At 70.0% G+C, this 55,669-nt stretch carries 52 protein-coding genes (1 of these 52 cut by a window edge); 13 read left to right on the forward strand and 39 right to left on the reverse strand.

All coding sequences use genetic code 11. The annotated features are described in order from the left end of the window. Positions 1-343: 343 nt before the first annotated feature. The 15 genes from Q0Q47_RS20395 to Q0Q47_RS20465 form a co-directional block, all read right to left on the reverse strand. Positions 344-1,798, reverse strand: coding sequence for a sulfatase-like hydrolase/transferase (locus Q0Q47_RS20395; RefSeq protein WP_293863884.1), 1,455 nt, complete (start codon positions 1,796-1,798; stop codon positions 344-346). Between the two features lie 151 nt (positions 1,799-1,949). Continuing rightward, complete coding sequence (locus Q0Q47_RS20400) at positions 1,950-3,134, reverse strand: amino acid aminotransferase (protein ID WP_293863887.1); 1,185 nt, start codon at positions 3,132-3,134, stop codon at positions 1,950-1,952. Positions 3,135-3,175: 41 nt separating this feature from the next. Beyond that, the gene (gene hutH, locus Q0Q47_RS20405) at positions 3,176-4,789 is read right to left on the reverse strand and encodes a histidine ammonia-lyase (protein WP_293863891.1); all 1,614 of its coding nucleotides are present in this window, start codon (positions 4,787-4,789) and stop codon (positions 3,176-3,178) included. A gap of 59 nt (positions 4,790-4,848) precedes the next feature. Then, on the reverse strand, positions 4,849-6,117 hold the full coding sequence (locus Q0Q47_RS20410) for a Zn-dependent hydrolase (protein ID WP_293863894.1): 1,269 nt from the start codon (positions 6,115-6,117) through the stop codon (positions 4,849-4,851). Beyond that, entirely contained in the window at positions 6,114-7,502 is a 1,389-nt protein-coding gene (locus Q0Q47_RS20415; protein ID WP_293863897.1) for an amidohydrolase family protein, read from the reverse strand. The genes Q0Q47_RS20410 and Q0Q47_RS20415 overlap by 4 nt, the downstream gene beginning before the upstream one ends. A gap of 7 nt (positions 7,503-7,509) precedes the next feature. Beyond that, a complete protein-coding gene (locus tag Q0Q47_RS20420; protein ID WP_293863900.1) occupies positions 7,510-8,007 on the reverse strand; it encodes a TIGR02444 family protein in 498 nt (165 codons plus the stop codon). Next, positions 8,004-9,035: an ABC transporter ATP-binding protein gene (locus Q0Q47_RS20425; protein WP_293863903.1), complete on the reverse strand. Its 1,032-nt coding sequence runs from the start codon at positions 9,033-9,035 to the stop codon at positions 8,004-8,006. The genes Q0Q47_RS20420 and Q0Q47_RS20425 overlap by 4 nt, the downstream gene beginning before the upstream one ends. Further along, the gene (locus Q0Q47_RS20430; protein ID WP_293863906.1) at positions 9,032-10,060 is read right to left on the reverse strand and encodes an ABC transporter ATP-binding protein; all 1,029 of its coding nucleotides are present in this window, start codon (positions 10,058-10,060) and stop codon (positions 9,032-9,034) included. The genes Q0Q47_RS20425 and Q0Q47_RS20430 overlap by 4 nt, the downstream gene beginning before the upstream one ends. A gap of 1 nt (position 10,061) precedes the next feature. Then, the gene (locus tag Q0Q47_RS20435) at positions 10,062-10,967 is read right to left on the reverse strand and encodes an ABC transporter permease (RefSeq protein WP_293863908.1); all 906 of its coding nucleotides are present in this window, start codon (positions 10,965-10,967) and stop codon (positions 10,062-10,064) included. After that, the gene (locus tag Q0Q47_RS20440; RefSeq protein ID WP_293863910.1) at positions 10,964-11,926 is read right to left on the reverse strand and encodes an ABC transporter permease; all 963 of its coding nucleotides are present in this window, start codon (positions 11,924-11,926) and stop codon (positions 10,964-10,966) included. The genes Q0Q47_RS20435 and Q0Q47_RS20440 overlap by 4 nt, the downstream gene beginning before the upstream one ends. Positions 11,927-11,969: 43 nt before the next feature. Continuing rightward, entirely contained in the window at positions 11,970-12,902 is a 933-nt protein-coding gene (locus Q0Q47_RS20445; RefSeq protein ID WP_293863912.1) for an isocitrate lyase/PEP mutase family protein, read from the reverse strand. A 93-nt stretch (positions 12,903-12,995) separates the two neighbouring features. Beyond that, complete coding sequence (locus tag Q0Q47_RS20450) at positions 12,996-14,594, reverse strand: ABC transporter substrate-binding protein (RefSeq protein WP_293863914.1); 1,599 nt, start codon at positions 14,592-14,594, stop codon at positions 12,996-12,998. Positions 14,595-14,669: 75 nt separating this feature from the next. Then, the gene (locus tag Q0Q47_RS20455; protein WP_293863917.1) at positions 14,670-15,245 is read right to left on the reverse strand and encodes a UbiX family flavin prenyltransferase; all 576 of its coding nucleotides are present in this window, start codon (positions 15,243-15,245) and stop codon (positions 14,670-14,672) included. Then, positions 15,242-16,624: a UbiD family decarboxylase gene (locus tag Q0Q47_RS20460; RefSeq protein ID WP_293863920.1), complete on the reverse strand. Its 1,383-nt coding sequence runs from the start codon at positions 16,622-16,624 to the stop codon at positions 15,242-15,244. Before Q0Q47_RS20460 ends, Q0Q47_RS20455 begins: the two co-directional genes overlap by 4 nt. Before the next feature lie 106 nt (positions 16,625-16,730). After that, positions 16,731-18,575 carry a LysR family transcriptional regulator gene (locus Q0Q47_RS20465; protein ID WP_293863923.1) on the reverse strand — a complete coding sequence of 615 codons (1,845 nt, stop codon included), beginning with the start codon at positions 18,573-18,575 and terminating at the stop codon, positions 16,731-16,733. 132 nt (positions 18,576-18,707) lie between these two features. On the opposite strand from Q0Q47_RS20465, the gene Q0Q47_RS20470 reads away from it, so the two are divergent. Beyond that, a complete protein-coding gene (locus Q0Q47_RS20470) occupies positions 18,708-18,962 on the forward strand; it encodes a BrnA antitoxin family protein (RefSeq protein WP_293863926.1) in 255 nt (84 codons plus the stop codon). 16 nt (positions 18,963-18,978) lie between these two features. On the opposite strand, the gene Q0Q47_RS20475 is transcribed toward Q0Q47_RS20470, so the two are convergent. Beyond that, on the reverse strand, positions 18,979-19,593 hold the full coding sequence (locus Q0Q47_RS20475) for a heme-binding protein (protein WP_293863929.1): 615 nt from the start codon (positions 19,591-19,593) through the stop codon (positions 18,979-18,981). A 93-nt stretch (positions 19,594-19,686) separates the two neighbouring features. Further along, positions 19,687-20,238, reverse strand: a complete 552-nt coding sequence (locus Q0Q47_RS20480) for a dihydrofolate reductase family protein (RefSeq protein WP_293863932.1) — start codon at positions 20,236-20,238, stop codon at positions 19,687-19,689. 107 nt (positions 20,239-20,345) lie between these two features. On the opposite strand from Q0Q47_RS20480, the gene Q0Q47_RS20485 reads away from it, so the two are divergent. Continuing rightward, positions 20,346-21,143, forward strand: coding sequence for a YdcF family protein (locus tag Q0Q47_RS20485; protein ID WP_293863935.1), 798 nt, complete (start codon positions 20,346-20,348; stop codon positions 21,141-21,143). Between the two features lie 117 nt (positions 21,144-21,260). Continuing rightward, the gene (locus Q0Q47_RS20490) at positions 21,261-21,923 is read left to right on the forward strand and encodes a hypothetical protein (RefSeq protein WP_293863938.1); all 663 of its coding nucleotides are present in this window, start codon (positions 21,261-21,263) and stop codon (positions 21,921-21,923) included. Positions 21,924-21,969: 46 nt separating this feature from the next. On the opposite strand, the gene Q0Q47_RS20495 is transcribed toward Q0Q47_RS20490, so the two are convergent. Both Q0Q47_RS20495 and motA read right to left on the reverse strand, forming a co-directional pair. Continuing rightward, entirely contained in the window at positions 21,970-22,809 is an 840-nt protein-coding gene (locus Q0Q47_RS20495) for a flagellar motor protein MotB (protein WP_293863941.1), read from the reverse strand. A gap of 22 nt (positions 22,810-22,831) precedes the next feature. Further along, positions 22,832-23,695, reverse strand: coding sequence for a flagellar motor stator protein MotA (gene motA / locus Q0Q47_RS20500; protein ID WP_293863944.1), 864 nt, complete (start codon positions 23,693-23,695; stop codon positions 22,832-22,834). Between the two features lie 611 nt (positions 23,696-24,306). Here motA and Q0Q47_RS20505 point away from each other — a divergent pair. From Q0Q47_RS20505 to Q0Q47_RS20535, 7 genes are all read left to right on the forward strand, one after another. After that, positions 24,307-25,188 carry a transporter substrate-binding domain-containing protein gene (locus Q0Q47_RS20505; protein ID WP_293863947.1) on the forward strand — a complete coding sequence of 294 codons (882 nt, stop codon included), beginning with the start codon at positions 24,307-24,309 and terminating at the stop codon, positions 25,186-25,188. Between the two features lie 17 nt (positions 25,189-25,205). Further along, entirely contained in the window at positions 25,206-25,973 is a 768-nt protein-coding gene (locus Q0Q47_RS20510; protein WP_293863950.1) for an amino acid ABC transporter ATP-binding protein, read from the forward strand. A 10-nt stretch (positions 25,974-25,983) separates the two neighbouring features. Next, positions 25,984-26,655 (forward strand): amino acid ABC transporter permease, encoded by a 672-nt coding sequence (locus Q0Q47_RS20515; RefSeq protein WP_293863953.1) that lies wholly within the window; start codon positions 25,984-25,986, stop codon positions 26,653-26,655. A 3-nt stretch (positions 26,656-26,658) separates the two neighbouring features. Further along, a complete protein-coding gene (locus Q0Q47_RS20520) occupies positions 26,659-27,330 on the forward strand; it encodes an amino acid ABC transporter permease (RefSeq protein ID WP_293863956.1) in 672 nt (223 codons plus the stop codon). Between the two features lie 137 nt (positions 27,331-27,467). Next, on the forward strand, positions 27,468-28,487 hold the full coding sequence (locus tag Q0Q47_RS20525) for a glutamate cyclase domain-containing protein (RefSeq protein WP_293863959.1): 1,020 nt from the start codon (positions 27,468-27,470) through the stop codon (positions 28,485-28,487). Positions 28,488-28,510: 23 nt separating this feature from the next. Beyond that, positions 28,511-29,647: a Xaa-Pro peptidase family protein gene (locus tag Q0Q47_RS20530; protein WP_293863962.1), complete on the forward strand. Its 1,137-nt coding sequence runs from the start codon at positions 28,511-28,513 to the stop codon at positions 29,645-29,647. A 323-nt stretch (positions 29,648-29,970) separates the two neighbouring features. Continuing rightward, the gene (locus tag Q0Q47_RS20535) at positions 29,971-30,348 is read left to right on the forward strand and encodes a hypothetical protein (RefSeq protein WP_293863965.1); all 378 of its coding nucleotides are present in this window, start codon (positions 29,971-29,973) and stop codon (positions 30,346-30,348) included. Between the two features lie 31 nt (positions 30,349-30,379). Here the strand turns inward: Q0Q47_RS20535 and Q0Q47_RS20540 are convergent, their stop codons facing one another. Continuing rightward, positions 30,380-31,423, reverse strand: a complete 1,044-nt coding sequence (locus tag Q0Q47_RS20540) for a glycosyltransferase (RefSeq protein WP_293864104.1) — start codon at positions 31,421-31,423, stop codon at positions 30,380-30,382. Positions 31,424-31,591: 168 nt separating this feature from the next. Between Q0Q47_RS20540 and Q0Q47_RS20545 the strand changes: the two genes are divergently transcribed. Beyond that, positions 31,592-32,368, forward strand: coding sequence for a polysaccharide deacetylase family protein (locus Q0Q47_RS20545; RefSeq protein ID WP_293863968.1), 777 nt, complete (start codon positions 31,592-31,594; stop codon positions 32,366-32,368). On the opposite strand, the gene Q0Q47_RS20550 is transcribed toward Q0Q47_RS20545, so the two are convergent. The 3 genes from Q0Q47_RS20550 to Q0Q47_RS20560 form a co-directional block, all read right to left on the reverse strand. Then, the gene (locus Q0Q47_RS20550; protein WP_293863971.1) at positions 32,365-33,291 is read right to left on the reverse strand and encodes a metallophosphoesterase; all 927 of its coding nucleotides are present in this window, start codon (positions 33,289-33,291) and stop codon (positions 32,365-32,367) included. The two genes, Q0Q47_RS20545 and Q0Q47_RS20550, sit on opposite strands and share 4 nt — an antisense overlap. 118 nt (positions 33,292-33,409) lie before the next feature. Then, complete coding sequence (locus Q0Q47_RS20555; RefSeq protein WP_293863974.1) at positions 33,410-34,702, reverse strand: hypothetical protein; 1,293 nt, start codon at positions 34,700-34,702, stop codon at positions 33,410-33,412. Beyond that, entirely contained in the window at positions 34,699-35,862 is a 1,164-nt protein-coding gene (locus tag Q0Q47_RS20560) for a hypothetical protein (protein WP_293863977.1), read from the reverse strand. The genes Q0Q47_RS20555 and Q0Q47_RS20560 overlap by 4 nt, the downstream gene beginning before the upstream one ends. 75 nt (positions 35,863-35,937) lie before the next feature. Between Q0Q47_RS20560 and Q0Q47_RS20565 the strand changes: the two genes are divergently transcribed. Then, positions 35,938-37,104: a glycosyltransferase gene (locus Q0Q47_RS20565; RefSeq protein WP_293863980.1), complete on the forward strand. Its 1,167-nt coding sequence runs from the start codon at positions 35,938-35,940 to the stop codon at positions 37,102-37,104. On the opposite strand, the gene Q0Q47_RS20570 is transcribed toward Q0Q47_RS20565, so the two are convergent. From Q0Q47_RS20570 to Q0Q47_RS20595, 6 genes are all read right to left on the reverse strand, one after another. Further along, complete coding sequence (locus Q0Q47_RS20570) at positions 37,035-37,793, reverse strand: hypothetical protein (protein ID WP_293863983.1); 759 nt, start codon at positions 37,791-37,793, stop codon at positions 37,035-37,037. The genes Q0Q47_RS20565 and Q0Q47_RS20570 overlap by 70 nt on opposite strands. Beyond that, positions 37,790-39,730, reverse strand: a complete 1,941-nt coding sequence (locus tag Q0Q47_RS20575) for a hypothetical protein (RefSeq protein WP_293863987.1) — start codon at positions 39,728-39,730, stop codon at positions 37,790-37,792. The genes Q0Q47_RS20570 and Q0Q47_RS20575 overlap by 4 nt, the downstream gene beginning before the upstream one ends. A gap of 31 nt (positions 39,731-39,761) precedes the next feature. Then, on the reverse strand, positions 39,762-40,490 hold the full coding sequence (locus Q0Q47_RS20580; RefSeq protein ID WP_293863990.1) for a glycosyltransferase family 2 protein: 729 nt from the start codon (positions 40,488-40,490) through the stop codon (positions 39,762-39,764). Between the two features lie 39 nt (positions 40,491-40,529). Next, positions 40,530-41,924 carry a polysaccharide biosynthesis/export family protein gene (locus Q0Q47_RS20585; protein WP_293863993.1) on the reverse strand — a complete coding sequence of 465 codons (1,395 nt, stop codon included), beginning with the start codon at positions 41,922-41,924 and terminating at the stop codon, positions 40,530-40,532. Beyond that, a complete protein-coding gene (locus tag Q0Q47_RS20590) occupies positions 41,921-43,105 on the reverse strand; it encodes a glycosyltransferase family 4 protein (RefSeq protein WP_367278279.1) in 1,185 nt (394 codons plus the stop codon). Before Q0Q47_RS20590 ends, Q0Q47_RS20585 begins: the two co-directional genes overlap by 4 nt. 525 nt (positions 43,106-43,630) lie before the next feature. Beyond that, a complete protein-coding gene (locus tag Q0Q47_RS20595; protein ID WP_293863999.1) occupies positions 43,631-45,634 on the reverse strand; it encodes a methyl-accepting chemotaxis protein in 2,004 nt (667 codons plus the stop codon). Between the two features lie 493 nt (positions 45,635-46,127). Here Q0Q47_RS20595 and Q0Q47_RS20600 point away from each other — a divergent pair, with 493 nt between their 5' ends. Continuing rightward, positions 46,128-46,640 (forward strand): GAF domain-containing protein, encoded by a 513-nt coding sequence (locus Q0Q47_RS20600; protein WP_293864002.1) that lies wholly within the window; start codon positions 46,128-46,130, stop codon positions 46,638-46,640. 18 nt (positions 46,641-46,658) lie between these two features. Here Q0Q47_RS20600 and Q0Q47_RS20605 read toward each other — a convergent pair whose 3' ends face one another. The 10 genes from Q0Q47_RS20605 to Q0Q47_RS20650 all read right to left on the reverse strand — a co-directional run. Next, positions 46,659-47,603 carry an N-acetylglucosamine kinase gene (locus Q0Q47_RS20605; RefSeq protein ID WP_293864005.1) on the reverse strand — a complete coding sequence of 315 codons (945 nt, stop codon included), beginning with the start codon at positions 47,601-47,603 and terminating at the stop codon, positions 46,659-46,661. Further along, entirely contained in the window at positions 47,597-48,277 is a 681-nt protein-coding gene (locus Q0Q47_RS20610) for an N-acetylmannosamine-6-phosphate 2-epimerase (RefSeq protein ID WP_293864008.1), read from the reverse strand. The genes Q0Q47_RS20605 and Q0Q47_RS20610 overlap by 7 nt, the downstream gene beginning before the upstream one ends. Further along, positions 48,274-49,134 carry a carbohydrate ABC transporter permease gene (locus tag Q0Q47_RS20615; RefSeq protein ID WP_293864011.1) on the reverse strand — a complete coding sequence of 287 codons (861 nt, stop codon included), beginning with the start codon at positions 49,132-49,134 and terminating at the stop codon, positions 48,274-48,276. Before Q0Q47_RS20615 ends, Q0Q47_RS20610 begins: the two co-directional genes overlap by 4 nt. Next, a complete protein-coding gene (locus Q0Q47_RS20620) occupies positions 49,131-50,057 on the reverse strand; it encodes a carbohydrate ABC transporter permease (RefSeq protein ID WP_293864014.1) in 927 nt (308 codons plus the stop codon). The genes Q0Q47_RS20615 and Q0Q47_RS20620 overlap by 4 nt, the downstream gene beginning before the upstream one ends. Before the next feature lie 177 nt (positions 50,058-50,234). Further along, positions 50,235-51,485: an extracellular solute-binding protein gene (locus Q0Q47_RS20625; RefSeq protein ID WP_293864017.1), complete on the reverse strand. Its 1,251-nt coding sequence runs from the start codon at positions 51,483-51,485 to the stop codon at positions 50,235-50,237. Positions 51,486-51,557: 72 nt separating this feature from the next. Beyond that, on the reverse strand, positions 51,558-52,430 hold the full coding sequence (locus Q0Q47_RS20630) for a protein phosphatase 2C domain-containing protein (RefSeq protein WP_293864020.1): 873 nt from the start codon (positions 52,428-52,430) through the stop codon (positions 51,558-51,560). Positions 52,431-52,538: 108 nt separating this feature from the next. Then, positions 52,539-53,549 (reverse strand): serine hydrolase, encoded by a 1,011-nt coding sequence (locus tag Q0Q47_RS20635; protein ID WP_293864023.1) that lies wholly within the window; start codon positions 53,547-53,549, stop codon positions 52,539-52,541. Next, positions 53,546-54,508: an ABC transporter ATP-binding protein gene (locus Q0Q47_RS20640; RefSeq protein WP_293864026.1), complete on the reverse strand. Its 963-nt coding sequence runs from the start codon at positions 54,506-54,508 to the stop codon at positions 53,546-53,548. Before Q0Q47_RS20640 ends, Q0Q47_RS20635 begins: the two co-directional genes overlap by 4 nt. Beyond that, positions 54,505-55,455, reverse strand: coding sequence for an ABC transporter ATP-binding protein (locus Q0Q47_RS20645; RefSeq protein ID WP_293864029.1), 951 nt, complete (start codon positions 55,453-55,455; stop codon positions 54,505-54,507). Before Q0Q47_RS20645 ends, Q0Q47_RS20640 begins: the two co-directional genes overlap by 4 nt. Continuing rightward, positions 55,452-55,669, reverse strand: partial view of an anhydro-N-acetylmuramic acid kinase gene (locus tag Q0Q47_RS20650; RefSeq protein ID WP_293864032.1) — the 3' end only. It continues 880 nt past the right edge of the window; the window shows 218 of its 1,098 coding nt (coding positions 881-1,098); its start codon lies beyond the right edge, outside the window; it ends in the stop codon at positions 55,452-55,454. Before Q0Q47_RS20650 ends, Q0Q47_RS20645 begins: the two co-directional genes overlap by 4 nt.

The raw sequence follows: 55,669 nt of genomic DNA on the forward strand, positions 1-55,669 counted from the left end.
CCCCTGCGGGGGAGGGGGGAGCGCGCGCGGCGCGGGAGGGGGGGGGACGGTGCAGCAGGATTTGGCTCGACGACAGGGCCGGCCCCGGCGCATCCGCCTGGTTCTTCGCCGCGGTCCCCACCCGTCAGCCGCTTTGCGGCTCCCACCCTCCCCTGCAGGGGAGGGAAGGCGCCCTTCCTTCGAGCTCGAGTCAGATGCGTGAATCTAGAAGGGCTTCGGCCCGGGCATCCACGACTTCGGGGCGGCCCCGGCAAAGTCGTGGATCCTCGGGCCAAGCCCGAGGATGACGGCGCAGGGGTGGATGTGCAGCGGACCGAAGCCCGCCCTGCACCAACGGAGTCGTTCACGCGCTCTCGGGATGACGGGATTGGGGTCGGCTTCCGGAGTAGCGGGCCGCGTCCATGATGGCGCTCCACGGGTCGCCGTTCTCGTGCTGCCAGCGCGAGAGGCGGGCGGCGAGGTCCGCGACGACCGGCGCGAGGTCGTCGCGCCAGACGAGATTGACGCGTTCGTCCGGGTCGTTGTCCAGGTCGAAGAGCTGGTCGACGGCCGACCCCATGGTGGGGATCGGATGGCCGGGCGTCGTCGGCATCTCGAACAGGCTGCGCGGGTAGTAGCGGATCAGCTTCCAGCGGTCTGTCCTGATCATCCGCTGGCTGGTGCGGTAGGCGGCGCACAGGTGGTCGCGCTGCGCGGGCGCGTCGCCGGCGAGATGGCGGGCCAGCGAGACGCCGCGGCTGTCGCCTTCGACGGGCAGGCCGGCGAGATCCAGGATCGTGGCGCGCGTGTCGGCGTGCCAGACGAGGTGGGGGACGGTCGCGCCGGCGCGGACCCCTGGTCCGGCGACGATCAGCGGCACGTGGACGCTGTGCTCGTAGAGGTTCTGCTTGCCCATGAGGCCGTGCTGGCCCACCGCGAGGCCGTGGTCGGCGGTGTAGATGACGACGGTGTCGTCGAGGAGGCCGCGGCTCTCGGCCGCCTGCAGGATCGCGCCGATGCCCTCGTCCAGGTGCTGGATCATGCCGTAGTAGTCGGCGACCTGCTGCCGGATGTCCTCGGGCGGGCGCGGGATGGGCGCCAGCACCTCGTCGCGGACCAGCGCATCGCCCGTGTCGAAGGGATGGATCGGCATGAAGTTGCGCGGCAGGTTCACGGCCTCGGGCCGGACCTCGTGCCGGGGCGGCGGGGTCCGCGGATCGTGCGGCGCCGTGAACGCGACGTAGAGGCAGAACGGCTCGTCCCTGCGGGCCTGCGACAGGAACCGCACGGCGCTGTCGGCGAAGAGGTCGGTCGACAGGCCTTCCTCGAACCGCTTCGCCGCCGGCGGATAGGCACCGGTCGGATCGAAGTCGTGCAGCGGGACGCGGTCGTGATCGCTCATGCCGCCGAAGAAGATCCGGTCGGCGGAGCTGAACGAGCGCGCGAAGGCGGCGCGGTCGTTGTGCCACTTGCCGATGGCGTGCGTCGCGTAGCCGGCCTGCCGCAGCCGCTCGGGAAAGGTCTGCATGCCGGGCGGAAGGGTGAAGGAGGGCACCTCGCCCTGGCCGTCCGTGTAGTCGAAGGCCGTGGGGTCGAGCGTCGCCTCGTAGATGCTGCGCCCGGTCATCAGCGTGGCGCGGCTCGGGACGCACACGGCCGGATGCGTCGATCCCTGGCAGTAGGCGCGGGTGAAGTTCGTTCCGCGGCGGGCGAGCGCGTCGAGATGGGGCGTGGCGACCTCGCGGCAGCCGTTCGCGCCGATCGATTCCTGGCGGTGATCGTCGGCAATGATCACGATGAAGTTCGGACGGCGCGACATGGACGGCATCTCCCTCGGGCATCAGGCTTTTGCCGCCAGCATCCGAAGTGTGCGCCGTGGCCGCAATCCTTTTTCCGCGCCTGTCCCCCGCGCTACGCTCCCATGGAGCAAGGCGGGGGAGACGGTGGGACCGCCATCGGGCGTGCGTCGGTCACGCGGTGGTGGCGAGGACGGCCCTGGCGAAGCGCTCCACCTGGTCGTGGCGCAGCCCGGCGACGTTGATGCGGCTGTCCTCCACCATGTAGATCGCGTGCTCCTCGCGCAGGCGCCGGACCTGCTCCGGCGTGATGCCGACCATCGAGAACATGCCCTTGTCGGTGGCCAGGAAGCCGTGGTCGTCGCGGTTCGTGAGCCGCGCGAAGGCGGCGGCCAGCGCGTCGCGCAGGGACTGGACGCCGGTGCGCATGGCGTCGAGCTCGGCCCGCCACTGCGCCGCCAGCGCGGCATCCGACAGGACGGTGCGCACGATGGCCGAGCCGTGGTCCGGGGGCATGGAGTAGAGGATACGGTTGCGCACGGTCATGTGCTCGCGCGCGACCGCCGCCTCGTCCGCCGTGCGCGCCAGCGCGAACGCGGCGCCGGTGCGTTCGCGGTAGATGCCGAAGTTCTTGGAGCAGGACACCGCGACGACCATCTCCGGCACGATGGCCGCGAGCAGGCGGACGGCGAAGGCATCCTCCTCCAGTCCGTCGCCGAAGCCCAGGTAGGCGAGGTCGACGAACGGCATCAGCCCCCGTTCGGCCAGCAGCGCGGCGAGGCGCTGCCACTGGTCCCGCGTGAGGTCCGTGCCCGAGGGGTTGTGGCAGCAGCCATGGACCAGCACGACGTCGCCGGCCGGAACGGCGCCGAGATGGCCGATCAGGCCGTCGAAGTCGATGCCCCGATGGCCGCGGGCGAGGTAGGGGTAGGCCGAGATCGAGAGCCCGTTGTCCCGCAGGATGCTGCCGTGGTTCACCCAGGTGGGGTCCGGCACGTGCACGGTGGCGCCCGGTCGCGCGGCTGCCACGAGCCCCGCCAGCACCGACAGCGCGCCGCCGCCGCCGGTGGTCTGGACGCCGCGCAGCCGGTCCTTCGGGCGGCCGGCCCCGAACACGAGATCCGCCACGAGGTCGCAGAACACCGGGTCGCCGGCCGGTCCGAGATAGGTCTTGGTGGTCTCGGCCGCCAGCACCCGCCGTTCGGCTTCCTTCACGGCGGCGAGGATCGGCGTCGTCCCGCTGGCGTCGCGGTAGACGCCGACGCCGAGATCCATCTTCTCCGGGCGGGGGTCCTCGCGGAACATCGCCATGAGCGAGAGGATCTTGTCGGGCGGCGGCATCTGCAGGTGGTCGAGCATGGCGGTTCCCATTGCGCGCTGGAGTCGGTCGCCGACCGTCGTCAGGCGAGGGCGCCGACGCTGGCCTCGACCGCGTCGAGGAGGGCGCCCGAGCTTATCATGGCCAGCGCCGGCTTGATCTGCAGTTGCATGTAGTCGTCCGCCTGCTGGAACGGCAGCGCCGCCCGCAGCGCGTCATAGACGGCCTGGCTCCCGGCGCCGAGACGGAACTCGCCCAGCACGGGTTCTGTCAGGTAGATGGCGCGCGCCGCCATGAGCGCCTCGACGCCGAGGATCTTGGGCATGTTGTCGATGACCTGCCGGGCCTTGCGGCACGACCATGGGGCCATCGACACGTGGTCCTCCTGGCTGCTCTTGGTGGGGATCGTGTCGGCCACCGACGGAAAGGCCAGCGTCTTGTTCTCGGAGGCGACCGCGGCGGCCGAGGTCGCGATGATGCCGTAGCCGTAGTTGAGGCCGATCGGCTTGCCGGCGAGGTTCGGCGGCAGGCCATAGTTCAGCGTGGTGTCGTTGAGCGCGAAGAGGCGACGCTCCGAGATGTTGCCGATCTCGATCAGCGCGATCGCGAGGATGTCCATGGCGAAGGCCAGCGCCTCGCAGTGGAAGTTTCCGCCCGACAGGAATTCGAGCGCGCCGAGCTCGTTCCAGAACACCAGCGGGTTGTCGGTGGCCGCGTTCAGCTCGCGCGTCACCAGCGCCTTCACGTGGTCGAGCTGGTCGCGGCAGGTGCCGTGCACCTGCGGCATGCAGCGGAACGAGTACTGGTCCTGGACGCGGGCCGTGTGCGTGGGGTGGAGGATGTCGTCCTCCAGGTGCACGGCCCGCGCCGCTTCCGTCGTCCGGCGGCTGCCGGCGATGATCCTGCGCACGTTCGCGGCCGCCTGGATCTGGCCCGGCTGCTTGCGCACGGCGTGGATCCGCGGATCGTAGGCCGCCTGCTCGCCGCGGATCGCCTCGAGGCTCAGCGCGCAGGTGGTGTCGGCCATCTTCATCAGCCGCTCGGCATCGTGGCAGTTCAGCACGGCCATCGCCGCGCACAGGCTGTTGCCGTTGATGAGCGCCAGGCAGTCCTTGGCCTTGAGGTCGAAACGCACCGGCGAGATCCCGGCCCGGGACAGCGCCTCCGGCGCGCTCATCGTCTCGCCCTTGTAGACGGCCTGGGCGCCCTCGTAGCCGATCATCACCGACACCATGTGGGCGAGCGGGGCGAGGTCGCCGGACGCACCGACCGACCCCTGGATCGGGACGACGGGATGGACGCCGCGGTTGAGCATCTCGACCAGCCTGTCGACGACCTCCATGCGCAGGCCGGACACGCCGAGGCAGAAGGCGTTGATGCGCACCGCCATCATCGCCCGCACGATCTCCTCGGATGCCGGCTCGCCGAAGCCCGAGCAGTGCGACAGCACGATGTTGCGCTGGAACTGCTCGTTGTCGGCCTGGTCGATGGCGTAGCCCTTGAGCTTGCCGACGCCGGTGTTGAAGCCGTAGGTCGGCGGCGCGTTCTCCGTCAGCCAGTTCTCCTCGATGTAGGTCCGCACCTTCACGATCTCGGCGCGGGATGCGGGAGCGATGGCGACCGTGGCGCCGTCACGCGCGATGCGCACCACGTCGTCGATGGTGAGGGTTGCGCCGTCCAGGATGATGGGCTGCATGGGAGGTTCCTCCGGTCTGTCCGGGCCGCGGCCACGCCGCCGACCCGCGGGGTTCGGGCCTAGGCGTTGAAGGGGGGCGCGCTATCGCGCAGCACGAGGGCGCCGAGCAGCGCGTCGGCGGCGTCGGCGAGCGCGTCCGGATCGGTCCACTCGTCGGGGCAGTGGCTCTTGCCCTCGCGGGAGGGCGCAAACAGCATGGCGGACGGGGCGAACCGCGCCACGAAGGCGGCGTCGTGCCCGGCCCCCGAGGCCAAGGGGCGCGTGGCATGGCCGAGCCGTCCGGCGGCGGCGCGAATGATGGCCTGCAGGCCCTCGTCGCAGGGAACGGCCGTCGTCAGGCTGAGGGTCTCGATGCGCTCGACCGTGCAGCCCTCGGCCGCCGCGGCCGCGGCGGCGACGTCGTGCAGCGTGTCGACATAGCGTGCCATCGCCTCGTCGCGCTCCGCCCGGATGTCGACGATGGCCTCGGCCGCCCCGGGCACCACGTTGGCGCCGCCGGGCTCGACCCGCGTGACGCCGATGGTGGCCGTGAAATGGCCGTTGCCGCCGGCCCGGCGCGCCTCGTCGCGCACGGCGAGGGCGAACCGGGCGAGAGCCAGTCCGGCATCGCGGCGACCCGCCATCGGGACCGTTCCGGCATGGCCTGCGAGCCCGGCGAAGCGGACCCGGACCCGCCCGATCCCGACGATGGCCGACACGACGCCGACCGGAATGCCCTCGGTTTCGAGGACGGGGCCCTGCTCGATGTGCAATTCCAGGAACCCGGCGACGTCGGTCCGCCGGGCGGCGGAGAGCTCGGCCACCGATCCACCGACCCTGTCGATGGCGCTGGCCAGCGTCTCCCCGCCGGGACCGGTCAGGGCGAGTTCGCGCGGGCCGAGATCCCCGGCCATGCCGCGACTGCCGATGCAGGACAGGCCCCAGTCGCTGGGCTCCTCCGCCAGGAAATCGACCACCTCGATCGTGTGGCGCGGCACATGGCCGGCCGCGCGCATGGCCCGGACCGCGGCGAGGCTCGCCGCCACCCCGGCGATGCCGTCGAAGCGTCCTCCGCCGGGCACGGTGTCGCTATGCGATCCCGTCATCAGCACCGGCGTGGCCGCCTCCGCGGCCGGCCAGCGGCCGATCAGGTTGCCGGCCGGATCGATCCGGACGTCCAGCCCGGCCTGCGCGAAACGCTCAGTGAGCCAGGCGCGGCCCTCGAGGAACAGCGGCGTGAACGATCGGCGCGTCCAGGGCTGCGCCGGGTCGGTCAGGCGGGACAACGCCTCGATGTCGGCGTGGAACGCCGCCCGGTCGATGCGCAGCAGGGGCACCGTCTCGCTCACGCGGGCTGCCCCGACGCGGCGAGTTCGAGCGGGCGGGCGGCCTTCACGAAGCGGCCGTCGCCGGGCTCGGCCAGCACCTGCGTGCCGTCGAAGATGAGCCGTCCACGCTGGAAGGTCGCCACCGGGCGGTGGCGGATCAGCCGGCCCTCGTAGGGGCTCCAGTGCACGAAGTTGTGGCCGCTGGCCGCCGGGTCGTAGTGGTGCGGCCGTTCCGCGAGCACGGTGATGTCGGCATCGAGCCCCACCGCGAGAGCGCCCTTGCGGTCGGAGATGCGGAACAGCCGGGCCGGGTTGCCCGCGAGCAGGCGGGCGGCATGGGTGAGGGGCAGTCCGCGCTCGACGAGTCCATCGACGAGCAGGCTGGTCAGGACCTCCAGGCTCGGCATGCCGGAGGCGTTCTCCAGCATCACCGGCGAGGACTTGCGCGACAGGCTCCACGAGACGTGGTCCGTCGACACGATCGTCACGTTGCCGGCGGCGAGGTGCTCCCAGATCGCCTCGCGCTCCGCCCGGCTGCGGATCGGCGGGTTGCACTTGGCACGGCCCAGCATGCGCGAGACGTCGTCCTCCTCGCTGCACACCAGGTAGTGGATGCAGGCCTCGATGGTCGCCTCGACGCCCTGGTCCCGATAGGACTCGGCGAGCTCGTAGCCGCGTCCGACGGAGCAATGGACGATGTGCGAGCGGCATCCGGTGCCCGCGCCGATCTCGTAGACCTCGGCGATGGCCAGCGTCTCGGCGATCGCCGGGCGCGAGGCGCTGTGGGCCCGCCAGTCGGTCACTCCGCTCTCGGCCACCGCCCTGGACCAGGCCCGCACGCACTCGTCGTTCTCGTTGTGCACGCCCGCGACCAAGCCCGTCGCGGCCACGGCCGCGAAGGCCTCCACCAGCAGGGGCGTTGCGATCCGCGGGAAGCGGTCGGGATGGGTCTCGAAGGTCGAGAACTTGAAGCCGATCGCGCCCGCCTCCGCCATGGCCGGGATGTGGGTCACGCCGTCGGACGGACGGATGGTGCCGTAGAGCGCGAAGTCGACGCGGGCCTGCGCGGCCGCGCTTTCCGCCTTTTCGGTCAGGAGCTCGCCGGTGCAGATCAGGTTGCCGTCGTCATAGGGCATGTCGACGATCGTGGTGACGCCTCCGGCGGCAGCGGCCCGGGTGGACCAGATGAAATCCTCCTGGCCGGCCTGCGACCGGGAGTGGACCTGGCCGTCGATCGTGCCGGGCAGGACGTAGGCCTTGCCGAAGTCGAGCCGCTCCCGGGCCCCGGGCGCCGCGCCGCTGCCCACGGCCGCGATCTTGTCGCCGGCGATGGCGACGTAGCCGTTCTCGGTGACGCCCTCCTCGGTGACGACGGTTCCAGTGATGACGGTGTCGAAATCGGCCATGGTGTCCTCACGAGGCTCTGGAGGGGCGGGTCACGGACTGGGCGGCGTCACGCAGGGCCGCGAGGGCCCGGGCGGTCTCGTCGGGCGGCACCCCGAGGCGCGCCAGATAGGCGGGGGCGAGGCCGGGCGGTCCCGACAGCGGCTCGAACGTCTCGGCGAGCCGGGCCACCTCGAGCCGCTCGGCCTCGAGCTCGGACGCCTTGATGGCGGCGCGGAAGGTCTGCAGCTCCGGGGTCACGGCCCTGTCCTTCAGGTCCACCCTGATCCGCCGCAGCGGGACGACGGCCAGGGCGCGCCACTCGGCCGCCGCCGCCGTCAGCCGGTCGAAGTCGGCAGGTTCCAGGCCTTCCCCGGCCGCATCCGCGAGCGCGAAGAACAACAGAACCGGCACGTCCGCCTCGAACGCCTCCTGCAGGGCGAGACACAGCGGGCCGATGCCGGGCACGCCGTACAGCGCGACCATCCGGGACCAGGCCTGCCGGCAGAACGCGGATCTCGCGCTCATGACGCTCGCCTCGCGGATCCGGCGACAGCGGGAGCCGGTTCGTCGTGCGGAACGTGGCAGGCGGCGGACTGGCCTGACGGCATGGCCACGAGGCTCGGCTCGACCTCGGCGCAGAGCGCCATGGCCCGCGGGCAGCGGGTGCGGAACCGGCAGCCGGATGGCGGCGCCAGGCGCGACGGCATCTCGCCCGCGGGGCGGGCCGCCGGGGCGGAGCGCCACGCGGGGTCGGGAACCGGCACCGCCTCCAGCAGCATCCGCGTGTAGGGATGGGCAGGACGCCGGTAGATGGCATCGCCCGGCCCGATCTCGACGATGCGGCCCATGTAGAGCACGGCCACCCGGTCGCTGATGTTCCGCACGACGGCCAGGTCGTGGGAGATGAAGATCAGCGCCAGCCGACGGCTCTCGCGGATGTCCTGCAGCAGGTTGATGATGTGCGCCTGGACCGACACGTCGAGCGAGGCGACGGGCTCGTCGCACACGATCAGCCGGGGGCCGACGGCCAGCGCCCGGGCAATCGCGATGCGCTGGCACTGACCGCCGGAGAACTGGTGCGGCCGACGGCCCGCGACGCTCGCCAGGCTGAACCCGACGTCGCCCAGCGCCGCCTCGACCAGGCGCATCCGTTCGGCCCGCGGCACGCCCCGGATCTCGAGCCCTTCGCCGACGATGTCCTGCATCTCGCGGCGCGGGTTGAAGGAGGAGACCGGGTCCTGGAAGATCATCTGCAGCTCGGCGCGAGCCCGGCGCATGTCGCTGGCCGGCAGCGCCAGGATGTCGCGCCCCGCGTAGACGATCGAGCCCGTGACCTCGGTGTCGCCCTTCGGCAAAAGGCGCAGCAGGGCCCGGCCGATCGTGGTCTTGCCGCTGCCGGATTCGCCCACGAGCCCCAGCGTCTCGCCAGGCGCGACGTCGAGCGAGACGTCCTCGACGGCGTTGAACGCCCGTCCGCCCCGCCGGAAGGTCACCGTGAGGCGCTCGACGGAGAGCAGGGGGAAGGCCGCCGGCTTGGCCGCGGGAGCGCTCATGACGTGGCCTCCGCGCGGGCCGCGGTGGCGCCGGGCCCGGGAGCGGGCACGGGCACGAAACAGGCGAAGCCGTGCCGGCCGTCGGCGTCCAGCGTCATGCCGGGCATCTCTTGACGGCAGCGCTCCTCGGCAGCCGGGCAACGGGCCGCGAAGGGGCATCCCGCAGGCCTGTCCTGCGGATCCGGCGGCCGGCCCGGGATGGTGCGCAGGCGCGTGTGCGCCGGTTCGTCCATGCGCGGGACCGCCGACAGAAGCGCCTCGGTGTAGCGGTGGCGGGGGGCGGCGAAGACGCGCTCGGTCGGGCCGTATTCGACGACCCGGCCGCCATAGAGCACGAGCAGTTCGTCGGTTCGCGACGCCACGACGGCGAGGTTGTGCGTGACCAGGATCATCGACATGCGGCGCTGGCCCTGCAGGGCCTGCAGCAGGTCGAGGATGTCCTTCTGCACCGTCACGTCGAGGGCGGTCGTCGCCTCGTCGGCGATGAGGAGCTCCGGCTCGCAGGCCAGCGCGGTGGCGATCATGATGCGCTGCTTCATGCCTCCGGAGAACCGGTGCGGATACTCCGCGTAGCACTCCTGCGGGTCCGGAATGCCGACCTGCGACAGCAGCGCGATGGCCCTGGCGCGCGCCTCCGCCTTGCCGAGCCGCAGGTGCAGCCGGCTGGCCTCGTCGATCTGCCGTCCCACCCGCACGAACGGGTTGAGCGAGGTCATCGGGTTCTGGAAGACCATGCCGACCTTGCGGCCGAGCAGGGCGCGCTTGCGCGCCTCGGGCATGGCGACCATGTCCTCGCCATCGAGTCCGATCCGGCCCGCGACCGTGATGTCGGACGGCGTCAGGCCCATGATGCCCTTGATGAGCATCGACTTGCCGGCCCCGGACTCCCCGACGATGCCCAGCGCGGTGCGCCGCCCGAGCCGGAAGGTGACGTCCTTCAGGAGCGCCAGCGGGCCGCGCGACGTGGCGAGCGTGCACGACACGGCCTCGCAGTCCAGAAGGATGTCCTGGTCGCCGCCCGTCACGTCACAGGTTCCTGTTCCGGTCGTTGAGCCGGCGGGCGAGGCTGTCGCCGATGGTGTTCAGCGAATAGACCGTCAGCACGATCGCCAGGATCGGGCCCACCACGAGGAGCGGGAACCGGCTGAGCAGGTCCGTCGAGCTCGCGATCATGCCGCCCCAGCTGGGGGCAGGCGGCGGAATGCCGTAGCCCAGGAAGCTCAGCGATCCTTCGGTGATGATGAGACCGGCGACCAGCGGCGGCACGATGGCCGTCAGCGCGGGCACGAGGTTGGGCAGGATCTCCCGGGCGAGAATCCTGGCGTCGCTCGCGCCCATGGCGCGGGCGGCGAGCACGTAGTCGCGGTCGTTCTGCGCGATGACGCCGCCCTTGGCGATGCGGGCGTAGACGCCGATGTCGAGGATGCCCAGCGCCAGCATCATCGTCAGCACGGAGTTCCCCACGACCGCGATGAGCGCCAGGATGACGAGGATCGGCGGCAGCGAGGCCATGGTGTTGGCGTAGAGGTCGACCGCGCGCTCCACCGGCCCGCGATAGAACCCGGCCAGCATTCCGGCCGTCATGCCGATGGCGAGCGCGATGGCCGTGGCGACGGCCACGATGCCCAGCGTGGTGCGCGCCCCATGCAACACGCGCGACAGGATGCTGCGGCCCAGCGGGTCCGTCCCGAGCAGGCCGTTGAGCGACCATTCGGGCGGCTGGGAGAAGTCGCCATAGGGGAAGTTCGGCCGGGCGAGCCCCGGGATGACATCGACCAGCACCGCCGCGGCGATCAACAGGGCGACGAACCCGAACGCGAACCACTCGAAGCCCTTGAGCCGCGGCCAGCGCAGCCTCGCGGTGGCGGGCGCGGGCAGGGCGCTCGCGGCCTCCAAGTCCTGAGCCTTGATGTCCTGAGAGCGGGCCGTCATGCGACCTCCACCCGCGGGTCGATGAGCGCGTAGCCGAGGTCGACCAGCATGAACACCACGACGAAGATGACGACGGTGAGCGACAGGATGGCCTGCATCACCGGAAAATCGTGGCTGTTCACCGCGCTCAGCACGGTCCAGCCGATGCCGGGCACGGCGAAGTAGCTCTCGACGATGAAGGAGCCGCCCAGCAGGTAGGTCATGGAGAGCCCCATGACCGTCAGCACCTGGGGCATGGCCGCGCGGAAGGCATGGCGCAGCATGATGGTGTGCGTCGGCAGGCCCTTGGCCCGGGCGACCAGGACGTAGTCCTCCTGGAGCACGGAGACGAACTCCGCGCGCGACACGCGGTAGAACGACGCCGCCTGGTGGACGCTGAGGCACAGCACGGGCAGGGCCGCGCTCTTCAGGTTGCCCAGCGGGTCTTCGGCGAAGCGCACCCAGCCCGTCGCGGGCAGCCAGCGCAGCACGATGGCGAAGAGGAACCCCAGCACCACCACCGTCACGAAGGTCGGGATCGAGAGCATCACCGAGGTGACGGCGAGCAGGGCCTTGTCGATGGCGCCGCCCGGCCGGCTGGCCGTGACCATCGCCAGCGGCACGCCGACGAGGAGCGAAAGCCCCATCGCCAGGAAGGCGATCTCGAAGGTGACGGCGGCGCGGTCGAACAGCAGCCCCGCGACGGGCTGCTGGCTGTAGAGCGTCAGCCCCAGGTCGCCGCGGACGAGCTTGCCCAGCCACAGAAGGTAGCGCTCGATCACCGGCAGGTTGTAGCCGTACTGCGCGTTGAGGCTCGCGATCTGCTCGGGCGTCGCGTTCTCGCCCAGGATTAGCTGGGCGGCGGAGCCGGGCGCCAGGCTCGAGAGCGCGGTCGCGGCGAAGGTGACGACCAGGAACACGGGAACGCCGGCCGCCAGCCGGCGGGCGGCTGCCTTCAGGTAGGGATGGTCGCTGGCCATCGGCGTCCGGCTCTCCTGCGCGTCTGCGGAAGCGGCCCCGTCGTCAGAGCTTCTTCCACTCCTCCTCGGCGTCGAGCCAGCCGCGGTCGCGCTCCAGCGCGGCCTTCTGCTCCGCCTTGGTCATCCCGCCCATGGTGTGCTCGTCGGCATAGCGCGTGCTGCGGTCGGCGAAGACCCGCTTGCCGTAGTCCATCATGCCGTACATCGAGCCCTTCTCGAGATAGTGCATGGTGACGAGGTTGAAGCCGAGGGCCGCGATGTCGTCGAGTTCGACGAACGGCACGCCGTTCACCGTCGCCACGTCGCCGAACATCTTCCAGCCGGGCAGAGCCGCGGCCACCTTCTTGCACTCGTCGAGGGTGCGCAGCGCATGGACGTAGGTCATCTCGCAGCCGAGTTCGGCGGCCTTGACGCAGCGCTCGATGGCATCGTCGAGGCCCTTCTCGAGCTTGGATTCCGTGCGGGCGATGACCACGCAATCGGTCCCGGCGCAGGCGTCGAGCGCGGCCTTGAGCTTGGCCAGCCAGAGCTCCTGGGAAATGACCTCGTGCGGCACGTTGCCGTCGACCTTGCCCTCGAGCGTGGCCTTCTCCATCGCCCTGCCGAAGCGCGCGAAGCCGCGCTCGTTGGGCGTGTCCTCGAGCAGGATGGCGGCGGCCCCGGCCTTGGCCAGGCGGCGACAGGTCCTGTAGGCCTGCACCACGTCGCCGAAGCAGTCGTCGGCGTCGATGATCAGCGGCAGCGGCGAATAGTCGGAGATCCGGTCGGTGGCCCAGACCAGCTCCTCCTGGTTGTGCAGGCCGAGATCGGGGACGCCCGACATGCTGAAGCCGAGCGACGCGCCGCTGAGCAGGATGGCCTTGAAGCCGGCCATCTCGGCCGCCTTGGCGGAGTAGCAGTCCCACACGCAGGGCGTGAAGACCTGTCCCTGGGCCATGACCTCACGGAAGGTCGTCTTCGGCTGTCGGTCGAACATGGAATCCTCGTTCCGGGCGTCAGGCCGCGGCCGGCGCCCCGCTGGCGGGCAGAAGGGCCGCCCCGGCACGGTGCGCCGGGGCGGGATGATCGGTCACTTCACGCAGACGTCGGGGCAGACGAACAGGAACTGCTTCTGCAGGATGCCGCCGTTGGAGGGCACCACGCCGCCGGTGTTGTTGCGCACCAGCAGGAAGCGGGTCTCCTCGCCGAAGATGTAGAAGGGGTACTCGGTCGCCACGAGCTTCTGGACCTTGGCGTAGGCCGCCTTGATCCCGGCGGGGTCGACCGTCGAGTTGGCCTCCGCCAGGGCGGCGTCCATGGCGTCGCTCTTGTACTGCCCCCAGTTGAACGAGCCCTTGGAGCTCATCAGGTTGGAGATGACAGGCTCGGCGCCGTTCGACACGACCACGCCGCCCTCGAAGCAGACGTCGAAGTCGAGCTGCGTCTTGCACCGTGTCGGATGGTTGGCCTGCTCGACCTCGACCAGGGTCGCCTTGACGTTGTCGTAGGCGCTGAGGACCTGCTGGACATAGGCGCCCAGGCGCTTCAGGTCGGAGTTCGTGTAGGTCACGACCTTGATGTCGAAGGGCTTGCCGTCGGCCTTGAGGGCGTTGAACAGCTCCTGCGCCTTCTTCGGATCGGCCGCGGGCAACGCGTAGGCCGGGTCGAACCAGGGCGAGGCCTCGCCGAAGAAGCTCTTCGGGGGCTTGTAGCCGCCGGTCTGGGTCAGCGCCTGCATCAGGCGGGCCCGGTCGATGGCGAGATAGAAGGCCTCGCGGGCGCGCACGTCGGTGAAGGGTCCCTTCACCTGGTTGAAATAGGCGCGGTAGATGCCGCGCATCGGCACTTTCACCGTGCCGACGCCGGGCGCGGTCGCGTTGTTGCCGAACTGGAACATGTAGCCCGCCATCATCGTGGCGCCGCCCTGGACGACGGTGGCGATGCGGCTGTTGGTCTCCGGGATGACGGCGAACTTCAGCGTCTCCAGATAAGGCCTGGGCTGGTCCCAGTATTTTGGGTTGCGGGTCAGCGTCATGCCGACCCCCTGGTTCCAGGTCTGCAGCACGAAGGCGCCGGCGCCGACGGGCTTGATGTCCGTCTTCTTCTCGGCGGCCTTCAGGGCGGCCGGCGAGGCGATGAACGGCGCCAGTTCGGCGACCTGCGCGGCGAAGTTGGCGTTGGCGGTCGGCAGCTTGACCGTGAGGGTCAGGGGATCGACGACGCTGATGCCCTTGTTCCAGGACGACACCCAGCCCTGCGTCGGGGCGAGCGTCGCGGGGTCGGCCGCGCGGTCCCAGTTGAACTTCACCGCGTCCGCGTCATAGGCGCTGCCGTCGGAGAAGGTCACGCCCTTGCGCAGCTTCAGCGTCCAGTTGACGGCATCCGTGCTGGTGAGGCTCTCGGCCATGCCGCCGGTCACCTTGCCCTCGGTGTCGATGTACACGAGGAAGCCGTAGACGCTGTCGAGCACGTCCATCGGGCCGCCGGGGAAGGTGCCGCTCGTCACCGCCGGATCCCAGCTCGTGATGTCCGAGCCGTTGATGATCGTCATCGTGCCGCCGCTGACGGGCGCCGGTGTCTGCGCTCCGGCCCGCGTCGCGAGCCCCGGCGCGGCGGCCAGCGCCAGCAGCAGCGATCCGCCGAGGACGGCGAGGCGCGAGCGGCGTGAGGTCTTCATGCGGTACATCATCGAACCGGATCTCCTTCAATGCGCCATTCGCGGCCGTTGCGGGTTCATCGGTGCGGGCGACTGACCCGCGCCGGGTCAGTCTCGTGGGTCTTCCGTCCAGCGACGCACCGCGTGGTGGCGGATGCCGAACTGGTCGAGGGCCCGGCCCACCGTCTGGTCGACAATGTCCTGGATGGTGCGGGGCTTCGTGTAGAAGGACGGCACCGGCGGCATGATCACGGCCCCCGAGCGCGTCGCACGCTCCATCAGGTCGATGTGGCCGGCATGCAGCGGCGTCTCGCGCACCATCAGCACCAGCTTGCGCCGTTCCTTGAGGCAGACGTCCGCCGCGCGCACGATGAGGTCGTCGGCAAAGCAGTTGGCGATCCCGCTGAGCGTTTTGATCGAGCACGGCGCCACCAGCATCCCCTCGCACAGGAAGGAGCCCGAGGCGATCGAGGCGCCGATGTCGCCATGGCTGTGCACCCGGTGAGCCAGCGCGCGGATCTCGTCGCCGTTGCGGCCGACGTCCTCCTCGAGCGCCGTGCGCACGGCCGCCGGCGACATGACCAGATGGGTCTCGACGTCGTCGATGTCGCGCAGCATCTCGAGGGCGCGGATGCCGTAGACGACGCCCGAAGCTCCGGTGATGCCGACGATGAGCCGCCTCACGGCAGAAGCTCCGGGCGGAGACGGCCGATGAGCTCGCGCATGCGCCCGTAGGAGCCCGGAGGGGGCAGGGCGCGGTCGAAGCCTTCCTTGCGGTCGCCCGCGCGGCAGGTGGCGTCGTATCCGACCTTTGCGATCGTGCCGCCGGCTTCCTGCGGTTCGGAGCGGTCGGCCGGCATCTGGTCGACGATCAGGATGTCGCGGTCGGCGCGCATCCGCGCCATCTTCGCCCATGCCACCGCCTCGGGATCCCAGGGGTCGATGTCGGTGTCGACGACGGTCACGTTCTTGACGATGCTGACCGCGCCCCAGCAGATCGCCATCGCGCGCCGCGCCTGTCCGGGGCGGGGCGCCGCGATCTGCACGACCACGTCCGTCCGTCCGGACCCGGCCATGGTCACGGCGACCTCGCCGACGTTGAGGATGGAGCGGCCGATGGCGGCGCGCAGACCGGCGGCGATCGGCACTGCGCCGAGCAGCAGGTGTTCGGCGTGATAGCCCGGCTCGATGACCTGCAGCATGGCATCGCGCCGTGACGTCATGCACTGGAAGCTGGCGCGCACGCCCGAGCCGTAGTCCTCGTACATGCCGTGGTATTCCGAGACGAGACCTTCGACGATGGGCTCGTTCCCGTGGATCAGGCCTTCCAGCACGATCTCCGCGTCGGCGGGGACGCACAGGTCGAGCGTCCTGCACCGGGTGAGCCGAACCGGCGCGCCCAGCAGGGCACCGGCGCAGTGCATTTCGTCATCGCCCAGGCCGAGATAGAGGCACGCCGCCAGCTGGATCGCCGGGTGGGCGCCGAGCACGACGGCGAAGGGGAAGGGCTGCCCTTTCTCGGCGGCCCGGCGCGACAGGATCCCGAGGTGGTGGTTCGGCGCGATGCCGATCATCACCTCGTTGGGGCCGAGCACCTTCATCCGGGCGTAGGACGCGTTGCCCCGGCCCGTCTCCGGGTCCTTCGCCACGATCAGGCCCGCGGTGATGTAGGGCCCGGTTTCCTTGTCGAAGAAGGTCGGGACCGGCAGGGTGGTCAGGATGTCGTGGCGACGCTCCACCTCCTGCACCGGCGCGGCGTCCACCATGACCGGCGCGACGGGGTTGGCGATGGCGTCGAGAAGGCGGCTCTGGATCCGGTCCTTCGGGACGCCCAGGGCCTCGGCGATCCGCTCGCGGCTCGAGAGCAGCCCGCCGAACGCCGGCATGGCGTAGCCCTTGATCCTGTTGAACCGGACCGCGGCCGCGGCGTCCACGAGCGACAGCGCGGCGGAGAGATCGTGGACCGGATCGACCTCGTCGTCGATGACCAGCAGTTCGCCCCGGCGGTCGAAGTCGGCGAGCATCGTACGGCAGGACTGGTCTTCGCGGCCTGCCTTCGACATCGCGGTCCCCTTCGCCCGGCCTCATGGCCACCCGGGAACTATCCGTCGGCCGTCGGTGGACCGGAAATAGGAAGTGGACAAACGCGGGATAGGAAAAATCGAATGGTCAAGCCGCAGGCTTGCCGAAGGCGGCGACCAGCGCCGTGACGATTGCGCGCTCCGCGGCCGAGAGGCTGCGCTCGGCCGAGAAGATCACGGAGAGCTTGCCCGTGACGACGTCTTCCGCGATGGCGGTGGCGGTCAGCCGGCCGTCGCCCACGTCCTGCTGGACGGAGGAGACCGGGAGCACGGTGCAGATCGGCGCCCGCCGCACCATGGCGATGGCGAGCGGCAGGGAGCCGACCTCCATGACCGGGGCGACCGGCAGGCGCCTGGAGCGGGCCGCCTCCAGGAAGAGCTGGTGGATGCTGAGTTCGCGCGGACCCAGCACCAACGGCAGCGCGCAGACCTCCGCCAGCGTGATCTCCGGCCGTTCGGCCAGGCCCAGCGCCGGGTTGGCGATGAGGCTCAGGCGCTCGCTGCGCCCCAGCGCGATGCGGGCCAGCGGCGGCCGCGGAGCTCCCACCACGGCCAGGTTCAACTGCCCGGCCCTGACGCTCTCGTGCAGGGCCGCGTTGCTGGCCTCCACGACATGCAGCCGCCACTCGGGGTGGGCCAGGCGCACCTGCGTGAGGGCCTCGGCGATCCTGGCCGTCATCGCGCTGTCGTGCCCGGAACTCGGCAGCGTCCCGAGCGACACCGTCGCCTGCGTGTGGGCGGCGATGTCGCGGGCACTGCGGACGATGGCGTCGAGGCGGTCTTCCAGCAGCACCGTCAGCGGCAGGATCCGCCGGCCCGCGGCGGTGGCCTTGGCCCCGTCGCGGCGGCGGTCGAACAGCGTCCGCCCCAGCGCCGTTTCCATCTTCATGATCTGGGAGGACATGGATGGCTGCGTGACGCGGGCATGCCGGGCTGCCGACGACACCCCGCCCGAACGCTGGATCAGGTTGAAATAGTGGATCTGCCGCGCCGTGAGGCGAGGTACGAAGACCGCGTTGGCCTGTTCGCGCCGCAGCGCCTCGCCCAACAGGTCCAGGAACCGCCCGGCCACGGCTGCGTCCGGGCCGCGGACGCGGGCGACGATCCTGCTGGCGAGGGGGGGATCGAGCAGGGCCTGGTGCAGCCGCACCACGCCGAGCCGATCGGCGACCATGCTGCCGGGCAGCAGGAAGCGGGCGTGGGGCGCCTGCGCGACGAGATCGGCGAGGTCGGCGGGATGCCCATCCTGACGCCGCAGGGTTCCGGCGAAGCCGTGGGTCGCGGCGTGATCCAGGATCGTGTCGATCAGGGTCGTTCGCAGGTCCAGGACCACGAGGGCCCGCGACGGATCGGACGCGTCCCGGTCCGCGGCGCCGACCGAGACCCACAAGTCGTCGAGCAGGGTCCAGCCATCCGGGCCCGAGGCATCCGCCGGACTGTCCGCCACGCCGCCATAGCCGATGTCGATCACCGTGTCCGCGTCGCGGGGGTCGTCGGCCGGATCGCCCCCCGGGCCGTCCATCCGGTCGAGGAAGACCGGCCTGAACTCGGCGAAGGGGTCTTCCCGGGCCATCGCGGCCAAGGCGCCATGGAGCGCGCGCGTGATCCGTCCCAAGGTGAAGCTGAGGTCGAGGCGCACGAGGATGGGACGTCGCTCGCCCGGATCCAGGTCCGTGGCGCCGGCCAACTTCGCTTCCGCCTGGAGCACCTCCATGGCGCGGTGAAAGAGCCAGAACCCCGCGGGCAGCGGGGCCAGGTGGCCGCCCTTGCGCGCGAACAGGCTGAGCTGCAGCTCCGATTCCAGCGCCCGCAGGCCCGTGCTGAGGGCCGACGGCGTCACGTCCAGCGCGCGCGCCGTCTCGGAGATCGTCGGGTTCTGGCAGGCGGCAACGAATTGCGCGAGTTGCCGGAGCTCGATGCGATGCGCGACCATGGCTTCTGGCTAGCACATTCGACGCCTGGCGGCACCGCTGTAGCCGGGTGGGCCGGTCCGATGCCCGATCCGCAGCGTTCTCAGGGGTGCGGGGAGGCTGTATCGAGGATGCCAACCGCGGGAGAGATTCGCATGGCCAACCCACCCATCCGCCGCCGTCCCACCGATGCCCGGTCGGTTGCCGAAGCCGTGTTCAAGCCGGTCGCGCCCAAGGGGCCGGAACCCGCGCAGGCTCCGGCCAGGAGCGCCATCCCCGTCGCAAAGGAGCAGGTGACGATCAAGCTCGACGGCGACGTGCTGGCCCACTTCCAGGAGGACGGGCCCGGCTGGCAGGAGCGCATCAACGCTGCGCTGCGCCAGCATATGGCGCGCTCTTCGGGAGAGTGAGCGCCGGGCCGGCCCGTCAGCGCACCGGAACGAGCACCTCGTTGCGGCGCAGGAACGGCAGTGTCCAGGGCGGGTCGTAATAGGCGAAGACCGCCGGGCCCGTCGGCGTGAGCTTGCGCTTGGCGATCCAGTCGTCGAGCTGCCGTTCCTGGTCGGCCAGGGACGTGTCGGTGGCCAGGCCCGAGAAGCGCACCGCGGCGATGCGCCGCGCCGGCATCTCCGCCAGATGGACCCGGGCGTCCTTCGGCTTGGGCATCGTCGCCAGCCGGGACCCCGCCGGCATGATGAAGCGCACCGTCCAGTTGCCTTTGCCGCCCTGCTGCGTCACCGGCGCCGTCATCGCGATGCGCTGGCCGGCCTCCTGGGTCACGGGCGCGGTCATGGCGATCGACGTGCCCGGCACGTTGGCGCCGAAGATGTAGGCCGCGAGGCTGCGGAAGCCCTCGTTCACGGCCGCGTCCCTGTCGCCTTCGACCCGCACTTCGGCCACCACGGCCGGTTCGTAGGCCCGCAGCTCGAACTTGTCCTGCTGGTCGACGACCCGGTATTTGGCCTGCTCGGTCTCGGCGTGCACGCCGACGACCGAGCCGAGGAGCGCGGTGGCGGCGCCGATGGCGCGAACTAGTCCCATGATCCTGTCTCCGCTCACACCCGTCTACGTCGGCAAGGCAAGCCGCGGATCAGCCTGGGGGTTCCATCCCTTCGGAAGGCCCCGGGATCAGTCCTACCGCCGGTAGTGCATCGCGACCGCGCCGTTGCGCAGCGGCGTCGCCGAGACGAGGTGGAGCCGACGGGTCGCAGGCAACCCGCCTTGGTGGAGGGTCGGGCCGTGCCCGGCGAGCCGCGGGTGGATGAGGAACCTGTACTCGTCGATCAGGTCCAGCCGGTCCAGCGCGGTGGCCAGCGCGGCGCCGCACAGGAGCACGCCCGCCGGCGTCGCGTCCTTGAGCCGCTGCACGCCCGTTCGCAGGTCGCCGGAGACGGCGTGGCTGTTCGTCCAGGGGAAGTCCGTCCGCGTCGTCGACACCACGTGCTTCGGCTTGGCTTCGAGCTTCTCGGCCCACTCGCGGATCGCCGGCTGCGCCGGCACCTCGCCGCGCGCCACGGCCGGCCAGTAGCTCTCCATCATCTCGTAGGTGACCCGGCCCCACAGCGTCGCGCCCGCTTCGTCCATCAGGGCGGTGAAGAGCGCATGCGTTTCATCGTCGGCGATCCCCTCCCGATGGTCGATACAGCCGTCCAGGGTGAGATTGAGGGTGAAGGTGAGATGTCCCATTCGGCGAACCTATGCGATGCGCAGGGGAGGGGATAGAACCGGGCCTGACGCTGGGAGGCGCCTGACTGGCCACCCCACCCGACCATCCCGAACGAGAGAACGCGCGCGTGTCGACGAAGTTCGGACTCCGCCGGGACCTGGTTCCCGCAGCCAACATCGTGGCGGACTTTCTCGCGCTCGACGACGTGGGGGGCGCTCCGGCCAAGGCCGCCTTCGACATGGTGATCCTCGCCGGGAACGCCATCCTGTCCACGGCGACAGCCGCCTTCGCCGTGGCCCGGGAAAAGGGTGTGCCGGTGCTGGTCACGGGTGGGGTGGGTCACTCGACCTCGCTGCTCCACGAGGCCGTCGCCGGCGCCTACCCCGACGTTCCGGTGCAGGGAAGGACCGAGGCGGACATCCTGCGCGAGGTCGCGATCCGCTTTGGCGGGCTCGACCCCGGGCAGGTCGTCGTCGAGCCCGCATCGACGAACTGCGGCGAGAACGCCGCCTTCAGCCTGCGCCGCCTTCAGGATCTCGCGCTGCGGCCCCGCAGCGTCCTGCTGGTGCAGGATCCCCTGATGCAGCGGCGGACGGATGCGTCCTTCCGCCGGGCCTGGCGCGACGCCCCGTGGCCGACGGCGTTCCTGAACTGGCCCACCTTCCGGCCGAGCCTCGCCTGGACGGACGGCGAGGTCCGCTTCGGCGCGCAGTGCCCGAGACCGCTCTGGTCGGGCCAGCGCTTCCTGTCTCTCCTGCTGGGCGAGGTTCCGCGCCTGCGCGACGACGAGCGGGGATACGGACCGCTGGGCACGGGCTTCATCGTTCACGTCGACATTCCCGCTGACGTCGAGGTCGCCTACGGGCGGCTGAGCGCTTACTTCGCCGATGACGCGCCGGCGCTGTCCCGGCGCATCGGCCGGTGAACGCTCCGGCGGAAACAAACCGTAACGATCCGCCCCTTTGTCTCGAACGAGCCGTCGTCTTGGCGCCTCAAACCGGCGGCCATAACCGTGCCCGAGTGTTCAACCGGGGCCGTGACGATGATGGACTTTCGAACCGTTCTGCAGGCGGGCACCGCGTTCTTCTGGAAGGTGGCCGGCCACGCCGCCACCTCCGTGGTCACGGCGCTGTGTGCCGCGCTGGTGACGAACGCGGTGATCCGGAAGGAGGATCCGGCCCCATCCCCGTTGCCTGTCGCCCAGGACACGAGGCCGCTGGCCTCGGCCGCGCCCACGGCTCCGCCCGCATGGGGCGGGCAGCGGTCGCCGGCGTCCCCGGACGCCCTCGCCGGGCTGGGGCTCACGCCCGTGGAGCCCGCGCACGCCTTCCCCCTGGACGGCGCCCCGACCTTCCAGCCCTCCCTGTCGAGGCCCTTCGTGGCGTTGGCGGGCAGCACCTGGGCCGAGGCGCGGTCGGACGGCCTCGTCAGGGTCGCCGACGACGCGCCGGCGCAACCCCGCAAGCCCACCCCGCGGGTCGCCGCGAAGCCGGCAAAACCGGCCATGGACATGGAACCGGTGGTGGCCCGGGCCTCCGTGCCGGCCGACGAGCCGGTCCCGACGCCGCCGCCTTCCGCAGCACGCCGCATTTTCGGCGTCGAGGTTCCCCCGATTGTTCCCCCGGTCCTCGCCACCGTCGACCGCGCCGTGTCCGGCGTGACGTCGATGGCCTCGAACCTGACCCGGCTGGCCGGGCTGCCGTGAGGGGACGTGACTGGGAGTGTCGTGGCCGCCCGCGAACGGACGGCCGTCAGCGCAGGCCGGTCGGGGGCACCGGCGGCGCCTCGTTGATCAGCGTGATCGTGACGCGCTGGTTCGCCGAGAGATACGGGTTGTCCGGGAAGACCGGCTCGGTGTCGGCACGGCCGGCCACGAAGGTGAAGCGGTCGTTGGGGAACCCGGCGCCCACCAGGATCTCGCGCACGGAGAGCGCGCGCCCGGCGGTGAGGCCCCATGAATCGGCGATCCGGGGTGAGCCCGGACGCGCGACGGCCGTGTGACCGGTGACGGACAGGCGGCTGTTCAGCCGGCGAAGGGTGGGCGCGAGCTTCTCCAGGACGATGCGGGTCCGCTCGTTGGGGTTGACGGAGCCGTCGGGGAACATGGCGCGGCCGTCCTGGTCCATCAGGGACACGTTGACGCCGTCCTTGGTCGGCTCGACCACGATGTTGCGCGACAGCTCGGCATATTCGGGCATGCTCTGGAGCGCCTGCCTGAGGCTCGCGGCGGCCGTCTGGTTGGCCTGGCCCCCGGCGGCCGTGCGGATGGCGTCGCGCTCGTTCTCGCGGCCGGACCCCGCCATCGGGTTGTCCTTGATGTCCGACGCCTTGCTGCCCGCCTTGTCGATGGTCGTGCCCATCAGGATGCCGCCGGAGCCGCTCGTCGTGGGGCTGATGTTCGGCGGCGAGAAGTAGTTCGCCAGGCCGATCTTCTGCTCCTTCGTGGTCATGCTGATCAGCCACATCAGCAGGAAGAACGCCATCATGGCGGTGACGAAGTCCGCATACGCGATCTTCCAGGCCCCGCCATGGTGGGCATGGGCGGCCTTCTTCACCTTCTTGATGATGATCGGCTGTTCAGACTTGGCCATCGTGGTCCTGCTGGCGATCGGGTCAGACCGTGGCGGGCAGGGCGGCGGTCGCCGCTTCCACTTCGCTGAAGGTCGGGCGGACTTCGCTGAACAGGGCCTTGCGGGCGAACTCGACCGACATCACCGGCGGCTGGCCGCTGATGTGGGCGAGAAGGCCGGCCTTGAGCGAGAGGAAGTACTTCGACTCCGCCTCGAAGGTGCTCTTCAGCGAGGCCGCCATGGGGGCAAAGAAGCCGTAGGCGACGAACACGCCGAAGAAGGTGCCGACGAGCGCGCCGCCGATGAGGTGACCCAGCACCTCCGGCGGCTCCGAAATGGCACCCATCGTCTTGATGACGCCGAGCACGGCGGCGACGATGCCCAGCGCCGGCGTGCCGTCGGCGAGCGACTGCATGGCGGAGACGAGACGCTCCTGCTCCTGGTGGTGCGTCTCGAGTTCCTCGTCCATCAGCGCTTCGATCTCGTGGACGTTGTCCGCGCCCATCGTGAGCATGCGCATGTAGTCGCAGACGAACTCGACGGCGTGGTGGTCACCCGCGAAGGTCGGGAAGGCGTTGAACAGCGTCGACTCGTGCGGGTTCTCGATGTGCGGCTCGATGGCCGTGATGCCCTTGGTCTTGGCGAGCTTGTACAGCGCGAACTGCATCGCCAGCAGTTCGACGTAGCAATCCTGCTTGTACTTGGAGCCCTTGAACAGCGTGCCGAACATCTTGGGCACGCCCTTGAGCACCGGCCCGGGGTTGCCGATGATGAACGCACCGATCGCCGCGCCCAGGATGATGACGAACTCGAACGGCTGCCAGAGCACCTCGAGATGGCCGCCCATGGCCGCGTAGCTGCCCAGGACGCAGACGAAGACGATGATGGTGCCGACGATCAGCTTCATAACACGCCACCCTTGCGCCGCTGCCGCTACAGCCCCGGCGAAGCCACTCTTTGGCCCAAGGGAATGACCGATCGAGATTAAGGGCGAGTATAGAGCCCCGCGCCAGCATGCTTTCCAAGCAGTAACGCTTGGGCTGGGAGGCGGGTCAACGAACGACCGGAGCCGGCCCCGAAGTGGACCGCAGCGCTTGCGCGGCCACGTCGATCGCCGATCTCGGATTGAGCCGCAACGCCTGAAGCCGCGGTTTACCATGTCCTGCGTCGCGGCGTCTCAGTCACGTCGCGATCAGGGATTTGCGCCCCGCGTCCTCGTGGCGCGCACCCCGTGCGGTGCGTGACCCCGGGGGGCAGGGATGCGAAAGACAAGGCCAAGCTGCAGGGAGCCGTGGGCGCAGCCGGCTCGGGACAGCGCAAGCTTAGCCGCAATGCGGACCCTGTACTCGTGATCCTTAGGCGAGATCATGTGATCAAAGTTCGCGTGATCGGGTAGCCACCGGCGTAGATCTTGCTAGCATCCACACTGCAGGGAGCCGGAGGGCTTCGGTCGGGGTCGAAGCACGAATGAGTCGGTCGCCGCGACGGCGATCGCGGAGCGGGACGGGAGCACACTCAATGGCTGTGAAGACTATTCTGGCGCGTGTACTGTTTGCCGGAGCTTTGGCGATGGGCACCTTCGGCGGCGCCCAGGCGCAGGACGCCGATCACCCCAAGGACAAGAAGCTCACGGTCGGCCTGGACATCGGTTACGCACCCTGGGCCATGCGGGCGCCGGATGGCACGGTCGAGGGCTTCCAGGTCGACATGCTCAACGAGATCGCCCGGCGCGTCGGGCGCCCCGGCGTCGAGTTCATCGATGCCAATTTCTCGGCGATCTTCGCCGGGCTGTTCGCCAAGCGCTACGAGATGATCGGCTCGCCGATCGCGATCACCAAGGAGAGGGCCGAGCAGATGGCCTTCACCGAGAGCTGGCGCACCGGCGGCAATGCGTTCACGACGTTGCTGAACGAGCCCGACATCACCGCGCCGGAGATGCTCAAGGGCAAGGTCGTGGCCACGAACAGCGGCAGCGTGGCCGACGCCTGGCTCACGGCCAATGCCGAGAAGTACGGCTTCACCGTGCAGAAATACGACAAGGACACGGATGCCCAGCAGGCCGTGCTCGTCGGCCGGGCCTATGCGTCGCTCGCCGATCTCGCCCGCAGCGAATACGCCGCCGGGCTCAACAAGAAGACGAAGGTGTCGCCCTACATCGTGGCCGGAGCCGGCGCCGAGGTGGGCCTCGTCGTGCGCAAGGACGATCGCGCCTTTCTCGAGCAGCTCGAAGGCGCCCTCGAATGCATGAAGAAGGACGGCACCTTCAAGAAGATCAACATGAAGTGGTTCAAGAACGAGGGGGATCCAAACTCCTCGATGAACAAGATTTATCCTGGCATCGGTCCGGTCGGCTTCCCGGGATACGATCCTGCCCCGACCTTTGCTCCGAAGTGCTCGTGACACCGAACGCTGCAGTCATGAGCATGCCGCATGCGGTGCCCGCAACGTCGGGCCCGCTTCTCACGATCGAGAACCTCAGCAAGCGCTTCGGCCCGCTGATGGTTCTCGACGACGTCTCGCTCACGGTGGCCGAGCGGGAGGTGATTGCCATCATCGGTCCGTCCGGCTCCGGCAAGTCGACGCTGTTGCGTTGCGTGAACCGGCTGGAGGAACCGGCGTCCGGGCGCGTCATGCTGGGCGACGTGGAGGTCACCGCGCGGGGCGCCAAGCTCAACGCCATCCGCCGGGACATCGGCCTGGTGTTCCAGAACTTCAACCTCTACCCGCACCTCAAGGCCCGCGACAACGTCTCGCTCGCCCTGCGCAAGGTGATCGGCCTGTCCAGGGAGGCTGCGCGCCTGCAGGCCGAGGCTGCCCTGACGGCGGTGGGCCTGGAGATGAAGTTCGACGCCTATCCGGGCGAACTCTCCGGTGGCCAGCAGCAGCGCGTGGGAATTGCGCGGGCGATGGCGCTCAATCCGCGGCTCATGATGTTCGATGAGCCGACCTCGGCCCTCGATCCGGAACTCGTCGCTGGCGTTCTGGGAGTCATCAAGGACATGAAGGCCCGGGGCATGACGATGCTCGTCGTGACGCACGAAATGGGGTTCGCGCGCGAGGTCGCCGACCGCGTGATCTTCATGGACCGCGGCAAGATCGTCGAGCAGGGACACCCGTCGCGGATCTTCGGCCAGCCCGAAAGTCCGCGTCTGCGCGAGTTCCTCGCCAGCGTTCTGGGCCGCTGAAGTCCCCGCCATGCAGGAGTTCGCGCACTACTTCTTCAACATGCCCGTCATGATGCTGGCGTTGCCACAACTCCTTCAGGGGTTGCTGGTGACGGTCCAGATGGGCGTCCTGGTCGTCGTCCTGGGCATCGGCCTCGGCCTCCTGCTCGCCGTGGTGCGCAGCTTCCGCTTCGCGCCGGTGAACGTGCTCATCGTGATTTTCGTCGACGTCTTCCGCGCCATCCCGGCGCTCGTCGTGCTGATGCTGATCTATTTCGCGCTTCCGTCGGTGGGCGTAACCTTGCCGCCGTTCGCCAGCGCGGTCGTGACGCTGGCGCTGGTGCTCGCCGCCTTCGCCGAGGAAATCATCTGGGCCGGCATCACCGCCGTCGACAAGGGGCAGTGGGAGGCGGCGCGATCCACCGGCCTCGGGCCGCTGCAGACGCTGTTCTACGTGGTGCTGTTCCAGGCCATCCGCATGGTGATCCCGCCGCTCACCAACCGCGCCATCGCCGTGACCAAGAACACGGCGATTGCCTCGGCCGTATCGGTGCAGGAAATGCTCAACGTCGCCTCGAGCCAGCAGGCGATCTACGCCAACCCGACACCTCTCACATTGGCGGCGCTGCTCTATCTGGCGTTGTTCGTGCCGTTCACGATCCTTTCGCGCCTGCTCGAGCGCCGCTACCGGTGGGGGCGCTGAGCCATGGACAACCTCATCGACGCGTTCTTCAACGCGGACGCGCTCCAGCAGTCCTGGCCGTACCTCGTGCACGGCATCGTGCTCACGCTGGGCCTGTCGCTGGCCATCGTGCCGGCCTCCATGGCCTGCGGGCTCCTCGTCGCAGCCCTGTTCACCCTGCGCGTTCGCCCTCTCAACGCGGCCCTGATGGTCTACATCGACTTCTTCCGGTCGTTTCCGCCTCTGGTCCTGATCATCTTCATCTTCTTCGGCATGCCGTTTCTCGGGGTGAGGCTATCGGAGCTGCCGGCGTTCACGCTCGGCGCCGTCCTCAACGGATCGGCCTTCTTCGGCGAGATCTTTCGCGCCGGCATCGTCTCGGTGCCCAAGGGCCAGCTCGAGGCGGCGCGCTCCACGGGGCTTTCGCTCGTGCAGGCCATGCGCTGGGTCGTGCTGCCCCAGGCGATCCGCAACGTGCTTCCGCCCCTCACCAGCAATGCCATCGAGCTCATCAAGTCGACGTCGCTGGCGTCCATCGTCGCCATCCCGGAGCTCTTGCGCAACGCGCGCATCGCCCAGGGCGCGACGTTCAGCCCGACGCCGCTGGTGGCCGCTGCACTCATCTACCTGGTCATCCTCTGGCCTGCCGTGCGCCTCGTGTCGCGCATGGACAGGAAAATCCTCGTCGGGCGCTGAAGCATGCTGCGAGAAGGTGGGATCCGGCTTTTCGCAGAGAGCACGCCACCACCATCCATGCGAGGGCCGCGGCCCGCCATGGGCGATCCGCCTGTTGCAGAAGCGCTGACTCACTGCACGAAACCAACGAGGGTCTGATGCCTGACATCATCGGCGAAGCCGTCGACCAGCTGATCACGATCGAGGTCAAGAATCGCGGTGGTCCTCACGGCATCCTTCGACCGCTCTACGAGGCGGCGCGAAGGCTGGCCGGCGGCCGGCCGCTCACGGCCGTCATCGCGGAACGGCTGCGAGAGCGGATCAAGCCCGGCGACACGGTGTTTTTGGTCACGGGCGCCGGCTACCTGCCCACCATGCCCAAGGGCGAGAGCGACGGGCCGCCGGGCGCCGCCGCGCTGGGCCGCGTCCTCTACAAGGGCCTCGGAGCGGTCCCGGTCTTCGTCGTCGAGCCCAACCATGTCGACGTCATGGAGGCCTGTGCGCGGGCGGCGGGCCTCGGCCTGCGCAGCTTCGCCCATGCGCGTGACCAGCGCCTCGGTGCGGCCATCGTCTCGCCGCCCCCCGAACAGGCCGCGGTTGCGGCGTGGATCGATCACTGCGTCGCCGAGATGCGCCCCGCCGCCGTCATCGGCGTCGAAAGGCTCGCGCCGGGCAAGGATGGGGCCATCTATGCGGCCAAAGGCCTGCCTCTGTCGGGCCCCAATGCCATCAACGAGGGCCTGATCGACATGTCCGGCATCATGCCGGCCGCCGCCCGGACGGGCGCCCTCACCATCGGCATCGGCGATCACGGCAACGAGCTCGGCTTCGGCGCCATCTACGACACGGTAGTGGCGACCATGCCGCACGGGGATCGCATCGCGACCACGGTCGCCGCCGACCTCGTGCTGCCGGCGATGAACTCCAACTGGGGCAGCTATGGCGTGGAAGCCTGCCTCGCTTTCCTGCTCGGCCGCGCCGATCTGATGCATGCCCCCGACATGGAGGAGCGGATCCTTCGTCGCGCCTTCGAGGCAGGCGTGCTGGAGGCGATGGCCTTCTCGGGCGAGTTTCTGGTCGATGGGCTCGACGGGGAGACGTCCGTCTCGGTCGTCCAGTTCCTCGGCAACATCGTGCGCAAGAACCTCGAGAAGCCGGTCGGCTACGCCGGCCGCTGATCGTCGCAAAGGGAAACGGATCGATGAAGAAGAAGCAGCGGCCCGCGGGCCTCGACAAGGTGCTCGCCGAGTATGGCCTCGATGCGGTCATCGGGGTTAGCCCGGAGAACTATACGTTCATCTGCGGAGGCCACGTGTCCGTGCGGTTGCGGTCGCGCCTTGGCTTCGCGGTGATACCGGCCCACGGGGGAGGGCCGTTCCTGGTCACCTGCAGCCTGGAACGCGCGCTCACCACCGCCGAAAGCTGGATGACGGACATCCGAACCTATGTCGAGTTCGAGCAGCACCCCGTCGAGCCGCTGGCCGAAGGCCTGCGCGAACGGGGCCTCGACAAGGGCCGCATCGGGCTCGACCTCGACTACCTTCCCGCCTCCGCCTATCTCGAGCTCGTCAACCGCCTGCCGCACGCCACTTTCGTCGACACCGCGGAGGCGGTGGCCTCGCTGCGTTCGTTCAAGACGCCGGATGAGATCGAGATCATCACGCGCGCCACCAGGGACACTCATCGCGCCGTCCTGGACGCGATGGAGGCGGCGCGCCTCGGCGAGAATGAGCGCACGATGTGCAACCGCATCGCCAACAACATGATCAACAACGGTGCCGACGGCATCACCTTCATGTCCTTCGGCAGCGGAAAGAAGGCCCATCTGTTCCACGCCGGCGCCTATGAAAGCGTGACCCCGGCCGTCAGCGAGGTCATCCGCTTCGACGTCGGCGCTGCCTACGGCTCATGGTCCAGCGATTTTGCCCGCACCTATTCCACGGGCGAGCCGACCAGGAAGCATCGCGAGACCTACCGCAAGCTGCTCGACGTCGAGGCGGCGACGATCGACATGATCAAGCCCGGGATCATGGCCGAGGAGGTCTTCTTCTTCTGCCGGGACATGATGCTCAAGCATGGGCTCATCTTCTACATGCCGCATGTCGGCCACAGCCTCGGCATCGAGCTTCACGAGAAGCCCATGCTCAAGGCCGGCGAGAAGACCCGGCTCATGCCCGGCATGTTGATCAACGTCGAGCCCTCGACCTTCGACGACGAGAAGAGCGCTTTCCATACCGAGGACCTGCTCCTGATCACGGAGACCGGGACAGAACTGATGACGCTGGGATTGGCGCCGCCGGAAATCCCGGTGATCGGCGAGAAGATCGTCTACCCCTGACGCGTCGCGTCCTGCACTCTGCCGTCGTTGCGAGCACCGCCACCCTGATCCGCCCGACGCAGCCAGCACTGCGCCGATCGGTCGTCCCGTCGTTCCACTGTTTTCTGGGGCGGCGGGGGAGGGAACAGCACCCCCCCTTCCAGGTCATTCCGCAGCCGGCAGCGCACCATCATTCCTGCGCGCCGGCGCCGCGATGTGGACATCTTGCGCGCCGACAGTGGTGGCGTGGTGTCGGGCGGCGTGTGCAGAGTGGATTAACCTGGGCATGCGAGCCTGACGGACGGCCCGGCGTGGTCGTGTTGGTGAGCTGCGTGTAGGAAGCGATGGGTCGAAGCGCTTACGATGTCCTTCTCGACTGGGCGCGTGCTCTGGGCCTCGCCCCGCGCGTCGATGCGCAGGCGGCTGCGTCGGCAGCCGGTGGCGTGGGCGGAGGGGCGTTGCCGCCGCTGGCCATGCCGCGGCCTGGGCCGGGACCGGACGGCGGACCCGAGTGGCCGGACCGGGCGCCGGCCTTCGAGGCGTTCGACATGCCGCAGGTACTGCGCGCGCTCGACGCGCATCTGGCCGACGCCGAGGCGGAGCTCGACGCGACGGTCCCGGATGCCGATCCTGAAACCGCCGCCTATCGCAGGCTGAAGGTCGAAGCCCTGCGCGACGACATCCGCACCCTTCGTGAGCAGTGTCGGCCCAAGGCGTCCTGACCCGAGGGGGCTGGCTTCGCCATCCCCGCGCTCAGCCGGCCGGGCTTCCCTCCTGCGCGTAACGGCGCGCGATCGGCGGCGCCTTGCCCGCATTGTCGACCCGCTCACGGATGGCTCGCGACAGCCTCCCCCGCACGTAGCCATAGGTGGTGACCGCCAGTCCGGACGTGATGGCCGCGGCCCGGCCGAGCCCCGAGACGTCGCCCTTCAGCGTGTCGCGAATCCCCTCCAGCACGCCGCGCGTCAGCACGCGCACCACGTAGGACCGCTCGGAGCTGAGGCCATCCTCGGCGCCGACGAAGCGCGACACCATCGCCTTGGAGTAGCCCTCGGCCAGGCAGCGGCTGAAGAAATAGGACCAGGTGAGGCGCTTGAGCGGCACGAAATGGTGCATCACCGCCTGCGGCTCGTGCATGAAGATGCCGCCCGGCGTGGCCTGGGCCGCCCGGATGCACCATTCGGTCTCCTCGCAGCCCAGCGGAATGGCGTCGATCCGGCCGAGGTCGCTGCGGAAGCCGCCCACGCGCTCGAACGCCTCGCGGCGGATCGCCATGGCGCCGCCGAAGGGGTTGCGGACCACCTGGGCCGTCCGCGGCACGCCACGATGCGTGCAGCCCACCGTCCAGTAAAACTCCTCGGGGAACCAGCGCGGCGGTGTGTCCTCGAAGGCGGGGACCGACATGCCGCCCGTGCCGATCACCTTCGGGTCGGACATGGGGCCGGCGAGACGGGCCCCGAAGCTCGGCGAGGCGACCGCGTCGTCGTCGAGGAACACCACGAGGCAGCCGGTGGCGTTCGCGATGCCGGTGTTCCTGGCTCCCGACAAGCCCTTCTGGCCGGCATTGGGCACGGCCACGACGGTGGGGAACAGCTCCTTGATCCGGGCGAGGAGATTGGGGTTGTAGTCGACCACCACGACCACGTCGCGCGCGGGAGGATCCTGCGCCAGGCAGGAGCGAATGGCCTTCACGAGCAGGGACCACCGTTCGTCGCTGTAGCAGCAGATCACGAACGAGACCGTGGGGGCGGCGACCGGGCCCGTGACGAGCGGTCGGGTGTCGTCCTTAACGATCATGTTCAAGCCTAAACGCTCCTCTTGTGGTTGCTCATTCAGCTTACCTAAATTTTTATCAATGTTCGAGTCCGGCGACTCGCAAGAATCGCGCCTCGTTCCCCGCTGCGCTATGCACCGGGGCGACGACGACCGCCTGACGTCGGTCATGCGCCCCGACCCGAGGAGCCCATGCGTATCCCGATCCTGATGTACCACAGCGTCAGCGAGGCCGCCGATGGCTCTTTCGGGCCATTCGCCGTGCGTCCGGGGGACTTTTCGGCCCAGATGGCGCTGCTGGCGGAGCTGGGGCATGCCACGCTCACGGTGGCTGATCTGGCCGTGCGGCTCGTCGCCGGCCAGGCGCTGCCCGCCCGGCCCGTGGTCGTCACCTTCGACGACGGCTTCAAGGACTTCATGAGCCACGCACTGCCCGTGCTGGCGGCCCACCGGCTCGTGGCCACGCAGTACGTGGTGTCGGACCTCGTGGGCGCGACGAGCCGCTGGCTCGACGACGTGGGGGAGGGCGGGCGGCCGCTCATGGACGCGGCCGCGGTGCGCGAGGCCCACGCGGCGGGCATCGAGATCGGCGCGCACACGCGCACCCATCCGCGGCTCGACGCCCTCGCGCCGGACCGCCTGCACGACGAGGTCGCCGGGTCGAAGGCCCGCATCGAGGACATGCTGGGCGCGCCGGTGACGACCTTCGCCTACCCCTTCGGGCTGTACGAGGGCGCGCGGGAGATCGTCCGGGAGGCGGGCTTCGCGGCGGCCTGCGCGGTCCGCTATCGGACGAGCTTTCCGGGCGACGACCGCTTCGCGCTCGCGCGCCTGATCGTGCGCCGCGACACCGGCCTGGACGCCTTCGGCAAGCTCCTGGACGGCGACGACGCGAGCCTGCGCATGACGTTCGATCGCACCCGCGCCGCGGCGTGGCGGGTGGTCCGCCGGGCGATGCGCCGGGGCTAGACCGCGGCCGCGCCGCCGCCGATCGTGGCCAGCACGATTTCGGCGGGCACGCCGAAGCGCACCGGCCACCACGAGCAGCCAAGCCCGGCCGAGACGACGAGGTTGCGGCCGTCCTCGACGATGTGGCCGTAGACGTAGCGCGAGCCGTAGCGCGACGGCACGACGGGCGTGAACCCGCCGATCCGCACCTGGCCGCCATGGGTGTGCCCGCTGAACGTCACGGCGACGTCGGCCGGGACCTCCGCGAAGATGTCCGGCTCGTGGGCGAGCAGGAGGATGGGGCCGTCGCCCCGGGCTTTCGTCAGGGTGCCCTCCAGATCGTCGGTGCCTCCGGAGCCCCAGGCCGGCGAGTCGTGCCGCGGACGGAACGCGAACTGGTCGCCCAGCCCCGCCACGGTGAAGCTGCGCCCCCGGTGGGTCAGGCGGACGGCGTCGTTGTGGAGGACGCGGATGCCCTCCGCCTCCAGCGCCGCCGCGGCGGCGGGCAGCGGCACGAGACGGGCCTGGGCGCGCGGGTCGTCCCACCAGTCGTGGTTGCCCAGGATCGCATGCACGCCGCAGGGGGCCGAAAGACGTCCCAGCGCCTTGGCCCACTGCGCATCGGGAACCTTCGCGGTGATCTTGCGGTGCGCCACGACGTAGTCGCCGAGCAGCACCACGAGGTCCGGGGCGAGCGCGTTCGTCGCCGCGACGATGCCCTCGATCCGCTCGATCGTCATCCAGGGCTCGCAGGCATGGATGTCCGCGATCGCCGCCACCCGCAGCGGCAGGTCGGCCGGCCAGCCCGCGGGGTGGATGTCGTAATGGGTCACGACGGCATCGCCCATCGTGTCCAGGGCTGCCGCCCCCGCAGTGCCGATCCCCAGGCCGCCAGCCGATCCGGCCACCAGGCCGCGGGTGAGAAGATGTCTGCGCGTCAGCATGCGTCGTCCATGTCCCTTGCCGGCGGGCATCATGGCCGGCCGGCGTTAAGGGCATGCAAAAACCGCCGTCAATGAGGCGAAGCTGGCGCTTTGGAATGGTCATGGCGTCAGGTGACGGTCAGGGCTCGCGAGGGCGGTCCTGGCGTCCGACGATGTCGGGCCTGAAAACCTGGCGAAGGTCGCCCAGCGCCAGCAGCGCCGGACCGATCTGCCCGATCAGGCAGGACAGGCCGACGCCGGTCAGTCCGAGGCTGGGGACGAGCAGCACCACGGGCACGAAGGTGAAGACGAACTGCGCCGCCTCGTTGACCAGGATGGCGCGGCCGCGCCCCATCAGTCTCGCATGGGCTATGAACCAGGCGTTGATGACGTAGGGTACGGCGCTCGCCCCCATGAGCCACAGGGCCACGGTGCCGTTCAGCGCGTAGTCCCGCCCGAAGACGAGCATGATCCAGTGCCCGAAGGCGAGCAGGAACAGGCTCCCGGCCACCGACAGCACCAGCGCGATCAGGATCATGCGCCGGCTGAAGTCCCGCCGCCGGGACGGGTCGCGCGCCCCCTCGACGGTGAAGGACGCGACCAGGCTCGAGGTCACCAGCCGCAGCATGCTGGCGACCAGGAAGGCCTGGTAGAAATAGGCCGCCTCTGCCGCTCCGATCAGCCGCAGCACGAGCAGCGGCAGCAGCCGCAGTGTCGTTTCGGCCAGGAGCGACCCGGCGAAATCCAGGGACACGAGGCCCGCCATGTCGCGCAGCGGCATGGGCGGGTTTCCCGCCAGACGCCCGGAATCGGCCCGCCGCAGCGTCAGGCTCCAGTAGGCGGCCGCGATCAGCGGCGCCGTGGCGAACCAGGAGATCACGACCGCTCCGGGAACCGCGAGCAGGGCGCAAGCCAGCAGCAGGGCCAGCTTGCCGGCGTTGAAGAGCAGGCTCTGCACCAGGAAGTGGTTGGTGAGCCGCAGGCCGATCAGCGCGCCGGACTGCACGAAATAGAGCGTCCAGACCAGCGTCGCCGCCGCCAGCCAGGGCGTGTTGACCCAGCTGTCGGCCAGCCATCGCCAGGGCGCGACCAGGATGGCGAGCGAGATCGCCAGGGCGGCGGCCGCGTTGAGCCCGGCGAACTGCAGCACGAGGCGGCGACCGTTGCCGGGGTGCTGCGGCAGATAGCGCACCAGCGCGCTGCGCAGGCCGAGCTCCGCGACCGTGCCGAGCAGGAAGATGAAGGACAGCTCGGCGGAAGCCTTGCCCACGGTCTCGGCCGGATAGAACCGCGCCGCCACGACCCAGTAGACGACGCCGAGGCCCGCCGCGAGGACCTGGCTGAGCAGGATGAGCGAAGCATGGCCGAGCCAGGCGTGGCCGGCGAGGGACTGCAGCGACAGGCGGCGCCATGCCGGCGTTGCGTCGGTCATGGGCGCTTCACCGCGGCCGGAGGAACGAGTTCTTCGGCCAGCGGCCGGATCGGCTTTCCACCGCCGCCCACCGAGACGGCCGCGTTGTTGTCGACCACCCGCAGGGCCTTCAGCAACCGCGCCGCGTCCCGCGACCAGGGCGTGGCGTCGCCCAGGCGCGTCACGAAGTCGAAGCCGTGGTCCTTGCGGAACTGCGTGGCGAAGCGCCCGTCCGGGCCGGTCTCGGCGGTGAAGCCGAACCCGTCGCCGAAGCTGTCGTCCACCACATAGGCGCCATAGCCCTGCAGGGTCGAGGCGAGGAGGCGGCCGGGCTCCGTTTCCAGGCCCAGCGCGGCGAGGTCCGCATCCTGGGGAATGGCGAGGAGAGCCCCCATGCGCATCGCCGCGACGGCACCGGGGTTGTCCTTGCCGTAGCGGCCCACGGCATAGTCGTCCGCCGTGCTGGCCGGCCAGCGGAAGCAGTGTTGGGCCGCCTTGCAGGGGTAAAGGGCGAGGCGCGCATCCACCAGGAGCTTCAGGGCATGGGCCGGCGCGGGGCCGCCCGGACGCAGTTCGCCGACCCGCAGCGACCCGCCGAGCGCCGACAGGTTGCTTCCGCCATGGGCGCCGGTCATCCCCGGGCCGTACAGGTCGAGCGGCGAGAAGGCGACGAGGGCCGTCGCCGGGCCGCCGGCCCTGCAGCGCGTCAGGGGCTGCACCTGCACGACGGTACGGCGGTCCGGAAGCAGGATGGCGGCCGAGCCGTTCTCCCGGTTGTCGGGGACCACGAAATCGTCCGGCAGCGGGATCTGTCCGAGTTCCGGCCCTTGCGGCTCGCATCGGTTGCGGCCGGTCCAGCCGGCCTCGTTCTTGTGGATCGGCGTCAGCGGCGCGTCCGGCCGCAGGACGATGATCTCCTCGTCCAGCTTGGTGAGCTTGGTGTTGCGGCCCATCAGGTCGAAGGGCAGGCGCGGGTCGACGTAGCGGGCCTGTGACCCGATGGGCATGTTCCAGATGCTGTCGGTCGCGAAGGGCTGGCGCAGCGGATCGCGCGCGAGGACCGGCGATGCCGTCCCGACCAGGACGGCGAGCGCCGCGGCGGCGAGCGCGCGCCCCGCCGCGAGATTGTCCGCACGACCCGGTTTCCTCCGCTCGGCGGCATGCTCTATCGTCCGCGCCACCGGCGACGGCTTCAGCGCTGCCGTCGCAGCCCCGTCAGAGACCGGCCCAGGCCGGCCCGCAGGAACACGCACCGCATGTATCTGTCCACGGTGATTCACGACTTCCGCGGCGGCGGCGCCGAGCGCGTCAGCGTGCTGCTGGCCAATGCCTTCGCCAGGCTCGGCCACCGTTCCGAGATCGTCTGCCTGTCGGAGGAGGGGCCCTACCGTCCGCTCGTGGACGGCGCCGTCACCGTGACGTGCCTGGGCAAGGCGCGCATGTTCCAGGCCATTCCCCACCTCGCGGGCCACCTGCGCGCCGCGCGGCCCGACGCGGTGCTGTCGCACCTCACCCACGTCAACGTCGTCACGCTCGCCGCCGCGGCGCTGGCGCGCGGCCCTTCCGTGTTCTGCGTCGAGCACAACGACTTCGGCCGGGCCGGCGCCGACGTGGGCTCGCCGCTGGTGCGCCTGGCCTGGCGTGCCGCCCCCTGGCTCTACCGGCGAGCGGCCGCCGTGTTCTGCGTGTCGGAGAGCGTGAAGGACAGCATCCCCGGGGCGCTCGCCACGCCGGAGCGCTTCCCCGTGGTCGCCAATCCGCTCGACCCCGCCCAGCTGCTGGCGGGGATCGCGGCCGACCCGCGGCATTCCTGGCTCGACGGGACGCATGACGTGCTCGTGGCCTGCGGGCGCCTGACGGCCCAGAAGAACTATCCCATGATGCTCGAGGCCCTGGCACGGCTGCGCCGGCAGCGCGACGTGCGCCTCGTCATCCTCGGGCAGGGGCCGCTGCTGTCGGATCTGCAGGATCGGGCGCGCGGGCTCGGCGTGGAGAACGCGGTGGACTTCACCGGCTTCTCGGCCAATCCCTTCGCCTTCTTCGCCCGCGCCCGGCTCTTCGTGTCGACCAGCGACTACGAGGGCCTGCCCATGACCGTCATCGAGGCGCTCTACTGCGGCGCTGACGTGGTGACCACCGACAGCTGTTCCGGCGTCGCCGACCTCACCGCCGGGGCGGGGTTCGGGGACTGCGTCGCCCGGGCCGACCTGGACGGCTTCGTCGCCGCGGTCGAGCGGCGGCTCGACGTGCGCCCCGTGCCCGCGCAGGACAAGCGGCAGGCCCTGCGCGCCTACGAGATCGACGCGGTGGCCGCCGCCTATCTCGAGGTCATCGGACGCGATCGCCATCCGGGTCATGGAACCGTCCGCGCGGCGACGTCCGACGGGCGGGCGGCGGCGAGCCTCAGCCAGACCCGCCGGTAGACGAGGTCGGGACGTTCGGCCAGGAACAGCCGGGCCTCGATCATGTCCTCGCCGGCGAGCTGCCGCGGCGCCACGATGGGCCGGACCACGCGCTCGCCCGGCCCCAGCCGGATGTCGGGGACCAGACCAACGAGGGCGCCGTTGGCCATGATTTCCAGCGCGTAGACCTGCTCCGCCTGTTCCTTGTTCTCGATGCCCACCAGGGCGGTCGCGGTGCCAGGCCCCGGCTCCGGCACGATCCAGAGATTGGTGTAGGCATATTCGCGATGGGCCTCGGCCCCGCTGCGCGCCAGCCAGATCGCTCCGGCGGCGATGGCGATGGACAAGGCCACCACCGCGAGCCGCGCCCGCGACCCAGGGGCCGCTGGCGCCGGCGGCGGGCCGGTACGCGCCTCGCGGAACGGCAGGAGACCGACCGGTGCGGCCAAGCCGCACAGCGTGCACAGCGCCGTCCACCACGCGCTCGGGACCAGCCCGTCCGGCAGCCTGTTCAGGACGAGACCGGCCAGGACGGTGACGGCGAGGCTCGTGGCCAGGCTCGACACGATCCATTCGAGCCGCTGGCCGCGCCGTCCGGCCACTCCCGCGAAGAGGAGGAGGCCGGGCAGCACCAGCACGAGGGCGGTGGCCACGGCGGCCTGCGCGCCGCCGACGACGGCGAGGATCACGTCGTGAAGGGCGCCGCTCATCGCAGGGCCCTCACGTCGTAGATCACGGCATGGCCGTTGTCGAAGACGCGGTGCACGCCGGGTTCGTCGTTGAACTTGAGGAAGGCGCGCGGGGAGGGCGGGCCGCTCAGCATCTGGTCGGACAGGCCGCCGTCGAAATAGGTCCCCACGAGCGAGCGGCCGGTCGTGAGCCGCAGGTCGGCCAGGATGTAGTCCAGCTCCAGGCGGTGCAGCATGTCGCGCTCGGTGGGCCCGAGGGCCGGCGCGGTGAGCAACTGCCCGGCATCGTAGCCGTGGTGCAGGGTGGTCGACACCTGCTGGTGGCCGTGGACGGCGAGCAGGAGCCTGGCGATGCGGTCGGCGGCGAAGCGCTGGCGCGGGCCGAGCCATTCCCGTGTCCAGCGTGCGGCATCGATGCCCATGGGCTCGACGGAGGCCGCGTCGGCCGAGACGAGGTAGCGCGAGGGCACGAGCACGAGGCGGCCCTCGCCGCTGATGATGCCGCCCACGATGGCCATGCCCGCAGCCGCGGCCAGGACCGCGGCGCGCAGCGGGCTTCTCGAGCGGCCCTGCAGCGTCGTGGCAGTGAGGTTGGCGAGGACCAGGCCGACGCCGAGATAGGCGAAAGGCGTGATGCGGTTGCCGATTTCCCAGCCGGTGCTCGTGAGGCGGAAGACGATGCTGAGCGGAAAGCCGATCGCCAGCGCGCTGATGACGAATTGGCGTCCCCGGCTCTGCAGAAGGAGGTAGCGCAGGAAATCGAGCAGGCCCCCGCGCGCCGGCAGCGGCGGGCCGTTCCAGGCGAGGCTCTTGACGAACCCGATGCCGAGCCCGGCCGAGATCAGGGCGACGGAGCCGAGCGTCACCACCCGCTGCCACAGCGGCGCGACCTCGCCGTCCTGTCCCGTGAAGAGCTTGCGCGGCATTTCGAACTGGAGAATGGCCAGGAGGTCGTTCAACCCGTTCGACAGCAGTGGTCCCAGGTAGGAGCTGTTGCTGGCGGGCGCCGACGACGACCACAGCAGCGGCATCGTGACGGCCGCATAGGCCAGGATCGCGCTGCGGGCGAACTGGCGCAGCGGCGTGCCGCGTCGGATCTCGAAGACGGCGACGAGCACCAGGATCGCGGCCGTGGCGTAGGACGTCATGTGGTGGGTGGCGCTGATCGCCATCAGCGTCGCGAGCGCCACGAGGAGCAGCAGCAGCGCCTCCGCGGGCCGGGCGTCGCGGATGCGCACGTCGAGCCACAGGACGAAGGCCATCAGCGGCAGGGCGATGCTCTGGTAGGCGAAGTGCGTGTCGAAGAACACGAAGGTGCTGCAGGCCATGTAGAACAGGCAGCACAGGCCGCCCGCCCGCGCCGAACGCGTCAGGCGCTCGGCGAACAGGAACAGGCTGCCGACGAACACCACCCGCGCGGCGCCGAGGATCAGCAGCCCCGCGGCATGGATGGACAGCCCCGACATCTCGCCCAGCGCCGCCGTGAGGATGGCGAGCCCGGGGAAGTTCTGGCCGATGGGGAACAGGGTGTTCACGATGAACAGCCGCCCGGTCTCCATCAGGTTCTGGGCCATGTCCCAGTGCAGGTATTCGTCGTGGTCGATGAAATAGAGCGGCGCGCGGACGATGCGCAGGCCGAAGAGCCCCAGCGTGAGGGCCATCAAGGTGGCGATGCGGTCGCCCCGCGACGTGTGCGGCAGGATCAGGTTCAGCGCCGCCGGGAAGACGATCAGGAAGACGGCGCCGTAGAACAGCTCGAAGGCGCCGGCGCCGCCCTGCCGGCTCTGGTTGGCGGCGAAGGCGGCGAGCAGCAGGCCGAGCGCCGCGAGCAGCGCGGCAACCGGGTACCAGGGGGCGTGGCAGGCCGCGGGGTCGGCCTCGTCGATCGGCCCGGAGGCTCCCAGGCCGAACAGCCTGAAGAGCCCGCTGGAGCGTGCCGTGACCGTGCTTGCGGACATGGTCGCGGGACCGCCTGGCCTGCCGCGAGGCTCAGATCGGATTGGACGCGTCGCGCGGGATCCGGCGTCCGGCCAGGCGCTCGCCCAGGATGACCTTGAGGATGCGCCAGCCGTCGGGCAGGGCGCGCAGGTTGCTCTCGCCGTGCAGGCGATGCGCCTCGAAGCTCGGCACCTCCACGATCTTCAGGCCGTTCTTGAGCGCGTTGATGTTGAGCAGCGTCTCGATCTCGAAGCCGGTGCCCTCCGAACGCAGCGCGTTGCAGTGGCTGCGCCAGAAGCCGATGTAGCCGTAGCACAGGTCCGAGAAGGAGCCGCCGTAGAGCAGCGTCACGGCCTTGGTCAGGCACCAGTTCCCGAACATGCGGAAATAGGTCATGTCGACCGTGCCGGCGCCCTGCAGGAAGCGCGAGCCCTTCACGAAGTCGGCGCCCGCGAGCAGGGCCCCGACGAACAGGATGATCTCCTCGGGGGCCATGGAGCCGTCCGCGTCGAGCATGACGATGATGTCGCTCGTGGCCGCGTCGAAGCCCCGCGTCAGCGCCACGCCCTTGCCCTTGCGCATCTCGTAGACGATGCGCACGTCGGGAAACAGGCGGCGCGCCGTCTCCACGGTGCCGTCGGTGGAACGTCCGTCGACGATGATGAGCTCATGGATCCAGCGCGGCAGCCGCGGGATCAGCGCCTTCAGGTTTTCGGACTCGTTCAGCGTCGGAATGACCACCGAAACTCTGGGTAGGGGAAATTCCGATGCGTTCGGCATGTCGATCGTCCTGTCGCGTACCAGTTGGGTGCGGGTTTGTTAGTTGGTGGTGTCTGCGTGGCCGCGTTGCGGCCCTGTCACGACCTGCAGCACGTCGCCGGGCTTCAGGGGTGTGGTCTCGGTGGCTTGCAGCGTCGTGACCGCGTTGCCCTGGCGGCGAACGATCACGAAGTCGGGGGAGCCGGCCGTCGCGGTCTGGTTGCGGACGAGCGACTTGATCACCGCCACCACGCCGTCGGTCTCCTGCAGGTCCTTGCGGGCCTCCGTCCGAGCCGTGGTGAGGTCCTTCTGCAGGGCGACGCTGGACTGCAGGCGCAGCTGCGCGAGGTCCTGGCGGGTCCGTTCCAGGCGCTCCTCGGCCTGAGCGATGGCCGACAGCGTCTCGCTGAGCCGCGCCTCGGCGTCGCTCAGTTCGGCCTGGGCCTGGATCTGCATCGGACGGCTGGCCGAGCCGTTGCTCACGAGCTTGTTGAGGGCAGCGACCCGTTCGCGGCGCAGCGCGACCGCCGACTTCAGGCCGTCCACCCGCATCTTGCGGGCCTGGGCCTCGGCGATGGCGGCCTTGGCCGCGGCCTCGAGGCCCTTTTCCTGGTTGCGCCGGGACAACTGCTCGAGCCGGCGCCCGTTCGCCTCGTCGGAGAGGGCGGCGGTGCTTTGCGGGCCCGCCAGCGCGGCGAGATCCTGCGCCGTGTCGGGCGTCGCGATGCCGGCCTCGTTGGCCAGCACGGTCGCGCGCGCCAGGTTGCGGACGGCGCGGTCCACCGCCTGCTGGAGGCGTTCCGTCTCGCGGGCGAGTTCCGTCGACGGCGGGGCGTCGCCGTTCGTCCGCTCGAGCCCGCCGGCCAGCGCCAGGGCCTGGATCACGGTCATGCCGGGCGCGAAGTCGAAGCTGCCGGCCTTCTTCACGGGGCCGACCACGAACACCGGCCGCTTCGCCAGCCCGACGACGCTCACGGTCGCCTGACGGCCCATGACCGCGAGGTAGGTGCACTCCAGCGTCTTCTGGATGACCGGCCCGCGCGCACCCGCCGTCCGGACCGTCCCGAACAGCGGCATCACGATGCTGCCGTCCTGCTGGACCTGGAACTCGCCCGACAGTTCCGGACGCAGCTGGAAGCCCCGCGCCGGCGCCTGCAGCCGCGACTTGTCGGCGCCCCACTTGTCGTCCTGCTGCTGCAGGATCTCGAAGACGGACAGCTTGATCCGGTCGCCGGCCTCGACGACCTCGCCATCGGCCGCTGCGGTCTCGGAGGCGGTGGCATCGGCCATGCAGCGGTCGGCGATGCTGGCGGGCTCCTTCTGGGACTGCGCGACGCCCTGGGCGAGGGCCGAAGCCCCGGCAACGCCCAGCACCACGGCCGTGATCACGAGCGCGACGCGGCACCCGTTGCGCACGGCGCCGTCGTCCGGAGGGGTGAAGGACAACCTGATCATGCCGCGTCCTTCGCCAGGGAGGCGTCTCCCGGCGCCCCACCGGCCGCCGGACGGCGGGAGGCGACGGTGCGGTAGATGTCGAGCAGCGTGCGGGCGCAGGTGTCCCAGTCGCTGATCTGCGGGCGGCCGCGCGCCGGCGCCTCGATGGTTTCCACCATGGCCCGTGCGACCTCGGTGGGCGTCGCTTCGGGCGCGACGCCGGCGACCTCGCCACGCTCCACCATTTCCATGAAGCCGGTTGCATTGGTCGCCAGGGCCGGGCGGCCCAGCGCGATGGCCTCCAGAGCGGCCACCGGATGGGCCTCGTATTCCGACAGGAACAGGATCAGCGCGGCCCGCGAGAGGAGATCGGCCATGGCGCCGCGCTCGGATGGCGGGATGCCGCCGATCGTGATCTCGCCCTCCAGTCCGAGCCGCCGTACCTTCTCTTCCAGCGCCTGCCGGTAGGGTCCCTCGCCGAGGATGCGCAGCGTGGCGCCCGGCCGCAGCTTGCGGAACGCGACGAAGGCGTCGATGGCGCGATGATGGCCCTTGTACTTTTCGAGGCGGCCCATCGACACGACCAGCGGGCGGTCCGGGTCGGGGCTGGCGACGGTCGCGGGCGGCGCCATCTGCGAGCCATTGGGGACGACGCGCACGCTCGGCACCGGAACGCCGAGCCCGTTGGCGAAGAGGCGGGCCTCGAACTCCGAGACGCCGATCAGCTGGGCGGCACGCAGGAGCAGCGGCTTCAGGGCCAGCCGCTGCAGTCCCCGCACGGCATGCCGCAAGGGCGAGGAGTGGCCGCCGCTGTGGAAGGTCGCCACGAAGGGAATGTCGCTGCGGACGGCCGCGGCCATGGCCAGCGGCGGGACGAAGGTGTGGAAACCCTGGACGTGCATGACGTCGCACGGGATCTCCGACACGGCCGAATAGATCCGCGGCGCGAGCAGGGCGTCGCCGGACCCCCGCACCACCGGCACCCGGCGGACCTTGATGCCGTCCACGACTTCGCTGCGCTGCAGCGAACCCGACGAATCCGTCGTCAGAACGGTCACGTCGTGGCCCATGGCGACTAAACGCCGGGACACTTCCATGACATGCGTCTCAATCCCGCCCATGTAAGGGGGGAATTTATGCGCAACCTGGAGGATGCGAAGGGTCCCAGCCAACGATCCATTTGCGGCGGACCGCTCCCACATTTCAACCCCACCCAACTCGTTGCCAGCACGCCGAAACCCTTCGTTAACACTAACTGAACATTTGCGAAGGTCAACGATTTGAGTGACATGGCTTAAACACAACCACCGCGAACGTGGCCGTTAAGACACGGTCGAGGCACGTTGACCACCGGCAACGGGTCGTCCGAGGATTGCTGGCCGAGCTTAGATTGAGCTCAGGCCCGAGCTAAATTGTGCAGTGCACTGTGAGGTTTAGCCGAGGTCGCCCAAGTGGCGGGCTCGCGCAAGCCGCGTTCCGGCCGATCGATCGGATGAGCAAGGAACAAGAGCCGGGGTTCGGCTGAGGCGGGATGCCGCGGGACGCAGGGCCTGAGAGTGTCTCGGGTGGCGAGGCACTGTCGTGCGAGTACGAAACGACTGTGGGCCCAAGTGTCTCGCGTGGGCCGATCCCGATGCGGGCCGTGGACTGCTCCATCAGGAGCAGCAAAGGCAACCTTGGTGAAGGCCGGGGCACACCGCCGATCGGCGTGCCCCGGCCTTGGGGGCTTAGAAGGATTCCCAGCGGCTTCCGCCGGCGGCCTTGCGCAGGGGCGCGGGCGACGCCTTCGTGGCGACCCTCCCCGGAGCGGACGCGCGGGTGGCGCCGGCCTGGGACGCGCCGGATCCGCGGACGCGGAACGTGGCCACGAGGTCGCCCAGCCGTCCGATCTGGTCGGTGAGCGAGGACGCCGACGCGGCGCTCTCCTCGGCCAGAGCCGCGTTCTGCTGGGTCATCTCGTCCATGTGGGCGACGGCCTGGCTCATCTCGTCGATGCCGTTGGCCTGTTCGGCCGCGGCCGTCGAGATATCCGTCACCGTCGCCGTCACCTTCTGGGAGGCCTCCACGATCTTGCCGAGCGCATCGCCCGCCGAGCGGACGAGTTGCACGCCCTGGCCGACCTCGGACACGGACGCGTTGATCAGCGCCGTGATCTCCTTGGCCGCTTCCGACGAGCGCTGTGCCAGCGTGCGGACTTCCGACGCCACCACCGCGAAGCCCTTGCCGGCATCGCCGGCGCGGGCCGCTTCGACCGCGGCGTTGAGGGCCAGCAGGTTGGTCTGGAACGCGATCTCGTCGATCACGCCGGTGATGTCGGAGATCTTCTGGCTGGCGCTCTCGATGCGCGACATGGCGTCGACCGCCTTGGTCGCGATGTCGCCGCCCTCGGTGGCCACGGCCGTGGCCCGCTCGGCGAGGCTCACCGCGTGGCGCGAGGAGGCGGACGACGCCTTCACGGACGCGGCCAGTTCCTCGGTCGTGGCGGCGGTCTCTTCCAGCGAGGAGGCCTGCTGCTCGGTGCGGTTCGACAGGTCGTTGGCGCCGCTGTTGATCTCCTGGGCCGCGGTGCTCACGTCACGCGCGGTGGCCTGGATGGTCGCGACGGTGTCGGACAGGCGGCTCACCGTGTCGTTGAGGGCCGACTTGAGTTCGCCGAAGCGGCCGCGATAGTCGGTCGTGATCGTCTCCGTCAGGTCGCCCTGGGCCACCTTGCCGAGGACGCGGGCGAGTTCTCCGGTGGCGTCGTCGACCACGCGGTTGATCTCGTTGATGCCGGTGACGAGCTTGCCCATCTCCGGATCGTCGGAGGCAATCTGCAGGCGGGCCGAGAAGTCGCCGTCGGCGGCACGGCGAACCACCTCGCCGACCTCGCCCACGACCTCGACCATCGACTGGGCGCGGCGCAGGCGCTCGGCGGCCTGCTTGCGCTCTTCCTCCTCGAGGGCGCGCACGCGCAGGGCGTTCTCGCGGAACACGGCGAGCGCGCCGGCCATGCGGCCGATCTCGTCGCTGCGGTCGGCGTGGGGAACGCTGGCCTCGAGATTGCCGGCCGACATGGTTTCCATGGCGCCGGTGATGGCCCCGATGGGCGCGATGATGCGCCGGCGCACGAGCCACAGCGTGGCACCGACCGCGGCGAGAGCCAGAGCCAGCATCACCGCGTTGATCGCCTCGGACCGGTCTGCCACGGTCGCCGCGCGCTCGACGTCGGCGTCCGCACCCTTGGCATTCAGGTCGACGTCCTTCTCGAGGAACTCCTGGGCCTTCTGGGCCGCGGGCAGCGCCACGGTGTTCAGGTGGCGCCAGGCGCCGTCGTAGTCACCGGCCCGCGCCATCTCGATCGCCGGCTTTTCCAGCGAGAGATAGTTCGTCCACGCGGACTGGAACGAGGTCCACAGCGCACGCTCGTCGTCCGAGGACACGAGACCTTCGTAGCGGCGGGCGGCTTCGTCGAAGTTGCGCTGGGCGGCGGCAACCGTGCCGAGCGTGGTCTCGAACAGCTTCGCGTCACGGGCAGCGACGAGGCGCGCCACGCGCAGCCGGTACAGCATCATCTGGTAGCGCAGGTCGCCGAGGGCGCGCACGGAGGGCAGCCAGTCGCCGGCAATCTGACGCTGATAAGTCAGGACGCTCTTGAGCGAAAAGAATGAGGCCGCGCCCTGGGACAGGACGAGACAACCAAGGATTATTACGGACGCGGAAAGAAGCGCCCGAATGGAAAGGCGAGACATGGAGATGGCTTTCGGTGGTTGTTTTGTCCCACCATGCGCTTGATGTTTTAAATGGGTGTAAATTGCAACTCTCGCGGCAGTTTTGTCTGGCTCGGTACGCTGGCTGCCGCAAAATCCGGCTCCTTGACGCGTTAACCGCTTGGCGCCGCCGGAGGCACTTCCTGGCGTGAATCCAACATCTTCGAAGGTTTGCACGGAATGCTTGAAAGAGCTCCAGCCATGCCGTAAGAGCAGGCAATAGTCGCATTTGGACCTTTGATATGCGCAAAAGCTCTATCTGACATGCGACGAACATGTCGCAATCGCGATAGAACAGGACGCATTCGCTTCGTTGCACGATTTCGCAAACGATTACACAGCGGCCTCTGACGACGGATTGCCAATGTTGCCACCGTCGTCGCAGCGCGATTTCGTCGCTTCGTCAGTCATATCCTGCACGCAAGGTCGAGTTCCGTGGCCCGTGGCCATGAGGGCTCCTGGAGCTGTTGTCACGATGTCCGAGACTGCCCCTAGGGAGCCCCAGCCGGCTCCGGTCCGCCTGAGGGCCTTCAAGGCCCTGCGGATGCCGAGGGGAACCGCGATCCCCGCGATGAACAACATCGCCAAGGTCGCCATGGCCCACCTGCGCGTGCCCTGCGCGGTCGTCACGCTGTTCGAGGAAGACCTTCCCTACGTCGTCGGCCGGTACGGCGCCGACGGGTCCCGCATCGACGGGACAGAGGACATGAGCCGTCACGTGATCGACAGCGACGACGTCGTGGCGTTCGACGACCTGGAGACGCACGACCGCTATCGGCCTTTCGCGCCCAAGGTCGACGGCCAGCCGGTCCGCTTCTTCGCCGCCGCTCCGATGGTCGTGCCCATGGGTGTCCGCATCGGGACCGTGTGCATCTTCGACTACGCGCCGCGGATCATGAACCTCGGCCAGCGGATCATCCTGCGGCAACTGGCCGCCATCGCCTCCGACGAGTTGAAGACGATGGCGGGGTGCCCGGCGACGGCTTGAGGCCGCGCCCTCACGAATTCAAAGTCCAGCCGGCGCCACCGTGCCGCGGGCCGCCAGTCGCGCGGCGGCGAGGGCGGCGTCGATCTCCGGTTCGCTCACCGCGATGCCGTCCGGCAAATGCCGGCGCAGCGATTCGCCCACCAGGGGATGGAGCCGGAATGCCCCTCCGGCCAGCGCCAGGGCATTGCAGCCCAGCCGGCGCGCCAGCACCGTTCCCAGCCTCGCGAGCTCCCGCCCCGCATCGTCCAGGATGCCCAGCGCCTGGGCATCGCCCGTCCGCGCGGCCTCCGCCACGAACGGCGCGAGCGCCGCGACGCCGCCGCGGTCGGTGCTGTAGACGGCGGCGCGCACCACGGGCCACGTGGCGCTGCCGAGGCGTGCGGCCAACGCGTCGACCAGGGCGTTGCGCACATCCGGGTTCTCGTCCTGGGCGCGTGTCACGGCACGCAAGCCTTGGGTGGCGATCCACCAGGCCGCGCCCGCATCGTCTACCACCACCCCGCGGCCGCCGACCTGCACGGTGCGCCCCGCCGTGTCGATGGCGTAGCCCACGGAGCCGGTGCCGGCATAGACGAGGCCGCCTTCGCCGGGCGCGAAGAGGGTCGCCGCGGCGATCCACATGTCGTCGCCCAGCGTGATCGCGGATGCCGCGATCCCCAGTCCCTCGGCGAGCCAGCCCGCGAGAGTGGCGGCCTCGGGCATGCGCGCCGACAGCCCGGTGATGCCGCCGGCGATGCGGTGCGGTCGCCCCAGGGGCCGCACGGCCTCGCACAGGGCCTTGAAGGCCGAAAGGCTCTTGGCGTGGACGGCCGGATCGAAGATGTGGCCCGCCGAGGGCCCGGCCTCGCCCCGGCCGACCACGCGGTCGGTCGCGGCGTCGAGGAGCACCCAGCGCGTGGCGCTGCCACCCGCGTCGATGCCCAGGGTGAGCGCGCCCGGAGGCAAGGGGCCCGCCGTCAGCATGCCCCGTGCACGGCGTCGGCGAAGCGCTTCGTGATCTCGCGCGGATTGGTGATCATGGTGCCCACCACGACCGCGTGCGCGCCGGCCTGGAGTGCCTGGGCGGCGAGGGCAGGGGTGTCGAACCGCCCCTCCGCCACGACGGGAGCCTTGCAGTGGGCGGCGAGCGCGGCGACGAGGGCGAGGTCCGGGCCGGTGCCCTTGGGCGCCAGCGTCTCCTCGGTGTAGCCCGAGAGGGTCGACGACACGTAGTCGACGCCCAGCGCGTCGGCCGCGATCCCTTCGGCCAGCGTGGCGCAGTCGGCGAAGATGGCGACGTTGAGCCGCTCCCGGATGGCCTTCACGAGACCGGCAAGATCCTCGCCGCCGCGATACCGGGCCGTGGCGTCGATGGCGACGATGTCGCAGCCGGCTTTCGCAACGGCTTCGGCGGCGGCGAAGTCGGGCGTGATGATCACGGGAATTCCCGGCCGCTCGCACTTGAGGATGCCGATGACCGGCAGATCCACCACGGCCTTGATCGCCGCGATGTCCTGCGGCCCGTTGGCGCGGATGCCGCCGGCGCCGCCGTCGCGGGCCGCGAGGGCCATGGCGGCCATGTGCACGGGGCCGTGCAACGGATTGTCGGGACGCGCCTGGCACGACACGACCAGCGAGCCCTTGGGGATCGGCCTCATTTCACGGCTCCGGACGTCATGCCCTGGATGAACTGCTTGGACAGCAGGATGTAGACGATGGTGATCGGCAGCGCCGACAGCGTGAGGCCGGCGAAGAGCACGCCCCAGTTCGTCGTGTACTCGCCCATGAAGGCGGTGAGGCCCTGGGGCAGCGTCTTGCGGCTGTCGGTCTGCACGAAGATCAGCGGGAAGAAGAAGTCGTTCCACACCGGCACGGCGTTGTGGATCGCGGCGATGACCATGGCGGGGCGGGCGAGCGGCAGCATCACCGACCACATGATGCGCGCGTCCGAGGCGCCGTCGATGCGCGCGGCGTCCTCCAGCTCCTTCGGCAGCGTGCGCAGGAAGCCGGTCATGATGAAGACGGTCGAGGGCAGGCCCATCGCCGTGTAGATCACGACGAGCCCGAGACGCGTGTCGAGGAGGTTGAGGTCCCGCATCTGGATGAAGAGCGGGATGATGGCGAGCTTCAGCGGCACCATCAGGCCCGCCAGGAAGAACAGGTAGATGGCGACCGAGCCGGCGAAGCGGTAGCGGGCGAGCCCGTAGGCCGCCATGGTGCCCAGCGTCAGGATCGCCAGGATCGACCCGCCCGTGATCAGGATCGAGTTCAGGAGATAGCCGAAGAAGTTCGTCTGGGTGAGGACCGTGACGAAGTTCGTGAGGTTGGAGAAGTTCGGCAGCGCGAAGGGCTTGCCGAAAATCTCTCCCGTCGACTTGAAGCCCCACAGCCCCATCACCAAGATCGGGAACAACATGACGAAGCTGTTGCCGACCAGCAGGATCTGCAGGAGCAGGTCGCCGAGGCCGCCGCTCGTGGCGCGGCCCGTGTCGCGGGTTTGCGGCGTGGCGCTCATGCGATTTCGATCTCGCGGCGCCGCAGGCGCACCGTCCAGATGGCCGAGATCACCGCCACGAAGAGGAACATCATGACGGCGAGCGCCGATCCATGGCCGAAGTCCTGGGCGCCCGAGCTCTGGTTGCCGAAGGCGGTCCGGTAGAAATACAGGCCCAGAACGTCGGTCGAGCCGTAGGGAGAGCCCTCGACGCCCGCCATGAGGTAGGGCAGCTCGAACCAGTTGAATGCGCCGATAAAGAGCAGGATGAAGGTCACCGTGGCGCTCGGCGCCACCAGGGGCCAGATGATCTTGCTGACGAGCTGCCACTCGTTGACGCCGTCGATGCGGCCCGCCTCGATGATGTCGGGCGGAATGCGCTGGATGCCGGCCAGGAACACCAGCGTCGGGAAGCCCACCCAGTGCCAGGCGTTGACCAGGGTGAGCGCCCACAGGGCCGTCTCGCTCAGGCCGAGCCAGGGGGTGGTGAAGGTGCCGAAGCCCGCCAGGCTCAGCACCTTGTTGAACAGGCCGAAGACGGGGTGGAGAAACTGCTTCCACACCAGCGCGACGATGACGCTCGACAGGATGACCGGCAGGAACACCGCCACGCGGTGGAAGCGATGGCCCGGCAACTGGCGCGACAGCGCATAGGCGAGCAGAAAGCCGACGCCGTTCTGGATGAGCATCAGGACGACGAACACCATGACGTTGTGGCTGAAGGCCCGCCACGTCACGGGAGCCCAAGGTTCGTGCAGCAGTACGTCGGTGAAGTTCTTGAGCCCGACGAAGTCGACGCGCTTCAGACCTTCCCAGTGATAGAAGGCATACACGAAGGCCGACAGGATCGGCATCACCACGAAGGCGGTCATGAAGGCGAGCGGCGGCACGATCAGGGTCGCGACCCAGATCCTGCGCCCGACCGGCCATTCGAGATCAGCCATTCTATCGTCCTGGACTGCGGGAGATCGTTGGAAGTCTGGCTCGCTCCCTCCGCGCGTCATGGCCGGGCTTGGCCCGGCCACCCACGACTTCGGAGCGGGCCCGGCGAAGGGCTGAGAGGGGCGACTATGGACGGAGAGGATGCGAGCAGGGCCTCTGTCACCCTGCTCGCAGTCCCATCACTTCTTGAACGGCGCGTAGTAGGTCGCGATGCCCTTGGTGATCTCCGCGCCGGTCTCGGCCGGAGTGGCCTTGCCGGCCAGCATCTTCTGCACGCCCGACTGCAGCAGCACCGAGCCCGAGGGCTCCTGGTAGCGGAAGTGCACGAGCATGAGGTAGCTCATGTTCTGCTTGTTGAGCTCGGCCACCTTGCCCAGCATCGGGTCGGTGAACTGCACGCCCGGCACCGGCGAGAGGTTGCCCAGCGTGTTGGCGAACTTGTCGCCGAACTGCTTGGAGGCGAAGTAGTTCACCAGCTTGATGCCGTCGGCCTTGTTGGCCGACTTGGCGTTCACCGCGAAGCCGCCGTCGAGGTAGAGCCCGACCAGGCGCTCGTCACCCTTCTTGAGCACCGGCGAGGCGAAGACGTCCATCTTGAGCGCCGGGTTGGCCTTCAGGAAGGGCGCGAGCTCGAACGAGCCGCCGGCGAACATGGCCGCCTGGCCCGACGAGAACAGCTGCTGCATGGTCGGGTAGTCGATGCCCGAGAAGCTCGGGGCGAGATAGTCGGCCTTGGCGAGGTCGTTCAGCCGGCCGAGCGCGTCGACGAAGCGCTTGTCGGTGAAGTCGGCCTTGCCCGATACGATGTCGGCCTCGAACTGCTTGCCGAGCTGGCTGGAGAGCAGGGCGCTGACGATCGTCTCGTTCTGCCAGGCGGTCGCGGTGCCGTTGGCGAAGGGCGTGATGCCGGCCGCCTTCAGCTTCTTGCAGACCTCGACGAGTTCGTCCCAGGTCTCCGGCGGCTTCACGCCGGCCTTGGCGAAGAGCTCGGTGTTGTAGATCACGAGCATGGTCTGCGTGGAGAACGGCACGGCGTAGATCTTGCCGTCGGAGCGCAGCGTCTCGCCCTTGAGCGAGGCTTCCGGGAATTTCGTGATGCCCGGGACGTTGGATTCGTTGAGCTCGAGCAGGTAGCCGGGCTTCGCCAGGGCCTCGAAGGCGCCGTAGGCGCGCACCATCATCACGTCCGGGCCCTTGTCGCCCGCCATCGCGGTCGAGAGCACGGTCGGATAGTTCTGCGGCTCGAACGCCTCGAAGGTGATCTTCACGTCCGGGTTCTTGACGTTGAAGTCCTTGAAGAAGTCCAGGTAGACGGCCTTGTCCTCGGCGCGCCAGGTCCAGAACTTGAGCTCGCCGGCCGAGGCGGCGATGGGCTGGACGAGCATGGTGGCCGCCGCGAGCGCGGCGGCGAGGGTCTTCAGGGCTTTCATGGTTCTGTTCCTCCCTGGGGCACGATACCTCTAGTGCTAAGGAAAGAGCGTTGACCGGTCAACGGCTGGTGTTCAATTGGTATCATCGTCGCCGGCGGCCACCCGCACCAGGACAGCCGTGGCGTCGTCGTGCTTCTTGATGCGCGGCGCCCGCACGCCGTGCGGATCGGCATTTTCCTCCGCGCGCAGCCGGTCGATCATCGGCCTCAGGCCCTGCGACAACGCCGCCTCCACGAGATCCGCCTCGGTGTGGATGCCGAAATGGTCGATGAGCCGGTAGAAGCCGTCGGTGACCAGCAGCAGCACGTCGCCGGGCGCGACGGGGTGGGTGGCCCGCACCAGCAGCGACCGCCACGGCACGCGCGGATGCACCACGTTGTAGCCGCCCGGCTGGTTGGCGAGCAGCCGGTTCTCGCGGATCGTCTCGCGCACCAGCGGCCAGGGGTCCTCGTCCGGGCGCAGACGCCTCGCTTCGGCAAAGGCCGCCTGGGTCCGTGAGGCGACGGCCTCGATCGCATGGTCGCTGAGCAGCGTCACCGTGCCGTCGGCCTTGCGGTGCAGGATCGAGATGTCGCCGATGGCGGCCAGGTGCAGGGCACGGCCGTGCAGCAGGGCGAGGCCGAGGCACGCGGTGGGCAGGTCGGGGGCCTCGATGGCCCGGTCCCCGACGGCCTGCTCGAAAGCCGCCGCGACTCGCGCCTCGGCCGCGGCCACCGTGGCGTCGAGGTCGGCGGGCGTGCCGCCCGACAGCAGTCCCGCCAGCGTGTCGGACAGCGTTTGCGCGAGCCAGGCGGCCCCGCTCGGTTCCAGGATGTTCGCCCCACGGTTCACCCCGGTGGCCCCGTCGATCACCCAGGCCGCGCCGGGAGCGACCCCGTGCGCGTCCTCGTTCGGTGGCTTGGGACCGTGGGTGAGGGCGTCGAGGCAGTGCAGGATCAAGGGCATGGCGCGAGGCTAGGCGGACCGGCCCGAGCGGGCAAGCCACGGCCGGGCGCACCTGCCGTGCGTCCGTCGGCGCGGATCATGGGCTGCCCGCGCGGGCCGGGCTCCGTGCTACCCGCCGCAGACGAGGTCGCCTACGGCGCGGCGGAGCGAGACGATCCCCGTGTCGACGTGGCGCGTCGGATGCACCCGGTTGGTCAGCAGCGTCCAGGCGTGGCCTTCCTCGCGGTCGATCCACAGGCCGGTGCCCGTGAAGCCGGTGTGGCCGATGGTGCCCGACGAGGTCCTGTCGCCGCCGGACCAGCCCTCATAGGCCATCTCCCACCCCAGGGACCGGGTCGCGGTCTGGCGGCGAAAGAGCTCCTGGCGGGACGACTGGCCGAGAATGCCCCCCGTCAGAAGGCCGCGCGCGAAGGAGAGCAGGGCGGCGGCATCGCCGAACAGCCCGGCGTGGCCGGAGGCGCCGCCAAGGGCATAGGCGTTCTCGTCGTGAACCTCGCCGCGCATCACCCGGCCGCGCCAGGTGCAGCGCTCCGTGGCGGCGCACCGCTCGGGATCGGGCCGGAAGGTGAATCCCGCGGGCAGCGGCTGGTCGATCAGGGGCTGGCCGGTCAGCCGCTCGATGACGATGCCGAGCAGGATGAAGTTGATGTCGGAATAGACCGGCTGGCCGTGCCGCCACACCCGCTGCAGCACGAAGGCGCGAAGCGTCTGCGGATCCTGCCCGTAGGTGTAGAGTGGCTCCACCCCCGGCAGGTGTGTCTGGTGGGTGAGGCACTGGCGCAAGGTGAGCTTGCGCTCCGCGGCCCCGGCCACGTCGTACTGGCGCAGGTCCGGGATGGCGGAGGCCAGCGAATCGTCGAGGCCGATGCGGCCCTGCTCGACGAGGCGCAGGATCGCCGTCGTCGTGAACACGACCTTGGTGAGCGAGGCCAGGTCGAACACCGTGTCCGCCGCCAGCGGCACCATCGCCGGCTCGCGCTGGGCCAGCCCCGCGACGCGGAAGACGGTGGACCCGTCCGACCCGAGCAGTCCCAGCACCGCGCCGGGGATCCGTCCGCTGAGCACCGCGTCGCGCACGGGCGCGAAGGCGGCATCGGCGCGTCTGTCCAGTGAGCTCATCGGCGCTCCTCCGGCTCGTACAGGTGGCAGGCGGCGATCCGCTCGCCGTGAGGGGTGTCGCGCTGCATCAGGACCGGACGGTCGGTGCCGCAGCGGGGCATGGCATGGCGGCAGCGGCCATGGAAGGCGCAGCCGGGCGGCGGGGCCGCCGGATCCGGCAGGTCGCCCTCCAGGACGATGCGCTCGCGGGCGGCCTCGCCCGGCCGCCGCGGCACCGCCGACAGCAGGGCCTGAGTGTAGGGGTGGGTCGGACGCTCGAAGATGTCGGCGGCCGGCCCGATCTCGACGATGCGGCCCAGATACATGACGGCGATGCGGTCGCTGACGTGCCGGATGACCGACAGGTCGTGGCTGATGAACAGCATCGACAGCGACAGCCGCGTGCGCAGGTCCGCGATGAGGTTGATGATCTGCGACTGGATCGAGACGTCGAGCGCGGAGACTGGTTCATCCGCCACCAGGAGCCGCGGCGACAGCGCCAGGGCCCGGGCGATGGCGATGCGCTGGCGCTGCCCGCCGGAGAACTCGTGGGGATAGCGCCCGGCGGCCTCGGGCGGCAGGCCGACCATGGCCAGAAGCTCGGCCACGCGGTCGGGCCCGTCGGGTTCGCCGTGCACCGTGAGCGGCTCGCCCACCAGCGTGCGCACCGTGTGGCGCGGGTTCAGGGAGCCGAACGGGTCCTGGAAAACGATCTGCATGTCCCGCCGGCGCCTCTTCATGGCCCCGGGGGAGAGCGACACGAGGTCCTGGCCGTCGAACAACACCTGGCCCGCGGTCGGCTCCACGAGCCGCAGCACGGTCCGGCCCAGCGTGGTCTTACCGCAGCCCGACTCGCCCACGACCCCCAGCACCTCGCCCTTGTGCAGGGTGAAGCTCACGTCCTCGAGCGCGTGCACGGTGCCGCCAGTGGCGGTGGCGAAGCGCTTGGTCAGGCCGCGGACGTCGAGGAGCGGGGTCATGCGGCCGGGTTCCAGCAGGCGGCGCGGTGGCGGTCGGCGCCGGTGAGCGGGGGGCGTTGCGCACAGGCCTCGACGGGCGCAGCGCAGCGGGGCGCGAAGGCGCAGCCGGTGCCGCGCTTGCCCGGCGGGGGCACCATGCCGCCGATGGAAGGAAGCCTGGCGCCCGGCGGGTTCATGGCCGGCATCGTGTCCAGGAGCGCGCGGGTGTAGTGGTGGCGCGGCGCCGCGAACAGGTCACCCACCGGCGCCTCTTCCACGATCCGGCCCGCATACATCACCGCGGCGCGGTCGCAGACCTCCGACACCACGCCGAGATCGTGGGTGATGAGGAGGCAGGCCATGCCGAGGTCGCGCCGGAGTCGGTCGATGAGGCCCAGGATCTGGGCCTGGACCGTCACGTCGAGAGCGGTCGTGGGCTCGTCGGCGATGAGCAGCCGGGGTTCGCAGGCGAGCGCCATGGCGATCATGACGCGCTGGCGCTGGCCGCCGGACATCTGGTGCGGGTAGCGGCCGAGCTGGTCCCGGGGGGAGGGCAGACCGACGCGGCCGAGCAGCTCCGTAGCCCGGTCCAGCGCCGCCGCGTGGTCGAGGCCGCGGTGGATCTCGAGCACCTCGGCGACCTGGTCGCCCACCGTGAACACCGGGTTCAGGGCCGTCATGGGCTCCTGGAAGATCATCGCCACCCGATCGCCGCGCAGCGTGCGCAGCGGGGCGTCGCGCAGCGACAGGACGTCCGTGCCGTCGATGGCGATGCGGCCGGCCGAGATCCGCACAGGGGGCGGCAGGAGGCGCATGATGGACAGCGCCGTCACGCTCTTGCCGCAGCCGGATTCGCCCACCAGGCCGACCATCTCGCCAGCGCCGATCGACAGCGAGACGTCCTCGGCCAGCACCCGGTCGCCGACCGCGATCGACAGGTTCTCGATGGAGAGGACCGGCGCCGTCACGCGGCCTTCCACAATTCGCCGCCCGTCATGGGGTGCGGCACGCCCGTGGTCGTCGGCAGGCTCAGGGGCAGCCCCCGCAGCGAGCGCAGCGCGAGGTAGCCGAAGCATTGCGCCTCGATGAAGTCGCCGTTCCAGCCGACGGCCTCGACCGGGTCCACCGGCACGCCCAGGGCGGCGGCAAGCGAGCGCATGAAGTGGCCGTTGAGGCGCCCGC

Origin of the sequence: uncultured Alsobacter sp. (assembly GCF_945952055.1) — a bacterium.
Classification (GTDB): domain Bacteria; phylum Pseudomonadota; class Alphaproteobacteria; order Rhizobiales; family Beijerinckiaceae; genus Alsobacter.

Coding starts and splice junctions, on each gene's coding strand:
- Q0Q47_RS20395 (WP_293863884.1), bottom strand. CDS start 1,798: ATGTCGCGCCGTCCGAACTTCATCGTGATCATTGCCGACGATCACCGC.
- Q0Q47_RS20400 (WP_293863887.1), bottom strand. CDS start 3,134: ATGCTCGACCACCTGCAGATGCCGCCGCCCGACAAGATCCTCTCGCTC.
- hutH (WP_293863891.1), bottom strand. CDS start 4,789: ATGCAGCCCATCATCCTGGACGGCGCAACCCTCACCATCGACGACGTG.
- Q0Q47_RS20415 (WP_293863897.1), bottom strand. CDS start 7,502: ATGGCCGATTTCGACACCGTCATCACTGGAACCGTCGTCACCGAGGAG.
- Q0Q47_RS20420 (WP_293863900.1), bottom strand. CDS start 8,007: ATGAGCGCGAGATCCGCGTTCTGCCGGCAGGCCTGGTCCCGGATGGTC.
- Q0Q47_RS20425 (WP_293863903.1), bottom strand. CDS start 9,035: ATGAGCGCTCCCGCGGCCAAGCCGGCGGCCTTCCCCCTGCTCTCCGTC.
- Q0Q47_RS20435 (WP_293863908.1), bottom strand. CDS start 10,967: ATGACGGCCCGCTCTCAGGACATCAAGGCTCAGGACTTGGAGGCCGCG.
- Q0Q47_RS20440 (WP_293863910.1), bottom strand. CDS start 11,926: ATGGCCAGCGACCATCCCTACCTGAAGGCAGCCGCCCGCCGGCTGGCG.
- Q0Q47_RS20445 (WP_293863912.1), bottom strand. CDS start 12,902: ATGTTCGACCGACAGCCGAAGACGACCTTCCGTGAGGTCATGGCCCAG.
- Q0Q47_RS20450 (WP_293863914.1), bottom strand. CDS start 14,594: ATGATGTACCGCATGAAGACCTCACGCCGCTCGCGCCTCGCCGTCCTC.
- Q0Q47_RS20460 (WP_293863920.1), bottom strand. CDS start 16,624: ATGTCGAAGGCAGGCCGCGAAGACCAGTCCTGCCGTACGATGCTCGCC.
- Q0Q47_RS20465 (WP_293863923.1), bottom strand. CDS start 18,575: ATGGTCGCGCATCGCATCGAGCTCCGGCAACTCGCGCAATTCGTTGCC.
- Q0Q47_RS20470 (WP_293863926.1), top strand. CDS start 18,708: ATGGCCAACCCACCCATCCGCCGCCGTCCCACCGATGCCCGGTCGGTT.
- Q0Q47_RS20475 (WP_293863929.1), bottom strand. CDS start 19,593: ATGGGACTAGTTCGCGCCATCGGCGCCGCCACCGCGCTCCTCGGCTCG.
- Q0Q47_RS20480 (WP_293863932.1), bottom strand. CDS start 20,238: ATGGGACATCTCACCTTCACCCTCAATCTCACCCTGGACGGCTGTATC.
- Q0Q47_RS20490 (WP_293863938.1), top strand. CDS start 21,261: ATGATGGACTTTCGAACCGTTCTGCAGGCGGGCACCGCGTTCTTCTGG.
- Q0Q47_RS20495 (WP_293863941.1), bottom strand. CDS start 22,809: ATGGCCAAGTCTGAACAGCCGATCATCATCAAGAAGGTGAAGAAGGCC.
- motA (WP_293863944.1), bottom strand. CDS start 23,695: ATGAAGCTGATCGTCGGCACCATCATCGTCTTCGTCTGCGTCCTGGGC.
- Q0Q47_RS20505 (WP_293863947.1), top strand. CDS start 24,307: ATGGCTGTGAAGACTATTCTGGCGCGTGTACTGTTTGCCGGAGCTTTG.
- Q0Q47_RS20510 (WP_293863950.1), top strand. CDS start 25,206: ATGAGCATGCCGCATGCGGTGCCCGCAACGTCGGGCCCGCTTCTCACG.
- Q0Q47_RS20515 (WP_293863953.1), top strand. CDS start 25,984: ATGCAGGAGTTCGCGCACTACTTCTTCAACATGCCCGTCATGATGCTG.
- Q0Q47_RS20520 (WP_293863956.1), top strand. CDS start 26,659: ATGGACAACCTCATCGACGCGTTCTTCAACGCGGACGCGCTCCAGCAG.
- Q0Q47_RS20525 (WP_293863959.1), top strand. CDS start 27,468: ATGCCTGACATCATCGGCGAAGCCGTCGACCAGCTGATCACGATCGAG.
- Q0Q47_RS20530 (WP_293863962.1), top strand. CDS start 28,511: ATGAAGAAGAAGCAGCGGCCCGCGGGCCTCGACAAGGTGCTCGCCGAG.
- Q0Q47_RS20535 (WP_293863965.1), top strand. CDS start 29,971: ATGGGTCGAAGCGCTTACGATGTCCTTCTCGACTGGGCGCGTGCTCTG.
- Q0Q47_RS20540 (WP_293864104.1), bottom strand. CDS start 31,423: ATGATCGTTAAGGACGACACCCGACCGCTCGTCACGGGCCCGGTCGCC.
- Q0Q47_RS20545 (WP_293863968.1), top strand. CDS start 31,592: ATGCGTATCCCGATCCTGATGTACCACAGCGTCAGCGAGGCCGCCGAT.
- Q0Q47_RS20550 (WP_293863971.1), bottom strand. CDS start 33,291: ATGCTGACGCGCAGACATCTTCTCACCCGCGGCCTGGTGGCCGGATCG.
- Q0Q47_RS20555 (WP_293863974.1), bottom strand. CDS start 34,702: ATGACCGACGCAACGCCGGCATGGCGCCGCCTGTCGCTGCAGTCCCTC.
- Q0Q47_RS20565 (WP_293863980.1), top strand. CDS start 35,938: ATGTATCTGTCCACGGTGATTCACGACTTCCGCGGCGGCGGCGCCGAG.
- Q0Q47_RS20570 (WP_293863983.1), bottom strand. CDS start 37,793: ATGAGCGGCGCCCTTCACGACGTGATCCTCGCCGTCGTCGGCGGCGCG.
- Q0Q47_RS20575 (WP_293863987.1), bottom strand. CDS start 39,730: ATGTCCGCAAGCACGGTCACGGCACGCTCCAGCGGGCTCTTCAGGCTG.
- Q0Q47_RS20580 (WP_293863990.1), bottom strand. CDS start 40,490: ATGCCGAACGCATCGGAATTTCCCCTACCCAGAGTTTCGGTGGTCATT.
- Q0Q47_RS20585 (WP_293863993.1), bottom strand. CDS start 41,924: ATGATCAGGTTGTCCTTCACCCCTCCGGACGACGGCGCCGTGCGCAAC.
- Q0Q47_RS20590 (WP_367278279.1), bottom strand. CDS start 43,105: ATGTGGGAGCGGTCCGCCGCAAATGGATCGTTGGCTGGGACCCTTCGC.
- Q0Q47_RS20595 (WP_293863999.1), bottom strand. CDS start 45,634: ATGTCTCGCCTTTCCATTCGGGCGCTTCTTTCCGCGTCCGTAATAATC.
- Q0Q47_RS20600 (WP_293864002.1), top strand. CDS start 46,128: ATGTCCGAGACTGCCCCTAGGGAGCCCCAGCCGGCTCCGGTCCGCCTG.
- Q0Q47_RS20605 (WP_293864005.1), bottom strand. CDS start 47,603: ATGCTGACGGCGGGCCCCTTGCCTCCGGGCGCGCTCACCCTGGGCATC.
- Q0Q47_RS20610 (WP_293864008.1), bottom strand. CDS start 48,277: ATGAGGCCGATCCCCAAGGGCTCGCTGGTCGTGTCGTGCCAGGCGCGT.
- Q0Q47_RS20615 (WP_293864011.1), bottom strand. CDS start 49,134: ATGAGCGCCACGCCGCAAACCCGCGACACGGGCCGCGCCACGAGCGGC.
- Q0Q47_RS20620 (WP_293864014.1), bottom strand. CDS start 50,057: ATGGCTGATCTCGAATGGCCGGTCGGGCGCAGGATCTGGGTCGCGACC.
- Q0Q47_RS20625 (WP_293864017.1), bottom strand. CDS start 51,485: ATGAAAGCCCTGAAGACCCTCGCCGCCGCGCTCGCGGCGGCCACCATG.
- Q0Q47_RS20630 (WP_293864020.1), bottom strand. CDS start 52,430: ATGCCCTTGATCCTGCACTGCCTCGACGCCCTCACCCACGGTCCCAAG.
- Q0Q47_RS20635 (WP_293864023.1), bottom strand. CDS start 53,549: ATGAGCTCACTGGACAGACGCGCCGATGCCGCCTTCGCGCCCGTGCGC.
- Q0Q47_RS20640 (WP_293864026.1), bottom strand. CDS start 54,508: ATGACCCCGCTCCTCGACGTCCGCGGCCTGACCAAGCGCTTCGCCACC.